This is a genomic window from Stenotrophomonas sp. (assembly GCF_032066555.1).
In the GTDB taxonomy this organism is placed as follows: domain Bacteria; phylum Pseudomonadota; class Gammaproteobacteria; order Xanthomonadales; family Xanthomonadaceae; genus Stenotrophomonas.
The window spans coordinates 70,663-111,299 of the sequence record NZ_DAMBKV010000007.1; the positions used below are offsets into that span (position 1 = coordinate 70,663).

Annotated in this window: 24 protein-coding genes (1 of these 24 running past the window's edge); 8 read left to right on the plus strand and 16 right to left on the minus strand. The window is 64.9% G+C overall.

Annotated features, from left to right (window positions below; all coding sequences use genetic code 11):
* The 5 genes from RT131_RS10540 to RT131_RS10560 form a co-directional block, all read right to left on the minus strand.
* Nucleotides 1–5,437, minus strand: partial view of an SdrD B-like domain-containing protein gene (locus RT131_RS10540; RefSeq protein ID WP_313172764.1) — the 5' portion only. It extends 2,585 nt beyond the left edge of the window; only the first 5,437 of its 8,022 coding nucleotides appear in the window; the start codon lies at nucleotides 5,435–5,437; the stop codon falls past the left edge of the window.
* 612 nt (nucleotides 5,438–6,049) lie between these two features.
* Complete coding sequence (locus RT131_RS10545) at nucleotides 6,050–6,784, minus strand: winged helix-turn-helix domain-containing protein (protein WP_313172765.1); 735 nt, start codon at nucleotides 6,782–6,784, stop codon at nucleotides 6,050–6,052.
* Between the two features lie 143 nt (nucleotides 6,785–6,927).
* Nucleotides 6,928–9,072, minus strand: coding sequence for a S46 family peptidase (locus RT131_RS10550; RefSeq protein ID WP_313172766.1), 2,145 nt, complete (start codon nucleotides 9,070–9,072; stop codon nucleotides 6,928–6,930).
* Between the two features lie 240 nt (nucleotides 9,073–9,312).
* Complete coding sequence (locus RT131_RS10555) at nucleotides 9,313–13,173, minus strand: translocation/assembly module TamB domain-containing protein (RefSeq protein WP_313172767.1); 3,861 nt, start codon at nucleotides 13,171–13,173, stop codon at nucleotides 9,313–9,315.
* A complete protein-coding gene (locus tag RT131_RS10560; RefSeq protein WP_313172769.1) occupies nucleotides 13,170–14,969 on the minus strand; it encodes an autotransporter assembly complex family protein in 1,800 nt (599 codons plus the stop codon). Before RT131_RS10560 ends, RT131_RS10555 begins: the two co-directional genes overlap by 4 nt.
* A gap of 346 nt (nucleotides 14,970–15,315) precedes the next feature.
* Between RT131_RS10560 and RT131_RS10565 the strand changes: the two genes are divergently transcribed.
* Complete coding sequence (locus RT131_RS10565; protein ID WP_313172771.1) at nucleotides 15,316–18,090, plus strand: TonB-dependent receptor; 2,775 nt, start codon at nucleotides 15,316–15,318, stop codon at nucleotides 18,088–18,090.
* A 47-nt stretch (nucleotides 18,091–18,137) separates the two neighbouring features.
* Here RT131_RS10565 and RT131_RS10570 read toward each other — a convergent pair whose 3' ends face one another.
* From RT131_RS10570 to glyQ, 3 genes are read right to left on the minus strand one after another with little or no spacing between them, the layout of a single operon-like run.
* The gene (locus tag RT131_RS10570; RefSeq protein ID WP_313172774.1) at nucleotides 18,138–19,700 is read right to left on the minus strand and encodes a sulfotransferase; all 1,563 of its coding nucleotides are present in this window, start codon (nucleotides 19,698–19,700) and stop codon (nucleotides 18,138–18,140) included.
* 3 nt (nucleotides 19,701–19,703) lie between these two features.
* Nucleotides 19,704–21,776 (minus strand): glycine--tRNA ligase subunit beta, encoded by a 2,073-nt coding sequence (gene glyS, locus RT131_RS10575; protein WP_313172776.1) that lies wholly within the window; start codon nucleotides 21,774–21,776, stop codon nucleotides 19,704–19,706.
* Nucleotides 21,773–22,684 carry a glycine--tRNA ligase subunit alpha gene (glyQ, locus tag RT131_RS10580; protein ID WP_293711779.1) on the minus strand — a complete coding sequence of 304 codons (912 nt, stop codon included), beginning with the start codon at nucleotides 22,682–22,684 and terminating at the stop codon, nucleotides 21,773–21,775. The genes glyS and glyQ overlap by 4 nt, the downstream gene beginning before the upstream one ends.
* A gap of 92 nt (nucleotides 22,685–22,776) precedes the next feature.
* On the opposite strand from glyQ, the gene RT131_RS10585 reads away from it, so the two are divergent.
* The 3 genes from RT131_RS10585 to RT131_RS10595 all read left to right on the plus strand — a co-directional run bounded on the left by RT131_RS10585 (nucleotide 22,777) and on the right by RT131_RS10595 (nucleotide 26,826).
* Nucleotides 22,777–24,579 carry a GspE/PulE family protein gene (locus tag RT131_RS10585; RefSeq protein ID WP_313172861.1) on the plus strand — a complete coding sequence of 601 codons (1,803 nt, stop codon included), beginning with the start codon at nucleotides 22,777–22,779 and terminating at the stop codon, nucleotides 24,577–24,579.
* Nucleotides 24,576–25,301: a glutamine amidotransferase gene (locus RT131_RS10590; RefSeq protein WP_313172777.1), complete on the plus strand. Its 726-nt coding sequence runs from the start codon at nucleotides 24,576–24,578 to the stop codon at nucleotides 25,299–25,301. The genes RT131_RS10585 and RT131_RS10590 overlap by 4 nt, the downstream gene beginning before the upstream one ends.
* 622 nt (nucleotides 25,302–25,923) lie before the next feature.
* Nucleotides 25,924–26,826 (plus strand): BPSS1780 family membrane protein, encoded by a 903-nt coding sequence (locus tag RT131_RS10595; RefSeq protein ID WP_313172778.1) that lies wholly within the window; start codon nucleotides 25,924–25,926, stop codon nucleotides 26,824–26,826.
* A 57-nt stretch (nucleotides 26,827–26,883) separates the two neighbouring features.
* Here the strand turns inward: RT131_RS10595 and RT131_RS10600 are convergent, their stop codons facing one another.
* The 8 genes from RT131_RS10600 to RT131_RS10635 all read right to left on the minus strand — a co-directional run bounded on the left by RT131_RS10600 (nucleotide 26,884) and on the right by RT131_RS10635 (nucleotide 35,487).
* The gene (locus RT131_RS10600; RefSeq protein WP_313172779.1) at nucleotides 26,884–27,882 is read right to left on the minus strand and encodes a diguanylate cyclase; all 999 of its coding nucleotides are present in this window, start codon (nucleotides 27,880–27,882) and stop codon (nucleotides 26,884–26,886) included.
* Nucleotides 27,873–28,454, minus strand: coding sequence for a chemotaxis protein CheB (locus RT131_RS10605; RefSeq protein WP_313172780.1), 582 nt, complete (start codon nucleotides 28,452–28,454; stop codon nucleotides 27,873–27,875). Before RT131_RS10605 ends, RT131_RS10600 begins: the two co-directional genes overlap by 10 nt.
* Nucleotides 28,451–29,317 (minus strand): CheR family methyltransferase, encoded by an 867-nt coding sequence (locus RT131_RS10610; protein WP_313172781.1) that lies wholly within the window; start codon nucleotides 29,315–29,317, stop codon nucleotides 28,451–28,453. Before RT131_RS10610 ends, RT131_RS10605 begins: the two co-directional genes overlap by 4 nt.
* Nucleotides 29,302–32,904, minus strand: coding sequence for a response regulator (locus tag RT131_RS10615; protein ID WP_313172782.1), 3,603 nt, complete (start codon nucleotides 32,902–32,904; stop codon nucleotides 29,302–29,304). Before RT131_RS10615 ends, RT131_RS10610 begins: the two co-directional genes overlap by 16 nt.
* Nucleotides 32,905–33,002: 98 nt before the next feature.
* The gene (gene tatC / locus RT131_RS10620) at nucleotides 33,003–33,752 is read right to left on the minus strand and encodes a twin-arginine translocase subunit TatC (RefSeq protein ID WP_313172783.1); all 750 of its coding nucleotides are present in this window, start codon (nucleotides 33,750–33,752) and stop codon (nucleotides 33,003–33,005) included.
* The gene (gene tatB, locus RT131_RS10625; RefSeq protein WP_313172784.1) at nucleotides 33,749–34,261 is read right to left on the minus strand and encodes a Sec-independent protein translocase protein TatB; all 513 of its coding nucleotides are present in this window, start codon (nucleotides 34,259–34,261) and stop codon (nucleotides 33,749–33,751) included. Before tatB ends, tatC begins: the two co-directional genes overlap by 4 nt.
* A 15-nt stretch (nucleotides 34,262–34,276) precedes the next feature.
* Nucleotides 34,277–34,504, minus strand: a complete 228-nt coding sequence (tatA, locus tag RT131_RS10630; protein ID WP_313172785.1) for a Sec-independent protein translocase subunit TatA — start codon at nucleotides 34,502–34,504, stop codon at nucleotides 34,277–34,279.
* A gap of 74 nt (nucleotides 34,505–34,578) precedes the next feature.
* Nucleotides 34,579–35,487, minus strand: coding sequence for a lipid-binding SYLF domain-containing protein (locus tag RT131_RS10635; RefSeq protein WP_313172786.1), 909 nt, complete (start codon nucleotides 35,485–35,487; stop codon nucleotides 34,579–34,581).
* Between the two features lie 267 nt (nucleotides 35,488–35,754).
* Here RT131_RS10635 and hemH point away from each other — a divergent pair, with 267 nt between their 5' ends.
* The 4 genes from hemH to RT131_RS10655 all read left to right on the plus strand — a co-directional run bounded on the left by hemH (nucleotide 35,755) and on the right by RT131_RS10655 (nucleotide 40,355).
* Nucleotides 35,755–36,717 (plus strand): ferrochelatase, encoded by a 963-nt coding sequence (gene hemH, locus RT131_RS10640; protein WP_313172787.1) that lies wholly within the window; start codon nucleotides 35,755–35,757, stop codon nucleotides 36,715–36,717.
* Nucleotides 36,714–37,577 carry an alpha/beta hydrolase gene (locus RT131_RS10645; protein WP_313172788.1) on the plus strand — a complete coding sequence of 288 codons (864 nt, stop codon included), beginning with the start codon at nucleotides 36,714–36,716 and terminating at the stop codon, nucleotides 37,575–37,577. The genes hemH and RT131_RS10645 overlap by 4 nt, the downstream gene beginning before the upstream one ends.
* Nucleotides 37,578–37,702: 125 nt before the next feature.
* Nucleotides 37,703–38,179, plus strand: a complete 477-nt coding sequence (locus tag RT131_RS10650; protein WP_313172789.1) for a hypothetical protein — start codon at nucleotides 37,703–37,705, stop codon at nucleotides 38,177–38,179.
* 13 nt (nucleotides 38,180–38,192) lie between these two features.
* Nucleotides 38,193–40,355 (plus strand): methyl-accepting chemotaxis protein, encoded by a 2,163-nt coding sequence (locus RT131_RS10655; protein ID WP_313172790.1) that lies wholly within the window; start codon nucleotides 38,193–38,195, stop codon nucleotides 40,353–40,355.
* The last annotated feature ends 282 nt before the right edge of the window (nucleotides 40,356–40,637 follow it).

The window sequence follows — 40,637 nt, forward strand, 5'->3', positions numbered from 1 at the left end:
CAGCGTAACCGCCCTCATCACTGTCCTTGATGCCGTCATCGTTGCCGTCGTTGTAGACGAAACCGGAAATAAGGCCCGCCGGGATTTCGCCGAAATTGTTCTGCACCGAGAACTCGCCAACACCCACGGTGATACCAAAGATATTGGACGGATCGGAGACCGTCGCGGTGCCATCGGCCTGACCCTGCATACCCTTTGGTGCACCGCCGATGTTGCCGATCTTGGTCTTGCCATCCAGCGTGCCCACGGCCTGGTTCTTCTCCTCCACCTTGTAAGTACCCGGCGGCAGATTCAGGAACGCGTACTCACCATCGGCCAAGGTGGTGAAGGTCCTTGAGACGGGGTTGTTGTTTACATCGGTGCCCGACAGCTCCAACACGACACCGGCAATGCCGGTTTCGCCCGGATCGATGACGCCGTCATTGTTGGTATCCAGCCACACCTTGCCGGAGATTCCGCTATTGGTCGGAATCTCGCCAAACAGGTTCTCGTTTGAGGCATCGCCAGGCGTCAGCAGGTTGATGTCGGCGATCTTGCTCGATTCCGGCGACGCATTGTTGCTGGCGGTACCGCTGCTTGCACTGGTGCTGGTCAGCTTGCCGGCCGTGGTAATGCCCTGCGCGGTGCCGGTCGGCTGTTCCGGTTCCACCAACGTATAGGTGCCCGGACGCAGGCCTTCAAACTTGAAGGCGCCGTTATCCGCAGCAACGGTGGTGTACGTCCGGTTGACCGGCTGGCCAAGGTCGTCAGTACCCACCAGCTTGATTTCGACGCCGGCGATACCGGGTTCACCCGAGCTTGCCTTCACGCCGTCGTTGTTGACGTCGTAGAACACGGTGCCGCTGACCGAGACCCCAACGGTCTCACCAAAATTGAAGTTCGCACCATCGCCAGTGAGCTTGATGCCTTCGATGCGGTCAGTGAACGCCGGGTCACCCGAGGTGCTCGCTGGCACCGGCTGGCAAACCGTCGTTGCACAAGCAACACCTTCAATCGTCCCTGGCTTGACGGCCGATTCCAGATTGAAATAGGTCACCGTCGAAGTCGGTGCGGGCAGCGGCTGGCGCAGGGCATACGTCTTGGACGCACTCAACCCGGTGAATGAGTAGCTGCCATCGGCCAGCGTGGTCGCCGGGGCACCGGTGGGCTTGTATGCCGAGGTCAGCGAATCCCATTCCAACAATTCGACGGTGGCACCGGCAATCGGCATGTCTTTGCTTGCACCACCGGCAACGTAGACGTCGTTACGGCTGTAATCGGCGAAGACGAAGCCGCTGAGCGAGTACTGCTTGATTTCGGGGAAGTCGAACTCCACGCCAACAGCGTCATGTGCCAACACCAGTCCTGCGATCACACTGGTAGTGCCGCCTGCCGGGTTCTCCGCCACGAAGCCCGCTGCATGGGTGACACCCGTACTCAGGCCATTGCGATTTGCACGCGGCTCATTGGCGCGCGGCAGACCATTCTGGTAGCTCGTAGCGACCGTGGTCTGGTCCTGGGTCAGGGTGTAACCAGCAGGGCCCGACGGAGGCAGGTTCTCGAATTTGTAGTTGCCATTGCCGTCGGTGGTGGTCGTCATGCTGACGGCTGCACCCCATTGGTCATTGCCCGACAAGGTGATCTTTGACCCCGAGAGTCCGATATCCCCGGCACCGTCGACGTCGCCGTTGTCATTGCGGTCGAAGAAAACGAGCCCAGCCAGACTGGCGCCCGAGGCGACCTGCGTCTCCGAAGGATCGCTGTCGTTGCTCGGATCAGTGTCCAGTGCCACCGGCGTGCTGCCATCGCTGCCCATGCCCGGCGTCACCGTACCGGTATTGGTACGGTCGCTATTGAACGGGAAGTTTGCCGAACCGTTGTAAACACCTGGCTTGGCACGGGCCCACAACTTGACCGTCACCGAAGCGCCCAGGGCATAGTTGCCGTCCAGGTCACAGGTGATTTCCTGCCCGGCCGACGTCGCATTGACTGTGGTTACACCGTTGGAGATGTAACAGACGTTGTAGACGCCGTTACCTGGCGCAGAATTTCTGACTGCAAGCGCCGTTCCATCCACTGTCGGCACGTAGGTACTGGTGTTCAGCCATTCAAAGCCCTTGGGCAACAGGTCCTTGACGCGGATCTTGGTCACACTGGAAGGACCGTTGTTGGTCACCACCAGCGAGTACTCCACCGGCTGGCCAATCTTCACCGGGCCAGTGGTAATGGTGGTCTTGTCGATCGCCAGGTCCACCGGAGGGAATACGGTGGTTGGAATCGACACAAGGTTGTTACCGGCCTTGGCGATGTCGAACGACTTGTTCTCGAAGTTGGTCCTGTTGAAACCGGCCGCGTCGCACGCGCCCTGGAGTTCATAGGCATTTTCATTGGCGCAGGCAAGTGCTGCGTCACCAAAGGTGAGCGGGCCGTTTGCCGAGACCGGGCCAACCATTGCGAACTCAAGTACAAAGCTCACCGACTGCCCACGATCCAACCAGTTGTCAGCGGCACTGCCACCAAGCTCGCACTCAACCCGCCCGTTGGGGCCGGTAGGTTGAGTACATTGCACTACACGCGGTGTCGCATTGCCCCCAAACTCGGGGTTTGCGACCACGCCCGGCGACAGCAGCTGGATCGTGTAACCGGCCGGAATCGGCGAAAGCACGTCATACATCATGACCTCTTCCGCGCGCGACGTACCGTCATTGCTGACGGTGAACTTGTACCTCAGGTTGTCGCCCAGTCGGAACTTGGTGCCGCTTGGCCACGGCACCTTCTTCTGTACAAGGTCCACCACCGGTGCCTTGATGTCGAAGGTTGCGCTTGCGGTGTTGTTGGACGTCGCTGCGACGTCACCACAACTGCCGGAAACCTGGGGATTGGTGCTTGTCTCGGTCTTGAACTCACACAGCGAAGGATCCAGCGTCAGTACGGCACTGTTGCTGGCCTGCAGATAGACCGTTCCGTCCTTTGCGGGCAGACCAGAGGCGGGCTTTTTGATGCGTGCGGTAAGGGTGATGGTCCGCACCTCATACGCCGGGACCGGCGTGGTGTTGGTACAGGTGATCCTCTGCTTTTGGCCGGCGATAGCCACTGGAGCGGCGCAGCTCATGCCGCTTCCGGTACCGCTGATGTTTTCGTAGGCAACAGTGCCGTCGCCGGCGGTCGTGCCATTGCCGGCAATCGGCGTGCCGACGAAAAACTCGTCGGATATGCTGAACATGCCGACGGGAATTGCGCCAGGGCCAAGGTTCTGCGCGCTGAGCGCAAAGGTGATCAAGCCACCCACTTTGGGCTCGGCGGTCTGGACCTTCTTCTCCTTCATTGCGACATCCAGTCGCGGCTCGACGTAGATCGCAGCGGTGTCGGTGATCTGTCCGGACAGAATCGCGTCCGGAGAGGTCATCGTTGCGGAGTTGGTGAGTACGGAATCACCATTGGTGCCGGCAAGCGGCCGCCTGACAGTTGCCATCACCACAATTTCATCGGTGGGCAATACGTTCAGGAATTCGCAGGTAAGTGAACGTTCGCCCGCGGCCAGCGTCGCTGGGCACTCCGTACTGCTGGGAACACCGTTGCGCGTAACGGTCACCGCGATCGCCGGCGTCTTGAAATCCTCGGCCGGGGCTCCCGGCGAAGTCATATTGAGGATGCCAGGCAGATCGTCGGTCAAATGCAGGGTGGGAATGGTCTCCTGCCCTGCTGTCGGGCGGGTGACGGTCATGCGCCAGACCAGATCCTGGTCGGTCACCAACAATCTGGGGGTCTTGGTTGCTGCGTCGTACGTCGGGTACCAGTCATTGCTGGCCACCGGCTGGAAGGACACATCCTTGACCAGCTTGATCTCCGCCTTGCCGTTGTCTACGGGCGTAGCTACCAGGGTGCCGCCGGCGAACTCACAGTCATTGGCGGTGAATGGATCGGCCGGCGACGGTCCGGCATTGTTCGGAACACCCAGCGCTGTCAGTGCGCTCGCCCCCGTACAGGCATAGTTGACGAGCTTGATCGGCGAAGTAACCGAATCAATCGTGGTCGTGAACTCAACCCATTTGGATGCACCTGGCGCCAGCGTGCCTGCCGGCGCCGTGCAGGTTACCTCGGTGCTGCGCCCGTCATTGGTATAGGGAGGATTGCTCAGTCCAGTGCGGGTCACCGCACAGGTCCAGCCCGCCGGACTGCTTGCTTTCACTGTTACCACGCCGCCAGCAATTTCTTCCGGGCGCATGTAATCCACCACTTTCAGTGGATTGGTGGTGTGATCGGCTGGAGAAAGGCTGTGCTGATCATTGGTGACCGTCAACCTGGTGGTGACAACCGTGCCTGGTGCCTGTGGGCCACCGGGGCTCTTTGTCTTGGTCAGACCAAGGTCTGCGAAGGGCTCTGCCACCTGGTAGGGAAGCAGGATGCTGTTGTTGGACGGGTTGGTTTCCGCACTGTCAGCCGGCGGCGTGACCACCACCGGGAACTGGCCGTCGGTTGGCGCACCCGGCAGGGTCAGGATGAGGTCGAAGCTCTGGGAGCCCTTGGCCGCCACGGTTCCTGGCGTACAGGTAACCAGCGTACCGCTGTAGGTACTGCCATTTACCTGCAGGCTGTTGCCGGGGGCCGACGTGCAGTTGGCGGGCAACGTCTTGATCACGAAACCTGCGGGAATGATGGTCTGGATCGTGCCACCCGTGGTGCCGGACGGACCGTCGTTGTAGTACTCCAGCTTCAACGGCTGATCACTGCCAATCAGCTTGTAGTGCTCGTCGTAACTGCCCTTGGCCACCAGGTCGGTGCCTGCTGCCGTGGTATAGGGCAAATTGACATCATTGTTGTTGTCGTTGGTATCCAGATACTCGACGCTGCCGGACTTGATCGTCGCTATGTTGACGAAGGTGCCCTGGCTGTTCTGTTTGCCGGTGACGGTGATGACCCCAGTGGCAAGCGCCGCCGGACTGATCGGCGCTGATGTAGCGCTATAGGTACAGACCAGTGTTCGCGAGGTGTTGGCGTCGCTTACGGAATTGCAGACTGCACCCGGCGGAGCATTCACCGCAGTCAGCTGGAAATCCGTGGGCAACTTGTCGGTTACGACAATCGATCCACCAACCGGCACATCCATGCCATTGCCATCAATCTGCGGGCTGATTTCAAAGACAATCGGCATTCCCGCAACAGCGTTGCCGGCGGGCGAAGTCTTTTGCTTCTCAACCTTCAGGTCACCGCTGCTGCGGATTACCACCGGCTTGACCGCAGTGGTCTTGCCAGGATCGCTACCAATGACCGAGATATTGGGTCCGCCAGTACTGGTTGCTATGAAGCCAATCGAAAGCTGACCTGTAGCACCAACTGCACCATTGGCTACTGTGCAAACCAGGTGCGCGGCATTCATCGGATCAAAACTGCATCCGGCAGGCAGCGGTGTCGTCGCCTCCAGTTGCGCCGGGATCACCACCGTCAACGTGTCGTCCACACCTGCAGAAGTTCTTTGCCAATCAATGCTAGCCGTAAACGGCACACCCTGAGGAACGTCTGTTACGTCTGTCTGGGTTCCAAAATTGAGCTTGATATCGCTATCCGGCGCGACACCTGCCCATGCAGGAGCCACTCCCAATGCAGCGGCCGAGCCCAGAAGAAATGCGGATGCAGCAAGTTTCCATCCGCGCAGACGGGCGCCAACGCCCCCCAATAGAGGCAAACGCCCGTTACCGGAACCGTGGATGGCCATGTCCTGCTCGAATTGCTTGTTCACCGTGCAAACCTCTTGCAAACGCTGCGCACACAGGCCGCCAGATCTGGCAGCCCGGAAAAATTCATGTCGATGCACGACCCGCCCCAAAAACGGATCGCCGATTCGGCACCGTGGGGGTGCCTTGCGATGGCGGCGATTCTTACGGCGCACCTGCGCCTATTCAGTTCCGCTCCATGACGGAAACTCTCAGTTGCTCTCGAAACGGACCTGAACCCGTATTCGCGACGCCGCTATCACTTTGATTTCACGCAGGATTTACCTGCATCCCCAGTCATGGACGTGAATGGGAACGACTTCAAATCTGTGAACTCAAAATAAACGGAAAAGTGTGAACTAGACCGTCAAACGGTAGCCCGCACCCCGAACTGCGCGAACCGGGAGGGTACAGCCGGTAGCGGCCTGCACGCGGTTGCGCAGTCGGTGTACCAGCACTTCGATCCTGTGCGGGTCGAAGCTCCAGGGCTGGTCGGTGAGGGCTGCGATCAGGCGTTCGCGGGCCACGGTTTCGGCCGGCGAGGCGAACAGCAAAGTGAGAAATGCGCGTTCGGCCTCGGTCAGGGCGAGGATCTGGCCACTGGGACCACGCAGGTCCCAGCCATCGGATTCCAGTGCCCAACTGGCGTTGTCGCTGGTGGCGACGTTTTCCATCAACTGCGCGGCTTCGCCGGGCAGGCGACGACGCAGGCTGTACAGCTTGGCCGCCAGGAATTCGGGGTCCGGCCGGTGCGGCAGGCAGGCGTCGGCGCCCGCCCATAGCCCCTCGGCAATCAACTGCGGGGTAAGCGGATCAACCAGCAGGACGACACCCAGATCATCACGGCGACGCAGGTGCTCGACGGTCTCGACCATGCCGGCACGGACACGGGTGGTGTCGATCACCACGATGTCACAGGGAACGATCACCAGTTCGCGGTACAGCGCCTCGACACTGTCCAGGGCCTGGATCTGGGCGCCATAGGGCAGCAGCGGTTGCAGCAACTCCAGGTTGCCGACAATCCAGATACGCAGCGGCGCCAAGGCCATGGGATTGGCTGCGCCGACCGGCGCGTAGTTCAGATCCGATGCCACACACTCTCCCTGTCGGGCCCTGATAAACAGCCCACATATAGCTGGGATTTTAGCTCAGCGTAATGTCAGTTACCGCTGAAACCGGGTACACAGTTTTATGAACGAAAATGGGCGGCACTGCTGCGCCGCCCATTCCGTGTCGCTTACTCCGCAGGCACACCCATTTCCTGCAGCAGTGCCGGTGCCGGGTACACCTTGGCCAGCAGCCAGCGTAGATAGCGCATGTCCACGTGCACGGCACGCTTGTAGCGCGGATCAAACCACCAGCTGGCGCTGACCGACTCCCAGTTGGAATCGAAGTTCAGGCCGATCAGCTCGCCCTTGGCATTGAGCACCGGCGAGCCGGAGTTGCCGCCGGTGGTATCCAGGTTGGTCAGGAAATTGACCGTCTGGGTCTTCAGGGCCGGGTCGGCGGTGCTACCGAAATCACCCTTGGCGATCGCGGCCAACAGCGGCTTGGGTGCGTCGAATGGCACGGTATTGGTGTTCTTCTCGACGATGCCGGCCACCGTGGTCACCGGCGAGTAGCTGACCGCATCGCGCGGGTGCAGCGCCTCGACCTTGCCGTAGCTGATGCGCAGCGTGCTGTTGGCATCCGGGTAGACCGCCCTGCCCTGGCTGGCCCGCCAGGCAAACAGCGCCTGCATGTAGGACGGCCGCAGGCGCAGCTGCTCGCCTTCGCGTGCCTTGCTCTCGCGCTCGGCATTGAGCTGGGCCATCACCAGGGCCGAGGCCACCGAAACCAGCGGATCGGCCTCGATGAAGCCACCCTTGCGCGCGGCCTCGAAGCGCGACAGACGCTGCGCCTCGTCGCCCAGCTTGGTCTGCGCGTACAGTTCATCCAGATGCTTGGCCAGCTCGGCCGGCGTACGCCCGAACAGATTGTCGTATTGCGCATCACGCTGCGCATCGGGCAACTGCTGGTAGCGGGTCAGCAATGCCGTGAGCAGCGCCTTCTCGACCGTCGGGTCGTAGCGGCGCTGCACCTGCTTGAGCACGCCTTCGATCAAGGCCTGGTCGCGCTGCTGGTAGCCGGCCTCGCGCTCGGCATCGGGCTTGAGCGATTCCACGCGCAGGCGCTCCAGCAGCAAGGCCGAGCGCAGCAGCTGGGTCTGGCTGGACATCAATCCCACCAGGAACTCGCTGCTGCCGGCTTCACGGCCCTCGGCCAACGAGGCAAACAAGGCATCGATATCGGCCTTGTACTTGCCGTCGGCATTGGCCAGCATCGCCTGCTCATCCTGTGCGCGCTGGCTCTTGGCGTCGCTGCGCAGCAGGCCTTCCAGTTCACCGGCGGCGCGCTTGCGGTTGTTCTTCAGCGACTGCAGCTGCGAGGCATAGCGGGTGCGCGCATCGGCATTGCCCTTGCCCTGCGCCTCGATCACGTCGATCAGCTGCTGGAACACCTCGACCCGGCGCGGCAGCACGGTGTCGATCTGGCTGGCGAACTCGTCGGCGGTGCGCAGGCGATACGTGGTACCCGGGTAGCCGGCCAGCATCGCGTAGTCACCTTCCTTGGGGCCATCCAGCGACATCTTCAGGTGTGCCGGCGGGTGGTAGGGCACGTTGTCCTTGCTGTACGGGGCCGGCTTGCCATCCTTGCCGACGTAGGCGCGCAGCAGGGTGAAATCACCGGTGTGGCGCGGCCACATGAAGTTATCGATCTCATCGCCGTAGTTGCCGATGGCGCGCGGCGGTGCATAGACCAGACGGATGTCGGTCAGCTCCAGCTGGCGGATGCGGTAGAAATCGCTGCCGTAGTACATGTTGGCCACCGAGCAGCGCACGCCGCCCTCGGCCTCGCAGTCGGCGACGATGCGCTTGCGCGCGCTTTCCACCGCGTCGTAATACGCACGCCCGGTCTTGCCGCGGGCGTCCTTGAGGACGTCATCGGTGACCTTGTCGAAGCCCACCGTCACCAGCACCCGGTAATCCGGGTTGGCGGCGCGTTCGTCGTCGCGGCCCTGGGCGATGAAGCCGTCGTCGATATAGTTGTGCTCCTTGCTGGCGTTGTACTGGATGACGCCATAGGCCACGTGGTGGTTGGTCAGCAGCAGGCCTTCGTCGGAGACGAACGAACCAGTACCACCGCCCACCCGCACCACTGCACTGAGCGGTGGCGCGGTGACATCGGCCAGCTGCTTCGGGTCACCCTTGAAGCCGGCTTCCTTCAACGTTCTGGCCAGCTCCGGCAACTGCGTGGGCATCCACATGCCCTCGTTGGCGTGGGCGGCAGCAGCCAGGCTCATGCCCAGCGCCAGCGCGGCGGTAAGCGGTTTGCGCGTCATCGGAACTCCAGCGGATTACAGAACAGCCGCCGACAGTAGCGGCCCCCGCCAACAGCGGCAACCGCCAGCAGTCACGCAATATCGTCGACGCTTGTGGGAGCGGCGTCAGCCGCGAAGCCAGCGCTGCATGAACTCGCGACAGCGCTGATCTTCGACGTGGCCAATGCGCTATTGGCTGCGGATGGAGCTGTGGCTTCGCGGCTCACGCCGCTCCCACAATCGTGCCATCCGCAGTATCCCTCAGCGCTCCTTGCGCCAGTTCACCGAGCCACGGTTTTCGACGGTGGACGACTCCACTTCGATGTCGAAGCCGCGCCGCAGCAGGTACTTCAGGGTCAGCACCGAGCCGCTGCCGACCAGCGACACGCCGTAGCCGATGTAGAGCTTGGGCGTGATGTATTTGCCCACGCCGATCACCGAGCCGCCCAGCGCGCGCGATTGGCTGACGCCGGCATCGTCCAGCCCCAGCTTGGCCCCGACCTGCGCGGCGAGCAGGCCAGTACCAGCCGACAAGGCCGCCGAGGCGGCGTTGACCTGCTGTGCCTGGTCGCTGCTGGCCATGCTCAGGCTGCGCCCCAACACCAGGTAGGCGAGCGATTCGGATTGCGACATCGCCGGCTCCGACCACACGTCCACCCGTGGCTGCTGGGCGCGCCCGGTGACATGGATGCCGGCGGTGACATCACCAATCGAGCGCTGTGCCTTGATGTTGATACGCGGGTCGGACACCACACCGTAATTCCACAGCAGCTGGCCATCGGTGATGGTCAGGTCCTGGCCGTACGCCTTGTAGCGACCGCTGACTTCCAGGCCGCCGTTGGCGGTCATCTCGCGGCCCGGACGTGCCCGCACCTGCATCCTGCCGGTCAGCGCGCCCTTGAGGCCGAAGCCGCTCATCTTGACCTTGTCGCCGAGGCTGACGGTCAGGTCCATGTCCAGCGGTGAGGACGGGCCTTCTTCCGGATCGACCGGGTCCAGCACCACGATGTCTTCCGACGCCGAAGTGCCGCGATCCAGGCGTTCCAGGTCCAGGTCCGCCTCGGGCACATGCACGCTGCCGCGCAGTTCCATCGCGGTACCGGCCAGGGTGAAGTCCAGATCCGGGTTGGCCACCACCCGCAGTTCGCTGGTGTTGGCCAGCAGCACCTTGTCGCCGTGGATATGCAGCTGCAAGGGCTGCGCATCGCCGAACCAGGACAGCCCGCCGTCTACCTGCAGGGTGCCCTCACCACCGGTCTTGGTTGACGCACTGATGCGCGCCGAGCCATCGGGCTGGGCGATGAAGCTGCCCTTGCCTTCGCTCAGGGTCAGGCCCAATGCCGGGAATTCGCCGGTAAAGTTGCTGAGCTTGGCCTCGCCACCCAGGCTTGGCTGCGAGCGCGTGCCACGCAGGCTGACGTGGCCCTCGATCAGGCCTTGCGGGCGCACCAGGTCCGGCGAGAACAACTCCAGCCAGTACAACCGCGCGATGTTCATGTACAGCTCGCCGGTGAGTGCCGCATTGGGCTCCCAGCCGGTCTGCACCTTGGCATCGATGAAGCCATCGCCCTTGAAGCCGACACCGAGGTAGCCCTTGATGCTGTTGGGCAGCATGTCGACGTTCAACGAGAAGTTGTCGTAACGCACCAGCTCGCCACGGGCGTTGTCGCCCAGACGGATGCCGCCTTCGGCCGAGGCTACCTTGAAGCCGCCTTCCCAGGCATTGCCACGCGGGCGGATGTTGCCGTCCAGGGTCAGCTCACCGCGCAGGTACATGCGGCGACCTTCGTTGGGCGGCAGCCACGGCTGCACAAGCGCCAGTGGCAGGGCATCGCCACGCAACTGCAGGCCTTCGCGCGGCCAGTTGGCGGCAAGGCACAGCGCGCCACCGGTGTCCGAGCCCAGGCAGGCATCGGACAGGGTGAAGTTGCTGCCCTGCGCACTGAAGGCAGCCGGCTGCCGCAGCTGCCATGGCGCGCCCTTGACCGGTGCAATCCGCAGCGAGGCCAGCTCGCCGCGCCAGGCCTGGCCCTGTTGGCGCACGCTGCCACTGAAGGCCAGCGCGCCCAGTTCATTGCGGGTGTCGGCGTCCAGCTGCAGGTTCTGCACGCTGCCGCGTGCATTGATGTTGACCTGATCCAGCAGCATGCCGACCTCGACCGCGCTGGCATGGACCTGCAACGCGCCGTTGCTGCCCTGCCATGGCAGGCGACCGTTGATGCTGATCTGCTGCGCCTTCCAGTCGTCCCATTGCAGGCCATTGCCGCGCAGGTCGGCGGTGATATCCGGTTGGCTCGGGGTGCCACGCAGCTGCAGGGTACCGACCACGCTGCCGGTGCCACCGGGCAGCAGGTCGGACAGGTGCAGCGGTTGCAGCCGCGCATCCACATCCAGTCGATCACCAACCTTGCCCTTGGCCTCGATCTGGCTGTCGCCCATCACCAGCCGCACATTGCCTTCGCCCTGGGTGCCCTGCAGTGCCAGCTTTGCCCGGGCATCAACACGGCGGCCGCGCAGCATGCCGTTGATTTGCGGCACGTCCAGCGTCGCCTCGAAGCGCATGTCGCTACTGCCCGCCACGGCCGGCAGCTGCTTGCCCTTGGAGGCCAGCGAACCGGACAGATTGCCTTCCCAGCCCGGCGCGAAATAGCCGGGATCAAACCTGGACAGGCTTGCATCCACATCCCAGGCCAGCGTCGGTGCCCAGGCCGCCGAACCCTTCAACTCCAACGCGCCACCAGGCGTGGTCGCCTTCAGCCGCTCGATATGGGCCTGCTGGTCGTTGCCACGCACGTCGAAATCGAGATTGGCGTCCTGCGCCTCACGCGCCACCTCCGCCTTGCCGACCGCCGCCCAGTTCTTCAGGTTGCCGGCCACGCCCAGACGCGCTTCCTTCAGGTGCAGCGGCACTGGTGTGCTGTCAGGCTGGGTCGGGTCGGGTTCGGGCGTGTAGGTCAGCTGGTTGGCCACCACCGCAAAGCGGAAGCCCGGATTCTGTGCATCGCTGAAATCGGCCGTGCCCTGCAGGCGCACGCTGCCACCGAAGGCTTCGGCAACCAGCGGTGCAACCGTCAGCACCTGGTTCTCGATGGCGACGTTGGACGGCGCCAGCACCAGCTCATTCTCACCCTGGCGCACACGGCCCTGCAGCTGCGCCTGGCCGCCGCGCCCACGCGCGGTGAAATCCAGGGCCAGCGGTGCCGGTGCCTCGGCCAGGAACTGCGCGGGCACCAGCTGGCCGATGTCCAACTGCTCGCTGCGCGCGGCCACGTTCCAGACCGGATCGGTACGGCCGTCCAGGATGAGGCTGGCATGCAGCGGTTTGGGCGCATAGCCGGCCAGCGCCACTTCCATGTGCGCCAGGTCACCGCGCGCGACCAGGCCCAGGCGCGCGGCCGGCTGCCCCGGGCGCGGCGGCATCAGCGCGCGCACGGTCAAATCGGTCGCATAGTCTTCGCGCGGCAGGTAGTGGCCGTCGATGCGGAAATCACCCAGGTTGCTGTTGACCTTGAGCTGGCTGGCGCTGAACTCGCCATCGGCTGCTTCAAGCCCACCGCGGATACGGGTGATGTCGATGATGGGTTGCTGCAGTTGGGTGATGCGCAGGCCATCGACAACGATGGTGTCGGCCTGCAAGGCCAACGGCAGCTCGATGGCCGGCAACACGTCGGGCCAGCGCGGCAGTTCGAAGGGCTTGTCTTCCGACGGCCCCAGCTCCAGCGTGGCATCGCTGATGCGCAGCGCATCCAGGCGCAGCTTGCGGCCCAGCAGCGGGCGGATATCCGGATCCAGATAGGCCTGCGCGGCGGTGAAGTGCAGCTCGTTGTAGCGGAAATCCAGGTCGTGCAGGATCAGCGGCCCGGCCAGCGGGCCCTCGGCCTTGCTCCAGGTCAGTGAAGAGCCAGCTGGCAGCCGCGCCACCACCTGCGCCAGCAATACCTCGCGGCCGGCAACGGTCTGCAGCAGCCAGTACAGCGCGAACAGCCCCAGCAGCACCAGTACGGTGATGGTGATGCCGCTGCGCACCGCCAGCGTACGCAGCCGCGCCTTGCGCCGGGCACGCAGCTCGGCGATGCGCGCCTCGCGCTCTTCCGGGCTCACCTCGTCAGGCCGACGGCTCATAGGTCAGCTCCGATGTTGAGGTAGAGCTGGAACTGCGAATCGGGGCTGTTCAAGCCGTGTGCGATATCGATGCGCACCGGGCCCACCGGCGATTTCCAGCGCAGGCCGATGCCGACGCCGGTATGCAGGTCGATGGTGTTGTCGAAGGCGCTGCCGGTATCGACGAAGACCGCGCCGCCCCAGGGGCCACCACCGAAATAATGTTCGTACTCGGCCGAACCGACCACCAGGTTCTTCGCGCCCAGCGCGAACTTGTCCGGTGCCGGCGTACGCGGGCCGACTTCACGGTAGGCATAGCCACGGATGGAGCGGTCGCCACCGGCGAAATAGCGCAGGCTCGGTGGCATCGATACCAGATCACTGGTCCAGGTTGTGCCGGCCTGCCCACGCAGGATCAGCCGGTCCGCATCCCCGACCGGAATGTACCAGCGCACGGTGGCATCGGCCTGGACGAAACTGGTATCCGAGCCGGCCCCTTCGATGCCCCCGCGCAGGGTGGCGTTGCCACTCAGGCCACGGCGCGGAAAGCTCTTGTCGTCGACGTCCACGTAGTCGGCGGTGAGCTGCGGATAGACCAGGGTCGAATAGTTGTAGACCGCCGCGTTGAACTGGTCGCCGGAGCTGTAGCGCCAACGCTCGCGCAGGGCGTTCATCGAGACGATGGCAGTCCAGTGCTCGTTGATTTCACCGCTGCGGCTGGCGATCAGCTTGACGTTGCGCAGGTCGATGTAATCGGTCTGCTCGTCATAGGCACTGACCGCATAGCTGTACCAGCCATCCAGCCAGCGGAAGCCGGGGACGCGGTAACTGGTGATGAAGCTCTTGCGCTTCTGCGCATAGTCCAGCTGGGTGGTGAGCTTGTGGCCACGACGGTTGACGTAACGGCGTTCGACGCCGCCGCGCACACCGGGGCCACTCTCGCTGCCATAGCTCAGACCGGCGGTGTAGATGGTGCGCTTGGCGCGGGTCAACTTGACGTTGACCGGGACCTCGCCGTTGTCATCGGCCTGTTCCGGATGCGGCTGGATGTCGATGACACTGAAGTAATCGAGCTTGGTCAGCGACTCGCGCAGGCGGTCAAGCTTGCCTTCGTGCCAGTAGCTGCCCTGTTCCCAATACACCAACGGCTCGAACAGGCCCGGACGGAAATAATCCTGTTCGAAGGTAATCGGCCCCATGTTGTAGCGGCGGCCGCTGTCCCAGGTAAGGAAGATGTCAGCGGCATTCTCGGCGCGGGTCACTTCCACCTTGCGTTGGGTGAAGTCGGCATCGAAGTAACCACGCTCGGCCAGGCGCCGGGTGATGGTGATCTTGCTGGCCTCGTAGCTGACCGAGTCGAAGGCCTCGCCGGTCTTGGGGTGGAAGGCCTCGATGTCTTCCTGCAGGTACTTGTCGCGTGAGGCCGGGCCGGTGATGGCCAGCTCCTGGGTGCGGACCTTGACCTGCTCGCCCTTGTCGACCTGGATCAATACCTGCAGGGTATCGCCGGTGCGCGGCGCTTCCACGGTGATCTTCGGGTTGTAGAAGCCGAACGGCTCCAGCGCGGTACGGGTCTGCCGCTCGGCCTGCGACAGCAGGTACTCCAGCCGGGATTCGCCCTGCACCTTGCCGATCGCGTCATAGACCGACAGCGACACCTCGATGTTCTCGATGATTTCGGCGTCATCACCCTTGTCCAGGCCCTTGATCTGGACCTTTTCGATGGTGCCGCGGGCATGGGCAAGGGGAACTGCTGCCAGCGACGCCAGGAACAGAAGGAGCGGGGTGATTCGAGATAGCTGCATGCGCGTCAGCATACCGGTCCGAACATGACCGGCAAAATCACACGGCTGTCATGAAGCTGCCTGCGGCACTGCTGATCCACGCGGCGGGGGTGGCCCGTGTAGTGCCGAGCCATGCTCGGCAGAGGCCGTAGCGGGAATGCCCCGGCCGAGCAGGGCTCGGCACTACATTCGATTCACCCGCCTCCACCACGCTGTATGGACCATCACGCCATATTGACGGGTACGGTTAAATTATCGTGAAACACCCAGCCGCTCCGGTTCCTAGAACACGTGGTGATGCTGTCCCGGGTTACGTGCTCCATGAAGGAGCAGCCGGTTGACTGGGCCCCAGGCACTTCCACAAGTCCAGGTACCCATGATGAAACGACAACTCCTCAGCGCGGCCGTGTGCACCGCCATTGCCGCGTATTCGTCCCTTTCCTTCGCCCAGACCCAGACCGATGCGGACAAAAGGAATGTTGAGACCCTCGACAAGATCACCGTCACCGGCTCGCTGATTCCGCAGGTGCAGGTCGAGACGGCCACGCCCATCACCTCGATCACCGCCCAGGACATCCAGAAGCAGGGCTTCAAGGATGTCTACGAGGTCCTGCGCTCGCAGCCACTGGCGACCGGTGCGGTACAGGACAGCCAGTTCTCCGGCGGTTTCACCTCGGCGGCCAAACCCATCAGCCTGCTCGGCCTGGACCCGGGCTTCACCCTGGTGCTGATCGACGGCAGGCCGATGGCCGATTACCCCTTGCTTTACAACGGCCAGAGCAACTTCGTCGACCTGGCCAGCGTCCCCACCGCCATGGTCGAACGCATCGACATCGCGCCGGGCAACCAGTCCTCGATCTACGGCTCCAGCGCGATCGCCGGCGTGGTCAACATCATCCTCAAGAAGCGGCTGGACGGCACCGAGCTGAGCTTCCGCATGGGCAGCTACGACGGCGGCGGTGGCGGCAACCAGCGCTTCCAGCTGACCAGCGGCCACAGCTGGGACAAGCTTGACCTGACTGCCGGCCTGCAGCTGAGCAACCAGGACCCGATCTACGGCTTCAACCGCAAGGACTTCGACTCCACCAACGACAACCCCGACGTCGCCGCGCGCTATGGCAGCCGCACCTTCGTGCACAACAGCAGCAGCGGCGCCTACATCGACCCCGGCGCCGCAGCCTGCGCGCCGCTGGCTGGCCTGTTCGGGGGTACGACCTTCTATGACACCCGTCCGGGCCGCGGCAACTATTGCGGCAGCCGCTATGAACCGGGTTATTCGACGATCCTCAACAAGGAGCGCAGCGCCTCCGGCTACGCCAACCTCAATTACGCGCTCAACGACAGCACCGACATCTATGCCACGCTGCTGATGAACCGCACCAAGAACGAGAGCAACTCCGGCTCGCGCTTCTGGCAGCCATCGCTGGATACCAGCGGTTATATCTTCAACAACCTCACCGGCGACCTTGAGAGCTACCAGCGCATCTTCTCGCCGGAGGAAACCGGTGACGTCGACTTCAACAACGAGCGCCAGACCGCCGATTCCTACAACGTCGCCATCGGCATCAAGGGCGCGCTGGGCCAGTCCAACTGGGACTACAACGCCTACTACGCGCGCTCCGAATACCACATCGACAGCCGCCAGTGGTGGCCGTTGAAGGACAAGATGGAAGACTTCTTCCGCGAGCATTTCCTCGGGCCGCAGTTGGGCGACTACTACGGCTATCCGATCTACGAGCCGAACGATGCCGGCTTCTACCAGGCGCTGACCCCGGAGCAGTACCGCAGCTTCCAGGGTGAGATCCGCACCAAGTCCAAGACCTGGACGCAGAACGTCAACCTGCAGTTCACCAACACCTCGCTGTTTACCCTGCCCGCCGGTGACGTCGGCTTCGCCGGCGTGCTGCAGGCCGGCCAGCAATCGTGGAGCAACCCGACAGACACGCGTGTGGTCACCGACCAGTTCTGGGGCCTGAGCGGCACCCAGGGCAAGGGCAAGCGCGACAACTGGGCGGCGGCGGTGGAACTGCGCGTGCCGATCTTCAGCAAGCTCACCGCCAGCCTGTCCGGGCGCTATGACGACTACAAGAACGATGGCGGCGGCAGCGACTCCCGCGCCACCTGGAAGGCGGCACTGGAGTACCGGCCGATCGACTCGCTGCTGTTCCGCGGCAACTACGCCACCGCGTTCAAATCGCCGGACATGTCCTATGTATTTGCCGGCGACAGCGGCTTCTACACCTTCGTGCCTGACTACTACCGCTGTGCCACCGAGCAACCCGGCGTTCCGATTGCCCAGTGCACGCTCAACGATGAGCAGGTCCGCGGCTCCCGCTCCGGCAACGGTGACCTGAAGTCGATCACCGCCAAGTCCTGGGGCGGCGGCGTGGTCTGGTCGCCCAACAGCAGCTTCACGGTCAGCGCCGACTACTACCGGATCAAGATCGACAACAAGGTCGCCGACCTCGACCTGGACCTGCTGTTGCGCAATGAGTCGGCATGCCGCCAGGGCCAGCTGGATGCCAACTCCCCGACCTGCGTCGATGCCCTGCAACGCATCGGCCGTGCCGGCGCGAACGCACCGCAGCCCAACCAGCTCAACACCGTGGCGGTCAACCCGATCAACGTCGCCAAGGAGGATGTCAGCGGCGTCACCGCCAACCTGGACTACCGCTGGGCTACCGACAGCTGGGGCAGCTTCATGCTGGGCGCGCGCTACAACGTCACCCTCAAGCATGAGAGCCAGCAGTATCCGGAGGACCCGGTGATCGACCTGCTGCGCAATCCCTACTACTCCTCGGAGTTCAAGAACATCTTCAGCGGCACCTTGGGCTGGCAGATGGGCGACTGGACCACGACGTTGTATGGCATCCGTTATGGCCGCACGCCCAACTTCGCCGCCCAGGACACCACCGACGGCTATGCCGCCGATGACGCAGGCAAGGTCAAGGCCTGGACCACCTTCAACCTGACCGTGGACTATGCGGTAACCGATGATGTCTCGTTGAGCCTGACCGCCAACAACCTCACCGGTGAACGGCCGCCGCGTGACCGCACCTACACCACGTATCCGTATTACAACATCTTCAACTACAACGGCTATGGCCGCTCGTACATGCTGGAGATGAACTGGCGCTTTGGCCGCAGCCAGTAAACACGATGCAGCAGCAATGAACAGGAGCGGCCACGGCCGCTCCTGTGCTATCTACCCTTCTGCAAGCGCTCGCGCAGCGGCGCGAGCTCGCTGGCATAGCGTTGCCATTCGTCGATATTGCGTGCGTGCACCGGCTCGCGCACCTGCACGCTGCTCAGGGTGGCAGTCGCGGCCGCATTGCGGGTCAGGTCACTGCCGCCACTTTCCGGCGCCAGTCCGCAGCGCTGCAGCACCTGTACCAGCGCTGCATCAGGGTCGCGCACCATCGCTTCGTAGTCGATCTCCAGCACACGCCCCGGCAGATGCTGCTGCCAGGCCTGCATCAGCTGCGTATGCGCTGCATGGTGCGCAGCCAGGGCGTCAAGCTCATAGCTGTAAGCATAGGAGTCGCCGAACATGGCGCGGTAGTTGGAGAAACACACCGCCATGGGATCGCGCCTGACGTAGACGATCACCGCCTGCGGCAACGCGCGCGCGATCGGGCCAGCCAGCAGGTAATTCGGTGGCAGCTTGTCGATGAAACGGTGCTGCCCATCCAGGCGCCAGCGCGTCTGCCGCAGATAACCGTTGCCGACGGCCGCGTAATCCAGCGTTGGCAGCGCCTGCAGCAAGGCCGGGTCAAGCAGCGCGCGCCCGGCCTGGTCGGCGGCCAGGCGTAATTGCTGGGCAAAATCGCCAAGCTCGCCGGCAGACGCTACCTGCGAATGATTGCCGAGCATGCGCTCAAGCACCGTGGTGCCCGAACGCGGCATGCCGATGATGAAGATGGGCTGTGCACCCTCTTCCTCATCCGCAGATTCGATTGGCGCGAACGTGCCCGCTGCCGCCAGCCGCGCCATCGCCTCGTGTTGCGCATGATCGGCCAGGCGATCGTGGCGCAGGCGCCGCCACATCGCGGTATTGCCTTGCCGCAGCGCATCCCATGCCGCAGGAAAATCACCGAGGTCTTCCAGCTCCTTGTACAGCGCGAACCACAGCGCGGCGGTGTCCTCGCTGTCCGTTGCCGTTGTTTGCAGCTGCCTGCGCAGGCCATCGACATGGTTGTCGTCTGCACGCCAGCGGCGCAGGCGTGCACGTGTCAGCGCGGCGCGGCCGTGGCCGGGGTTCAACAGCAGGCAGCGCGTGAGTGCCTGCTCGGCCGCGTCCAGCTCACCGTTGAACTGCAGCTGCACGCCAAGGAAGTAGTGGAAATCGGGACTGTCGAATCCCACCGCCGCCGCACGCTGCATCAATTGCAGGGCATCGGCATGCAGCCCGAGTGATTGCAGCACGTGGGCCAGGGCCGCCAGCGTCGGGCTGTCGTTGCAGCGGGCCACGCAGGCGTTGCGCATCAACCGCGCCACGCCCTCGCTGTCGCCAACACGCAGCAAGGCCTGGGCGACGCGCAGCAGCAGCGCCGGGTCGCGATAATCCAGGCTGGCGGCCTGCTGCAGTTGCTGCACGGCCTCGCGCAGCCGCCCCTGTGCCAGGACGGTGCCGGCCAGCATCACCCGCGCATAGGCGTGCGCGGGTTGCTGATCCACCACGGCGCGCAGCTGCCGCTGCGCCTCCGGTATGTCACGCCGGGCCAGAGCGGCCTGTGCGGACTGCCAGGAGGCGCCGGCATCCATGCCTCAGTTGGACAGGTGCTCGATCGCAGCCACGCTGCCGAGGCGGTCACCCAGCGTGCGCAGCAGCGCCAGCCGGTTGCCACGCAGCGCCGGATCCTCGGCATTGACCATCACCGCGTCGAAGAACGCATCCACCTGCGGGCGCAGGCGGGCCAGGCGGCCGAGCACGGCCACATAGTCCTTGTGTGCCAGTGCCACACCGGTGTCGTCGATGGCGGCGGTCACCGCTTCGGCCAGCTCGCTCTCGGCCGGTTCACGCAGCAGCGACGGATCGATGCTGCCCGGGATCGCGCCCTCGGCCTTGCGCAGGATGTTGCGGATGCGCTTGTTGGCGGCGGCCAACGCTTCGGTTTCCGGCAGCTGGGCAAAGGTGCCGATGGCATCGATGCGACGGTCGAAGTCGTACAGCGAGGCCGGCTTGAGCTCGGCGACGGCATTGAAGTGGGTGGCCGGCACGCCCTTGTCGGCGTAGTAGCCCTTCAAGCGGTCGATGATGAAGTCGTAGAGCTCACCGGCATCAGCCTGCACCTTGCGCTCGGCCAGGCCGGCATTGGCCGAAGCCAGCAACGCCGGCAAATCCAGATCAAAGCCCGACTCGATGATGCTGCGGGCCAGACCCAGCGCATTACGACGCAGCGCGAACGGGTCCTTGTTGCCGGTCGGCTTCAGGCCAGCGGCAAAGCCGCCGGCCAGCGTGTCCAGGCGTTCGGCAATGGCCAGCACCTTGCCCAGCGGCGACAGTGCGATGTCATCGGCGGCAAAGCGCGGCTGGTAGCTCTCGTCGATGGCCAGCGCCACCGACGGCGATTCGCCACCGGCAACCGCGTAGTGACGACCAGCGATGCCTTGCAGTTCCGGGAATTCATTGACCATGCGCGACTGCAGGTCGTTCTTGGCCAGCTCGGCGGCGCGCTTGGCCTGCACCGGGTCGGCGCCCACCTGGGGCGCGATGATCTGCGCCAGCGCGCTGACCCGCTGCACCTTGTCGGCGACGCTACCCAGCTTGGCCTGGTAGGTGACGGTCTTCAGACCCTCGCCCATTGCCACCAGACCCTGCTTGAGGTCTTCGTCGAAGAAGAACTTGGCATCGGAGAAGCGCGGGCGGATCACCCGCTCGTAGCCCTTGGAGACTTCGGCCACGTCCCTGGATTCGATGTTGGCGATGCCGATGAACTTCTCGGTCAGCTTGCCGCCGGCATCGAGCACCGGGAAGAACTTCTGGTTGATCTCCATGGTCTCGATCAGCGCTTCCTGCGGCACGGCCAGGAACTCGCGCTCGAAACTGCACAGCACCGCCGCCGGCCATTCGACCAGGTTGACCACCTGTTCCAGGTTGTCGTCGGTGATGCGGGCCACGCCACCCGCCTGTGCGGCGGCGGCATTGACCTCTGCGACGATGCGCTCGCGGCGCGCGTCGGCATCGACCAGCACGTTGGCGGCCTTCAGCGATTCAACGTAGTCGGCCGGGTTGCTCAGCCACACCTGCTTGTCGGCCATGAAACGGTGGCCACGGCTGAAGCGGTCAGACGTCAGGCCCAGCAGCTCGGCCGGCACGATGTCATTGCCGTGCAGCAGCACCAGCCAATGCACCGGGCGGGCGAAGGCGTATTCGTGGTTGCCCCAGCGCATCGGCTTGGGGATGGGCATGGCGGCGATGGCTTCGCGCAGGATCTCCGGCAGCAGGCTGGCGGTCTGCGCGCCCGGGGTCACCGAACGCAGCACGAAACGCTCGCCCTTGGCGTCGGTGGTGCGCTCCAGCGCGGTCCAGTCGATGCCGGCCTTGGCGGCAAAACCCTGCAGTGCCTTGGTCGGCTCGCCGTTGGCGTCCAGCGCGATGTTCAGGTACGGGCCGAACACTTCCGAGTGCTGCTCGGGCTGCTCGGTTTCCACGCCCGGCAACAGCACGGCCAGGCGGCGCGGGGTCGACAGCGGCTTGGCATCGCCACGCTCGAAGGCCACGCCACGCTTGGCCAGGCCATCGATCACGCCATCGAAGAAGGCCTGCGCCAGGCCCGGCAGGGCCTTGACCGGCAGTTCTTCCACGCCCAGTTCGATCAGCAGCGGCTGCATGCTCATGCCTGCACCTCCTTCGCTGCGACTGCTTCGAGGCGCTTGGCCTCGTACAGCTTGGCCACCGCCTGGGCCAGCGCGCGCACGCGCAGGATGTAACGCTGGCGCTCGGTCACCGAGATGGCGCGGCGCGCGTCGAGCAGATTGAACGAATGCGACGCCTTGCAGACCTGTTCATAGGCCGGGAGCGGCAGGCCGGCTTCCACCAGCTTCTGCGCTTCCTTCTCGCAGGCGTCGAAGCGATGGAACATTTCTTCCACGTCGGCGTACTCGAAGTTGTAGGTGCTCTGCTCCACCTCGTTCTGGTGGTAGACATCGCCATAGGTGACCGGGGTGCCGTCCGGGCCGTAGGTCCAGATCAGGTCATAGACGTTGTCGCAGTTCTGCAGGTACATGCAGAGCCGCTCCAGGCCGTAGGTGATCTCGCCCAGTACCGGCTTGCACTCCAGGCCACCGGCCTGCTGGAAGTAGGTGAACTGGGTGACTTCCATGCCGTTGAGCCAGATTTCCCAGCCCAGGCCCCAGGCGCCCAGGGTCGGCGATTCCCAGTTGTCCTCGACAAAGCGCAGGTCGTGCACCAGCGGGTCGATGCCCAGCGCCTTGAGCGAGTCCAGGTAGAGCTGCTGGATGTTGTCCGGGCTCGGCTTCATCGCCACCTGGTACTGGTAATAGCGCTGCAGGCGGTTGGGGTTCTCGCCGTAGCGACCGTCGGTGGGGCGGCGCGAGGGCTGCACGTAGGCGGCATTCCAGCTTTCCGGGCCGATCGAGCGCAGGAAGGTGGCCGGGTGGAAGGTGCCGGCACCGACCTCCAGGTCCAGCGGCTGGATCAAGACACAGCCCTGTTTCGCCCAGAAATCATTGAGGGTCTGGATCAGTCCCTGGAAGGTAATCGAAACGGGGGGAGTCGCGGACATGCTGCCTGAGCCGTACGTAAGGGGTGCGTTAGTATAGCGACCGACCGCGCGATGGCCGCGCCAGCAAGGGGTTCGGGGTGGAAAACGCGGCTGTGGAAGGCACTCAGGCACCGTCACCGCAGGTGGCTATCGCCCCGGGGAGACTGCAGTTTTCCAATGTTGCCAGCGCGCTGCTGGCCGATGGGCTGGTGGCCCTGCACGACCAGGAGCGGATCCGGTTTTCCGCGCAGGGCGCGCGCAATGCCAGCGAGGTCCACCCGCTGGTGCTGCTGGCCAACCTCAAACTGGCCGCCGCGCAGGGCAGCGGCGAGCTGAGCCTGGAGCGGCTGACCGAATGGCTGGCCCAGCGCACCCACTGCCGCTACCTGCGCATCGATCCGACCCGGGTCGACGTGGCCGGCGCCACCGCCGTGGTCTCCCACGCCTATGCCCGCCGCCACCGCATCCTGCCGCTGGCGGTGGACAGCGAGCGCGTGCTGGTGGCCACCAGTGAGCCGATGGCGCGCGACTGGGTGCCCGACCTGCAGCACCTGAGCCGGCGCCGCATCGACACGGTACTGGTCAATCCGCTGGACCTGCACCGTTATTCGATGGAGTTCTTCGGCGTCACCCGCTCTGTGCGCAGCGCCCGCAGCGACAGCCGCGACGGCAGCAACAGCAGCGGCCTGCCCAGCTTCGAGCAGTTGGTGGAGCTGGGCCGCGCTGGCGACGTCAATGCCGACGACCACCATGTGGTCAGCATCGTCGACTGGCTGCTGCAGTACGCCTACGAGCAGCGCGCCAGTGACATCCACCTGGAGCCCCGCCGCGACATGGGCCGGGTGCGTTTCCGCATCGACGGCGTACTGCACAAGGTGTTCGAGCTGCCGCCGTCGGTGATGACCGCGGTGGTCAGCCGCATCAAGGTGCTGGGGCGCATGGACCTGGCCGAACGCCGGCGCCCGCAGGACGGCCGCATCAAGACCCGTTCGCCGGGTGGGCGCGAGGTGGAGATGCGCCTGTCGACCATGCCGACCGCGTTCGGCGAGAAGTGCGTGATGCGCATCTTCGACCCGGATTCGACGTTCAAGAGCATCGAGCAGCTGGGCTTCAGCCCGGAAGAAGCCGCCGGCTGGAACGAACTGGTGGCGCGCCCGCACGGCATCGTGCTGGTCACCGGCCCGACCGGTTCGGGCAAGACCACCACCCTGTATTCCACACTCAAGCGGCTGGCCACGCCGGACGTGAACGTGTGCACGGTGGAAGACCCGATCGAAATGATCGCGCCCGAATTCAACCAGATGCAGGTGCAGACCAACATCGACCTGGATTTCGCCTCCGGCGTGCGCACCCTGCTGCGACAGGACCCGGACATCATCATGATCGGCGAAATCCGCGACCTGGAAACCGCGCAGATGGCGGTCCAGGCCTCGCTGACCGGCCACCTGGTGCTGTCCACCCTGCATACCAACGACGCGCCCTCGGCGATCACCCGCCTGCTTGACCTGGGCGTGCCGCATTACCTGATCGCCTCCACCGTCAACGGCGTGCTGGCGCAGCGCCTGGTGCGCACCCTGTGCCCGCACTGCAAGGCGCCAGACACGCTGACGGACGCCGATTGGGCACCGCTGCGTCATGCCCATGAAGCATTACCAGATGTGGTCACGGCATATGCGCCGGTCGGTTGCCTGGAGTGCCGGCGCACCGGTTACATGGGCCGGATCGGCCTGTATGAGCTGCTGCCACTGGGCTCGCGGCTGCGCGCCCTGATCACCCGCGACATGGATCTGGCCGGTTTCAGCAAGGCCGCGACGGCCGATGGCCTGCGCACCCTGCGCCGCACCGGGCTTGAAAAGGTGGCCGCAGGGCTGACTACAATCGAGGAAGTCCTGTCAGTACTGCCGCCACCGGAATGAAGTCCCAGCCGTTCTTGATCGTTGAAACCGGGCAACCGTTCCCGACCCTGCGCCGTTACGGCCGTTTCCCGCACTGGATCCGCGTGGCCGCCGGGCTGGAAGAAGCCGATACCGTGGTGGTCAACGTAGAGCGCGGCGAACAGCTGCCGGAACGCAGGGACTTCGCCGCCACGATCGTCACCGGCTCGGCCGCCTTCGTCACCGACCGCGCCGACTGGAGCGAGCGCAGCGCCGACTGGTTGCGTGACGCCGCCCACGCCGGCATGCCGCTGCTGGGCATCTGCTACGGCCACCAGCTGCTGGCCCATGCGCTGGGCGGTGAGGTTGCCTACAACCCGGCCGGGCGCGAGTCCGGCACCATCCGCCTGGAGCTGGAGGCCCCGGCCGCCGCCGACCCGCTGTTCGCCGGCTTGCCGGCCAGCTTCCCGGCCCACGCCACCCACCTGCAGACCGTGCTGCGCGCGCCCGAAGGGGCCACCGTGCTGGCCCGCTCGGTGCAGGACAACTGCCACGCCTTCCGCTGGGGCGAGCAGGCCTGGGGCCTGCAGTTCCACCCCGAGTTCGCCACCCACCACATGCGTGGCTATGTGCGCGCCCGCGCCGACTGCATCGCCCGCCACGGCGGCTGTGCCCGCAGCGTGGCCCGCGAGGTCAGCGCCGCACCGCTGGCCCGCCAGCTGCTGCGCCGTTTTGTCCGCCACGTGCGCCGCGAGGCGCATTGAACCTGCGGTTGTTTTGTAAGCGCGGCACCAGCCGCGAAGCCGGCAATGCCGCAATTACGGCCATCTCCGCAATCTGAAGATTCATGGGTTTCGCGGCTGACGCCGCTCCCACAAAGGCCGAAGGGCCAGCCCATGTAGTGCCGAGCCATGCTCGGCAGAAGCCTTCCCAGCAATCCACCCCGTAGTGCCGAGCCATGCTCGGCAGAAGCCTTCCCGGCAACCCAACCCGTAGTGCCGAGCCATGCTCGGCAAAGGCCTTCCCGACAACCCAACCCGTAGTGCCGAGCCATGCTCGGCAGAAGCCTTCCCAGCATCCCAACCGGTAGTGCCGAGCCATGCTCGGCAGAAGCCTTCCCGACAACCCAACCGGTAGTGCCGAGCCATGCTCGGCAGAAGCCTTCCCAGCATCCCAATCGGTAGTGCCGAGCCATGCTCGGCAAGAGGCCTTCCCGGTAGAGCCCTGCCGAGCATGGCTCGGCACTACCAACCGCCCCTTCGCTTCGCGAAAGGGAGGGGGCAAACCCCACCGTTACTTTGTCCTCATAAACCCGAGCCGGGTTTCAGGCGATAATCCGCCCAGCGCCGGCCTGTTGCCCGCGCACTCCCCCGTTTCGGAATTGCAATGAGCGAGATTCGCAAGGTACCGGCCTCCGCCGGTGCGGAATGGCTGCTGACCGGTTTTGGCCTGCTCAAGCGCGCGCCGCTGGCGCTGGGTTCGCTGGGCATCCTGTGGGGCGTCGGCACCTCGCTGGTGCTGTCGCTGTCGATGCTGGTGCCCGCCCTGGGCTCGGTGGTGCAACTGCTGCTGTTGTTGGCCGGCCCGTTGTTCATGGGCGGCATGCTGTGGGCGATCCGCGAGGTCGACCAGGGCCGAACCGCAAAACCTTCGCATTTGCTGCAGGGCGTGCAGGATGGCCGCGCACCGCACCTGCTGGTGGCCCTGCTGCCACAACTGTTCGCCGCCCTGCTGCTGGGCACGCTGCTGCTGGTCCTGGTCGGTACCGATGGCCTGCAACAGCTGTCGGTGGTGATGGTCAAGCTCAATGAGCTCAGCCAGTCCGGTGCGCAACCGGACCCGGCGCAGATCGAGGCCCTGGTGGCGACGCTGCCGGCCGGGCGCATCCTGCTGTGGCTGCTGTTGCTGATCGCCAGCTTCGTCGCGCTGACGCTTGCGCTGTTCGTGATGCCGCCGCAAGTGATGTTCGAACGCTCCGGTGGCATGCACGCACTGCGCGAAAGCCTGCGCGCCAGCATCCACAACCTGCCGGCGATGCTGGTGTTCTTCGTATTGGCCTTCATCGCCATCTTCGCGATCTATTTCGCGGTGATCATCGTGGCGCTGTTCATCGGCCTGATCGCCGGCCAGGTAGCGGCCATGGCGGTTGCCCAGCTGCTGTTGATGGCGATCCTGATGCCGGTCTTTGCCGGTGCCGTGTACGCGGCGTGGAAGCAGATGCTGGCGCCGGCCGATGCGGCAGGCCCGACCCCGCCGCCGGTCAGCAAGGGCCACGTGTTCGAAGCCTGATCCAGGCTGTCACGCCGCTTGCAGCAAGGCCGCGCAGAGATGCGCGGCCTTCTTGTTTCACACCGTGTCGCGGCTGCGCTTGATCAGGTACATGGCCTGGTCGGCCGCATGCAGCAGGGCATCGACCTCGGCGCCGTCCGCGGGATAGGCGGCCACGCCGATGCTGGCGGCGATAGCCAGGGTGAGGTCTTCGCCATCACGCAGGTAGTGCATCGGCGCCTGCAGCGACTGCGTCACCCGCGCCATCAGCCGATGGGCGTCGTTGATGTCATCAAGTTCTTCCAGCACCAGCGCGAACTCATCGCCGCCCAGCCTGGCCACGGTGTCGTTCTCACGCAGCGCGCCGCGCAAGCGTGCGGCCAGCTCGATCAGCACCGCATCGCCGGCACCATGGCCCCAGGTGTCGTTGACCTCCTTGAAGCGGTCCACGTCCACATAGACCAGCGCGAACATGCCGCCGTGGCGCTGCGCACGGTGATGCGCACTTTCCAGCCGGTCCATGAACAAGGCGCGGTTGGGCAGGCCGGTGAGCATGTCATGCATGGCCAGATGGCGCATTTCCTGCTCCATCTGCTTGCGCTGCTCGACTTCGATCTCCAGCTGGCGGTTGCGCGCGGACAGCTCGCTCAGCGCATCACGCAGCGCCACCCGGTGCCGGTACAGCTCCAGGAATACCTGCACCTTGGACAACAGGATGGTGGCTTCCAGCGGCTTGGCCATGTAGTCGACGGCGCCGAAACCATAGCCCTTGAGCCGGTGCACGTCGTCGGCGTAGGTGGCGGTGACGAAGATGATCGGGGTCTGCCGGGTGGTCTCCTCCTGCGACAGGATCTCGGCCACTTCAAAGCCGTTGATGTCCGGCATGTAGACATCCAGCAGCACCAGCGCGAACTCATCGTCCAGGGTGGCCTTCAGTGCATCGTTGCCCGATGCGGCCTCGACCACTTCCACGTCGAGCTTGGCCAGCACCCGGCGGATCACCAACAGGTTGGCGGGGTTGTCATCCACCGCGAGGATCTTGGGGCGCTGCAATACCGCCGGCTTGGTCACGAGCATAATGCTTCCAGCAAAAAGGGAATTTCGGGGAGCGGCAGGCAGTAATCGGCGCCAGCCAGCTCCAGTGCGGCGGCCGGCATCATAGCCACTTGCGCCGTTTCCGGGTCCTGAACGATCAGTGTGCCACCGGAGCGTCGTATCCGCGCGCACCCTTCGGCACCGTCGGAATTCGCCCCGGTCATCAACACAGCCACCAGCTGCTCGCGCCAGACCTCGGCCGCAGATTCAAACAGAACATCGATCGAAGGGCGTGAAAATGCCACCCGCGGGTCGATGCTGAGGGCAAAACGGCCGTTGCGCTCCATCAGCAGATGGTAGCCCGAGGGGGCCACATAAACCCGTCCCGGTTCAGGCAACTGGCGTTCTTCGGCCTCCTGCACCGGCAGGCCACTGCGGCTGGCCAGCAGCTCGCAGAACACCCGCATGTCTTCCGAACCGCTGTGGCAGACCACCACCATCGGCACCGGCAGCGGCCCTGACAGCCCGCCCAGCAACTGGTGCAGGGCCGCCAGCCCGCCGGCCGAGCACCCCACCACAACCGCCTGTGGAGGCTGCCCGGATGCGGTTTTCACAGTAGGCCACCGGCGTTGCGGTACAGCCGCAGTTCGGCGTCCAGCGGCACGAAATCGCGCGCGCTCGGAGCGAAACGGATCGATTCGCGGTTGCCCAGGCACAGGAAGCCACCGCGGCTGAGGCTGTTGCGGAACAGGCCGAGCACCCGGTCCTGCAGCGTGTCGGAGAAGTAGATCAGCACGTTACGACACAGGATCAGCTGCGCCTCGGTGAACACGCCATCGCAGACCAGGTTGTGATTGGCGAAAGTGACCCGCTCCTTCAGCCGTTCATCCAGCTTCATGAAGTCGTAGCGGGCATGGTAGTAATCGGACAGCGTGTGGCGGCCACCGGCCGCCAGGTAATTCTCCGAATACAGGCGCGCGTCGCGGATCGGGAAGATGCCTTCCTGCGCCTTGGCCAGCGCTTCATCGCTGAAGTCGGTGGCATAGATCTGGCAGCGATCGTACAGGCCGGCCTCCTTCAGCAGGATGGCCAACGAGTAGACCTCCTGCCCATGCGCGCAACCGGCCTGCCAGATATTGATCTGCGGGTAGGAGGCCAGTACCGGAAAAACCTCGTCGCGCAGCTTGCGGAACACCGCCGGGTTGCGAAACATCTCCGACACCGGCACCGACAGCTTGGCGATCACCTGCGGCACCATCTCGTCCTCGCGCAGCACGCGCGCGGTCAACTCGCTGACGCTGGGCAGGCTCAGCCCATGCGCCAGCGCCAGCACCCGCCGCTTCAGCGAAGACGGCGCGTAACCGGTGAAGTCATAGCCATGCCGGCGCGACATCGCGGTGATGAAGGCATCGACCTCGATGTCGTCGATGTCATCGCGTTGCGCCTGTGGTGTGACCGGGCCTACTTTTGCAGCCATACGCGCATCATCGACAGCAGCTTGTCCAGGTCCACCGGTTTGGTGAGGTAGTCATTGGCACCGGCGTCCAGGCACTTGTCACGGTCGCCGTGCATCGCCTTGGCGGTGACGGCGATGATCGGCAGGTTGCTCCACTGCGGCAGCTTGCGGATCTCGCGGGTGGTTTCGTAGCCGTCCATGCCCGGCATCATGATGTCCATCAACACCAGCTCGATGGACGGGTTCTCCTGCAGCTGTTGCAGCGCCTTGTAACCGTCCTGCGCCATCGACACGTTGACGCCGCGCGCGCGCAGCGACTTGGACAGGGCAAACAGGTTGCGCATGTCGTCATCGACCAGCAGCACCTGGCGGCCGCCCAGATTATTGTCGTCGGACGGCGTGGCGTTGGCACCGCGCGAACCGATGCTGTGCAGGAACAGGCTCACCTCATCAAGCAGGCGCTCGGGCGAACGCTGGCCCTTGATCACGATGCTGTCGGTGTACTGGCGCAGCTTGAGGCTGTCCTCGCGGCTCAGGTCCTGGCCGGAATAGATCACCACCGGCGGCACCGCCACCAGCGTGGCGGCCTTCTCCAGGAATTCGATGCCGGAAATGCCGCCCAGGTTGAGGTCCAGCACGATGCAGTCGTAGCTGTGGGTGGCGATGCGCTCCAAGGCCTCCTCACCAGAGGCAACCTGGTCGATCTCGACGTTGTCGGCCTGCAGCAGGCGGGTCAACGCCAGCCGCGAATCCGGATCGTCGTCGACCAGCAACAACTTGCGCACGATCTTGCCGGCCACATCCAGCAGGTGGTCGAACGCGGCCACCAGTGCCTTGCGATCCACCGGCTTGGTCAGGTAGCCGACCGCACCCAGGGCTACGCCCTTGGCGGCCTCATCCACGGCGGAGATGAAGTGCACCGGGATGGCGGCGGTGACCGGGTCATGCTTGAGGTGCTGCAGCACCGACCAGCCGTCCATGCCCGGCAACATCACGTCCAGCAGGATGCCGGTGGGGCGATAACGGCGTGCCAGTTCCAGGCCGCTTTCGCCATCGGCGGCGGCGAGCGCGCGGTGGCCCTTGCGCCGGATCAGGTCGACCAGGATGCGGGCGAAGGCCGGGTCGTCCTCCACCGTCAGGATCACCGTCTCGCCAGCGGCGATGGCGTGGCGGTCATCGGGAATCCAGTCGATCAGCTGCGCGGTGGCGACACGGGCCGGGCCCGGCGTGGGCGCCGGACGCTGCTCGATGGTTGCCTGCGTCGCCGCCACTGCGCTGCTGAGGCCCGCCGACAACAGCGGCAGCACCAGGCTGAAGCTGCTGCCCTTGTCCTGTTCACTGTCCACCACCAGCTGGCCGCCCAGCAGCTGCGCCAGGCGCCGTGCAATGGCCAGGCCCAGGCCGCTGCCACCATAGTGGCGGCTGGTGCTGGAATCGACCTGCTCGAAGGCCTCGAAGATCGAATCCAGGCGTTCTTCGGGAATGCCGATGCCGGTATCGCGCACGCTCAGCGCCACGTGCTGCTCGTCGGCAGCGGCGCCAATGCGGGTCAGCACGGCGTTGTCAGCCATCGCCATATGCAGGGTCACCGAGCCTTCGCGGGTGAATTTGAAGGCATTGCCAAGCAGGTTGTTCAGTACCTGCTGCAGTTTGGAGCGATCGGTGACCAGCGCCTCGGGCATCGACGGGTCCACCTCGATGGCGAACTCCAGGCGGTTCTCCATCGCCATATGGCGGAAATGGCGTGTCACCTCGCGGGTGATGGCGTCGACCTTCACTTCTTCGCGGTACACGTCCATCTTGCCGGCCTCGATCTTGGACAGATCGAGGATGTCGTTGATCAGGCGCAGCAGGTTGGAACCGGAGTCATGGATGACCGCGGCGGCCTCCACTTCCTCCGCGTCCAGGTGGCCGCTCTCGTTCTCGGCCAGTTCCTTGGACAGGATCAGCAGGCTGTTGAGCGGGGTGCGCAGCTCGTGCGACATATTGGCCAGGAAGTCGGTCTTGTACTGGCTGGCGCGCGCCAGCTCCTGCGCCTTGAACTCGGTCTCGCGCTGCAATACCTGCAGCACGTCCTTCTGTTCGTTGAGCACTTCGGTCTTCTGCCGCAGCTCTTCGTTGGAGGCCTGCAGTTCCTCGGCCTGCACGCGCAGTTCTTCTTCCGACGCAGACAGGCGCTGGGCCTGCTCTTCCAGCTCGACGGTCTTGCCCTGCAGTTCTTCGTTGGTGGCGCGCAGCTCTTCTTCCTGCGCCTGCAAGGCCAGCTGCGAGACCTGCAGTTCCTCGGCCTGGGCACGGGTACGATCCAGCAGCAGCTGGGTCTCGTCGGCGCGGCAGATATTGTCCAGGCCCAGTGCCACGGTCGGCAGCACGGCGTCGATGAAGGCTTCCTGGGTAGTACTGAAATGGCCGAAGGTGCCGAACTCGAACACGCCCAGCAGGCGGTCCTTCAACAGCAGCGGCACCGCCACCAGGTGGCGCGGCTGCGCCTCGCCCAGCGCCGAGTGCACGCCGAAGAACTCGTCCGGCACCTGCTGCACGCTGATGCGCTTGCGCTCCAGCGCCGCCTGCCCGATCAGTCCGTCACCCAGCCCGTATTGCAGGCCCAGGTGCTTGCGCCGCTGGAAGCCATAGCTGCCTTGCAGGCGCAGCAGCTTCTCTTCCTCGTTCCAGGCGAAGAACACGCCGATCGGCGCCTCGATACGCGGCGCGATCTGCGAGACCAATGCCTGCGCGTAGTCGTCCGGGGTCTGTGCAACCTGCAGTTCGCCGCCGACTTCACCGACACTGAGCTTGACCCAGTTGGCATCACGCGACTCCAGCGAGTTGCGCCGGAAGACCTCCAGCGCACGGGCGATCTCACCGATCTCGTCACCGCGCTGCAGGCCGGCGATTTCCACGTCCAGCTCGCCATTGGACAGGCGCGTCATCTTGTCGGTGAGGCGGTTGATCGGGTTCACCACCAGCCGCGAGATCATCCACAGCGCAAGAATGATGATGATGAAACCCAGCACCAGCAGCACCAGCGAAATCGTGTGCGCGCGGGCGATCCAACTGCTCATCTGCCCCCTGTCACTGAGCAGTTGGGTCATCTCCGCTTCGTAGATCCCGTCCAGTACATCGGCCAGCGCATTGCCCTGCCCTCCATCACTGAGCGCGTCCAGCTGCTGCACCTGGGTGAGCTGCGCGGCACCGGCCGCCGGACGCAGCACAGCCATCATTTCGTTATCCCAGTTGCGGGCCTGTGCCTGCGCAGCGCGCAGGCGTTCGGCCACTGCCTGGGTACCGGCAGCGGTCACCGCAGCGGTCAATGCAGCATCGCGGCGCTCGCGCTGCTTGGCCACCACCTCCATATGCCGCTCGCCATCGCCCAACAGGTAATTGCGGACGGCGATCTGCTGCAGGCGCACAGCCTGGATCGCATCCTCGACCTGACGGATCACTTCGATCTGCACGCCCTCGTGGCGGCGCGCGTCGTCGTCGCGTCCGGAGGTACGGTAACTGACCACGCTGGTGGCCAGGAAACAGAGGAAAACCAAGCCAAATGCCGCCAGCATCTTGCTCAGCAGGGGCACATTGTTGATCCAGCTACTCTTCTTTTGCGTCATGCAGGTGTCCCCCGGGGTGCTACCACGCCTGCCAGTCCGCGCGGCCTCTTTTCAGTGAAAATAGCGCAGATTGCTGACTATCGCCTGCTACGGTTGAATCAGGGCGCCGCCGTCTTGCCCTGGTCGCGCGGCTGCAGCCAGCGGGCCGCATGGATGCCCAGCTCGTAAAGGAAACACATGGGGATCGCCAGCATCAGCTGGGAGACCACATCCGGCGGGGTCAGCACCGCGGCCAGCACAAAGATACCGACGATCGCGTAACCGCGGCCTTCACGCAGCTGCTGCGGACTCACCCAGCCCAGCAGGACCAGGATCACCATCGCCACCGGCAGCTCGAAGCTGGCACCGAAGGCAAAGAAGATGGCCAGCACGAAATCCAGGTAGGCATTGGCATCGGGCGTGATGGCGATCACATCCGGGCGGAAGGTGGTCAGGAAATGGAAGACCGCCGGCAGCACCAGGAAATAGGCGAACGCGCAACCGATGTAGAACAGGGCAACCGCCGAGCCCAGCAACGGCACTGCCAGGCGCTTCTCACGGGCGTACAGCCCCGGCGCCACGAATGCCCAGGCCTGGTACAGCAGCCATGGCACCGCCACGAACAGGGCGGCGAAGAAGGTCAGCTTCAACGGCGCGAAGAACGCACCAGCCGGATTGGTGGCAATCATCGATTGCCCGGCCGGCAGCTGCGAGATCAGCGGCGTGGCCAGATGGGTGTACAGGGTGCGCGAGAACGGCATCAATGCCAGCAGCACCACACCAAGACCCAGCAGCGCGCGGACTACCCGTGAGCGCAGCTCGATCAGGTGCTCGATCAGGCTGCTTTCGTTGAAATCCGCCGCGCTCATGGGCTGCGCTCCTGGCTGGCCGGTGCCGGCACATCACCCAGCGCGATGCTGCGGTTGAACTCGGCATCGGTGACAGCCTGGCTGTCAGCCGCCGCCGTCGGCTGCGAGGGCTCGGATTCAGCCGGTACAGGCGACGCAGCTTCCGGCGTTGCGGTGGGCGCGACCGGCCGCGGCTCGATGGGGCGCGGTTCGATCACCCGCTCAGCGGCCGATTCCGGCAACTCCACCTCGCGCTTGAACGCATCGGCCTGCTCACGCACCTGCCCGGCCTGGTCGCGCAGCCCGGCCTCGGCCTGCTGCATCGACTGGCGTACATCCTGCAGGTTGCGCTTGAGTTCTTCGGCGTGCAGTTCGCGTTCCAGCTCCTGCTTGACCGAATCCCACTGGTTGCGGGCACGACGTACCCACAGCCCGGCAAAACGCGCTGCCTTGGGCAGACGTTCCGGGCCGAGGACCACCAGGGCGACCACTGCGATCAGCAGCAGTTCGCTGAAGCCGATATCAAACACGTCGAACGCTCAGGATCAGCGCGCGTCGCGGTCGTGCTCGGCCTGCTTCTCGCCGCTCTTGGCGGCATCGCGCGATTCGTCGCCCAGCTGTGCAGCCGGCTTGTCCTCGTCACGCATGCCTTTCTTGAACTCTTTGACCGCACTGCCCAGATCCTTGGCGCCGCTCGTCAACCGCTTGGTGCCAAACACCAGCAGCACGATGACCAGCACGACCAACCAGTGCCAGATGCTGAAACTGCCCATGATCTGCTCGCGTTATCTGTGTGGAGGTTGTTGAGCATAGCGCACAAGGTATTCGCTGATCGCTATGCCAAAGGTCAGTTGCCGCCGTCCAGGCTCTCGGTGCGGATTTCACCTTCGGAAACCGGCTGGAAACCCTGCTGCGGCGCCGGTTCGGTCGTGGCGTGCTGCAACGGCGCGGTGGTCGCGGTATCGGTACCGGTGGTGGTCGTGGCTGCCGGTGCCTGCACGCTGACCGCATTGCTGCGCGGCGCGCTTGCCGCCACCGGCGCACCGCTGCCCTGGGTACCGCGCTTTTCACGCGCGGCGTAGGTGGACTCTTCCAGGCGGTCGCGGAAGGACACCACGTCGGACGACGGCGCAGTATTCAGGCGACCTTCCAGGATCATCCGCGGGGTGGTGTTCTGGCCGTAGGCATCGAGGTTGGCGGCGTCGTCGATCTGCAGGGCCGCGCCATCCAGCGCCACGCCAGCAAACAGACCGCGGGCGCGCGACCACGACCATATCTCGGCCTTGAGCTGGCCATCGGTGGCCGCAGCGGCACTGCGACCGACCGGGCCTGCGGCGACACCGGCGTCGGCGCCGAGGGTGAACTTGCCGTTGACGATATTGTCCAGGCTGCGGTCGTTGCGGAACACCAGGATCACGTCCGAAGACTGCACGCCGGCCTGGAAGCCGATGCTGCCGCCGGTAAGCTTGATGAATACGGGGTTGGACCAGCTGCCATCGGCCGTTTTCACCGACATCAGGCCATGACCACGACGCCCACCCAGCACCAGGCCGGCCTTGATCGTGTCGGGGATGACGATGATGGCGCGGCCTTCATCGAGCAGCTTGTCCGGGATCGCCTGCTCGGGGATGTCCTGGATTTCATTGAGCACCCGCACCGCATTGCGGGCGCGCTGATCTTCCTGCGGACCGGCCACGGCAGTGGCGGACAACAGGCTCGCGGACAGCAGCAGAACGAGGCACGGCAGGCGGCGCATGGGTAACTCCGTAGGTCGATGCATAGAAAGATAGCGCAAGTGCCTGAAATTAGTAGCGCGGCTCTGAATAGCTGGTGAGCGAGAGTGAGGCATGAGTACCTGTAGTGCCGAGCCATGCTCGGCAGGGGGCGTTACCAGTAAAGCCTCTGCCGAGCATGGCTCGGCACTACATTGGGCATCATCGGTAAAGCCCCTGCCGAGCATGGCTCGGCACTACAGCAAACCTGCTGCGCTCCCTTCCCCGCCCATACCTGCGAAAATGGCCGGATGTCCGACGCACCCATCACCGCGCTGCTCGCGGTCAATCTAGGCACGCCCGAGACACCGACCGCTCCTGCGGTGCGGCGCTATCTGGCCGAATTCCTCAGCGACCCCCGCGTGGTGTCCATCCCCGCCCTGCTATGGAAACCGCTGCTGCACGGGCTGATCCTGCCCCTGCGCAGCGGCCGTTCGGCGCAGAAGTACGCCCAGGTCTGGTTGCCCGAAGGCTCGCCGCTGGCGGTCTATACCCGCCGCCTGGCCGAGGCGATGCAAGGCCAGCTGCCGCAGTGGCGGGTGCGCGAGGCCATGCGCTACGGCGAGCCGGCCCTGCTGCCCGCGCTGGATGCATTGGCCGCCGAAGGCGTGCAGCGCATCGTGGTGCTGCCGCTGTATCCGCAATACTCCACCACCACCACCGCCTCCATCGAGGACCGTGTCCAGCATTGGCAGGCACGCAATCCGAAGGTGACGGTGCAGACCATCCGCGACTACGCCGACGACCCGGCCTGGGTCGCGGCGGTCGCCGCCTCCATTGCCGATTACTGGGCCGAACACGGCCGCGGCGGCAAGCTGATGTTCTCCTTCCATGGCATCCCGCAACGCTTGGCCGACGCTGGCGATCCCTACCCGCAGCGCTGCGAGGCCAGCGCCAAGGCCATTGCCACGGCGCTCGGCCTGACCCGCGATGACTGGGAGCTGGCCTATCAATCGCGTTTTGGCCGCGAGCGCTGGCTACAGCCCTACGCCGAGCCGCGGCTATGGGAACTGGCCGAAGGCGGCATCAAGACCCTGGACGTGGTCTGCCCGGGTTTTGCCACCGATTGCCTGGAAACCCTGGAAGAAGTGCAGATGGGCTTCACCGAAACCCTGGCCGAACGTGGCGCGCGCATGCGCTACATTCCCTGCCTCAATGACAGCAGCGCCCATGCCGCTGCGTTGGCCGCGCTGGCCGCGGCGCAGCCGGCATGAACGCAACGCCTTTTGAACTGCAGCTCGATGGCATCCGCGTCGCCGGCCTGCGCGCTGGCAACCCGGATGGCCTGAAAGTGCTGGCCCTGCACGGCTGGCTCGACAATGCAGCCAGCTTCCTGCCGCTTGCCGCGCAACTGCCCACGCTCGACCTGGTGATGGTCGACCTGCCCGGCCATGGCTACAGCGACCATCTGCCGCTGACCACGCCCTACACCACCCCGCACGCCATCGTGCAGACCCTGGCCATTGCCGATGCACTGGGCTGGGAGCGCTTTGTATTGCTGGGCCATTCGATGGGTGCGGCGATTGCCAGCCTGGTCGCTGCGGTGGCCGGTGAACGGGTGCAGGCACTGGTATCGATCGAGGCCCTGGGCGGCCTCACCGCCCCGGCCGGGGAAACCGTGCAGCGCCTGCGCACCTATGTGGAAGCGATGCTGAAGCTGGACGCCAAGCAGCTGCGGGTATTCCCCGACCTGAGCGCGCCGGTCCGCGCGCGGATGATGGTCAACCAGCTCAGCGAGGCCTCCGCACGCCTGCTGATTGAACGCGGGGTCAAAACCGTCGACGGTGGCTGGAGCTGGCGCAGCGATCCGCGGCTGATGCTGCCCACCGCCGTGCGCATGACCGAGGAACAGGTCTGCGATGTGGTCAGCGCCATCCTCTGCCCGGTGCAGGTGATCTACGCCACCCCGGCCCAGCCCTACTTCCCGGAACCGGAACGCAGCCGGCGCGCGGCGTTGCTGCCTGATGGCCGCCTGCACACCCTGCCCGGCCACCACCATGTGCACATGGACGACCCCGGGGCCGTCGCAGCGATCATCCGAGACTTCATCGCTGCATTGCCCGACGCCAGCTGAATAAGACACCCGGTGTGTACGCCACCGGGTTCAGTAGTGCGTACGGCAGCCGATAACCCCGGCATTGCCGTAATCGAGAAGAAGTCCCGCAGCCTCGCAACGGGTGCTGCGCGTCCCACCATCGCATGCTCCCCCGCCCCGCCCTCCGGCCCGGTGTCATCACCGGCCTGATCCTGCTCGCCTGCTGGCTGGGTTGGACCACGACCAGCGTAGCCGCGCTCGGCCACCGCCCCGGCGGTGACGAAGCAGCGGTGACTGCGCTGGTGGATGGACTGCGCGCACAGGGGCAACTGCCTGCAACGGCCGCGCCGTTGGCAATCCGGCTGAACACGCCCGGTTGCGATTGCGTACAAGACGAGCAGGCCTGGCAACAGCTCAGCATCGCGCTGCAGGCACACGGCACGCGCACCCTCACCCTGACCACCACCGCCGCCTACGACCTGCTGGTGCTGGCGACCGATGGCCACCCGCTCTATGCCGGTCCGCTGCGTCCGTCGGCACTGGCCTGTGGCCGCAGCGATGCAGCCCTGGCCAGCTGGCTGCCGGCCTTGCTCACCGAACGCAGCCCACCGCTCTTCCTTCCCTCCCGCTGTTCCTGTTGACCAGGAGTTCCCGATGTCCGCTCGCCCCCACGCCACGACGCCACCTCCCGACGCCTATTACACGCAGCTGGCCTGCGCGGCGGACCGACTGTTCCTGTACTTCGGCCTGATCCTCGGCCTGGCGTCGCTGGCGCTGGCGCTGTGGTCGGGGCAGTGGCTGCCGTTCTTCGCGATCAGCCTGCCTTCGCTGGCGCTGATGGCAGTGCAGATCAAACTGGCATCGGGCAGCCTGCTCAGCCGGGTCACCGTGGCCTTGGTGCTGATGGCGCTGGTCGCCGCCACCATCCAGCAGGCCAATGGCCTGGTGGAGATGCATTTCGGTGTCTTCGTGGTGATCGCGCTGCTGCTGTACTACCGCGACTGGATCCCGGTGGTGGTTGCTGCCGCCGCGATCAGCGTGCATCACCTGGCCTTCTATTGGCTGCAGACGCGTGGCCTGCCGGTACGCGCCTTCGCTGCGGGCAGTGGCTTCGGCATCGTGTTGCTGCACGCATTGTACGTGGTGGTGGAAACCGCCTTCATCAGCGCGATGGCGGTGCAGCTGCGCCGCCAGGTACTGACCCTGGGCGCAGCGCCCGCGCGCCTGCGCGCGATGGTGGATGCCATCGCCAGTGGCGAAGACAGTGACGCCATCGGTGACGACCATCGGGTTGCACCCGGCAGCCTCGCCGACGGCGTGCTACGGATGCGCCACCAGCTTGCCCAACGGCACCAGCAGGAAACCGCCCTGCACCACGAGAACACCCAGATCCGCGCCTCGCTGGACGCCTCCCGTACCGGCATGATGATTGCCGACAACGAGCACATCATCCGCTACGTGAACCGTTCCGTGGTGGCGCTGCTGCGCAACCAGCAGGAAACGCTGCGCAAGGCCTTCCCCGACTTCAACGTCGACACCTTGATCGGCAGCAGCATCCATCGCTTCCACGCCAATCCGGCGCGCATCCGCGGCATGCTCGACCAACTGCAGAAGCCCCACAACGGCCAGATCAGGATCGGTCCGGTACATTTCAGCCAGGTGGTGACGCCGGTGTTCAACGCTGACGGCAGCCGCAGCGGCTTCGCGGTGGAGTGGCATGACCGCACCCAGGAACTGCTGCTGGAGAACAGCGTGGCCGACATCGTCGCCGCCGCCTCGGCCGGTGCGCTCGACCAGCGCCTGCAGACCGTAGCCGAAACCGGCTTCATCCAGACCCTCACCACCGGCATCAACCAGCTGCTGGAGGTGGTCGCCACCACCACAGGTGAACTGCGCGCGATGCTGTCCGCGTTGGCCGCTGGCGACCTGGACCATCGTGTGCGCGGTGACTACGCCGGCGATTTCGAGGCGATGAAGATCGACGCCAACCTGACCGCCGAACGCCTGACCGGGATCGTAGGCCAGATCAAACAGTGCTCGCTGGCGATCAACAGCGCCGCCCACGAACTGGCCGCAGGCAATGACGACCTGTCGCGCCGCACCGAGCAGCAGGCCGCCAACCTGGAAGAAACCGCCGCCTCGATGGAGGAACTGACTTCGACCGTGCGCGAGAACGCGGCGTCGGCCCGTCACGCCAACCAGTTGGCAGTGGGTGCGGCCGATGTCGCCGCACGTGGCGGCGATGTGGTTGGCCAGGTGGTCGCGACGATGCAGGCGATCGAGCTGTCATCCAAGCGGATTGCCGAAATCATCGGCGTGATCGACGGCATCGCCTTCCAGACCAACATCCTGGCACTGAATGCCGCAGTGGAGGCCGCGCGTGCCGGCGAGCAGGGCCGCGGCTTCGCGGTGGTGGCGTCGGAAGTCCGCAGCCTGGCGCAGCGCTCGGCCACGGCCGCGCGCGAGATCAAGGAGCTGATCGTCGATTCGATGGGCAAGGTGGATGATGGAGCCGCGTTGGTGGCGCAGGCCGGCAGCACCATGAATGAGATCGTCGGTTCGGTACAGCAGGTCAGCGACATCGTCGCGCGGATTGCGGCAGCCTCGCAGGAACAGTCGGCCGGCATCGAGCAGGTCAATCACACCGTCGTGCAGATGGATGAGACCACCCAGCAGAATGCCGCCCTGGTGGAAGAAGCCAGCGCGGCCGCGCGTTCGATGGAAGCGCAGGCAGATGCCTTGGCGGAGGCGGTTTCGGTGTTCCGCTATTCGGCGGAGGTTGAAGCTGAGGTCGGGGTGACGCGGCGGGCGGGATGAGGTTGTTGCAGCTGGAAGGACTGCCTTTGTTTCTGCATTTTCTTTTGCTACGGCTGTTGCAGAGATAGAGATAGAGATAGAGATAGAGATAGCAGTAGCAGTAGCAGTAGCAGTAAAAGCATGAGCAGGAGCGGGAGCAAAGGCACCCCTCCCTAGCCCTCCCCTTGCCTACGGCAAAGGGAGGGGACGGAGCATGCACTTGGCAGCTGCTTCGCCGCCGGCAGCGCCCGCCGTTCTCCCTCCCTTTGCCGCAGGCAATGGGAGGGTTGGGGAGGGGTGCTT

Bases quoted from the DNA above. Each gene is read 5' to 3' on its own strand.
- RT131_RS10550 (WP_313172766.1), bottom strand. From the start codon at position 9,072: ATGACGCGCAAACCGCTTACCGCCGCGCTGGCGCTGGGCATGAGCCTG.
- RT131_RS10555 (WP_313172767.1), bottom strand. From the start codon at position 13,173: ATGAGCCGTCGGCCTGACGAGGTGAGCCCGGAAGAGCGCGAGGCGCGC.
- RT131_RS10560 (WP_313172769.1), bottom strand. From the start codon at position 14,969: ATGCTGACGCGCATGCAGCTATCTCGAATCACCCCGCTCCTTCTGTTC.
- RT131_RS10565 (WP_313172771.1), top strand. From the start codon at position 15,316: ATGAAACGACAACTCCTCAGCGCGGCCGTGTGCACCGCCATTGCCGCG.
- RT131_RS10570 (WP_313172774.1), bottom strand. From the start codon at position 19,700: ATGGATGCCGGCGCCTCCTGGCAGTCCGCACAGGCCGCTCTGGCCCGG.
- glyS (WP_313172776.1), bottom strand. From the start codon at position 21,776: ATGAGCATGCAGCCGCTGCTGATCGAACTGGGCGTGGAAGAACTGCCG.
- glyQ (WP_293711779.1), bottom strand. From the start codon at position 22,684: ATGTCCGCGACTCCCCCCGTTTCGATTACCTTCCAGGGACTGATCCAG.
- RT131_RS10590 (WP_313172777.1), top strand. From the start codon at position 24,576: ATGAAGTCCCAGCCGTTCTTGATCGTTGAAACCGGGCAACCGTTCCCG.
- RT131_RS10595 (WP_313172778.1), top strand. From the start codon at position 25,924: ATGAGCGAGATTCGCAAGGTACCGGCCTCCGCCGGTGCGGAATGGCTG.
- RT131_RS10600 (WP_313172779.1), bottom strand. From the start codon at position 27,882: ATGCTCGTGACCAAGCCGGCGGTATTGCAGCGCCCCAAGATCCTCGCG.
- RT131_RS10610 (WP_313172781.1), bottom strand. From the start codon at position 29,317: ATGGCTGCAAAAGTAGGCCCGGTCACACCACAGGCGCAACGCGATGAC.
- RT131_RS10615 (WP_313172782.1), bottom strand. From the start codon at position 32,904: ATGACGCAAAAGAAGAGTAGCTGGATCAACAATGTGCCCCTGCTGAGC.
- tatC (WP_313172783.1), bottom strand. From the start codon at position 33,752: ATGAGCGCGGCGGATTTCAACGAAAGCAGCCTGATCGAGCACCTGATC.
- tatA (WP_313172785.1), bottom strand. From the start codon at position 34,504: ATGGGCAGTTTCAGCATCTGGCACTGGTTGGTCGTGCTGGTCATCGTG.
- RT131_RS10635 (WP_313172786.1), bottom strand. From the start codon at position 35,487: ATGCGCCGCCTGCCGTGCCTCGTTCTGCTGCTGTCCGCGAGCCTGTTG.
- hemH (WP_313172787.1), top strand. From the start codon at position 35,755: ATGTCCGACGCACCCATCACCGCGCTGCTCGCGGTCAATCTAGGCACG.
- RT131_RS10645 (WP_313172788.1), top strand. From the start codon at position 36,714: ATGAACGCAACGCCTTTTGAACTGCAGCTCGATGGCATCCGCGTCGCC.
- RT131_RS10650 (WP_313172789.1), top strand. From the start codon at position 37,703: ATGCTCCCCCGCCCCGCCCTCCGGCCCGGTGTCATCACCGGCCTGATC.
- RT131_RS10655 (WP_313172790.1), top strand. From the start codon at position 38,193: ATGTCCGCTCGCCCCCACGCCACGACGCCACCTCCCGACGCCTATTAC.